Annotated in this window: 55 protein-coding genes (1 of these 55 cut by a window edge); 33 read left to right on the plus strand and 22 right to left on the minus strand. The window is 71.9% G+C overall.

All coding sequences use genetic code 11. From position 1 onward, the window contains the following. Positions 1 to 23 precede the first annotated feature (23 nt). From OOZ19_RS30055 to OOZ19_RS00300, 3 genes are all read left to right on the plus strand, one after another. A complete protein-coding gene (locus OOZ19_RS30055; RefSeq protein ID WP_416309381.1) occupies positions 24 to 104 on the plus strand; it encodes a putative leader peptide in 81 nt (26 codons plus the stop codon). An 81-nt stretch (positions 105 to 185) separates the two neighbouring features. Then, positions 186 to 1,196, plus strand: coding sequence for an ABC transporter substrate-binding protein (locus OOZ19_RS00295; RefSeq protein ID WP_266086899.1), 1,011 nt, complete (start codon positions 186 to 188; stop codon positions 1,194 to 1,196). A gap of 150 nt (positions 1,197 to 1,346) precedes the next feature. Further along, entirely contained in the window at positions 1,347 to 2,501 is a 1,155-nt protein-coding gene (locus OOZ19_RS00300; RefSeq protein WP_266086901.1) for an LLM class flavin-dependent oxidoreductase, read from the plus strand. Positions 2,502 to 2,610: 109 nt separating this feature from the next. On the opposite strand, the gene OOZ19_RS00305 is transcribed toward OOZ19_RS00300, so the two are convergent. Then, entirely contained in the window at positions 2,611 to 3,720 is a 1,110-nt protein-coding gene (locus OOZ19_RS00305) for a glycerophosphodiester phosphodiesterase (RefSeq protein ID WP_266086903.1), read from the minus strand. Between the two features lie 239 nt (positions 3,721 to 3,959). Here OOZ19_RS00305 and purD point away from each other — a divergent pair, with 239 nt between their 5' ends. From purD to OOZ19_RS00330, 5 genes are all read left to right on the plus strand, one after another. Then, entirely contained in the window at positions 3,960 to 5,219 is a 1,260-nt protein-coding gene (purD, locus tag OOZ19_RS00310; protein ID WP_266086905.1) for a phosphoribosylamine--glycine ligase, read from the plus strand. A gap of 201 nt (positions 5,220 to 5,420) precedes the next feature. Then, entirely contained in the window at positions 5,421 to 5,723 is a 303-nt protein-coding gene (locus OOZ19_RS00315) for a hypothetical protein (protein ID WP_266086908.1), read from the plus strand. A 23-nt stretch (positions 5,724 to 5,746) separates the two neighbouring features. After that, positions 5,747 to 6,997 carry a transglycosylase SLT domain-containing protein gene (locus OOZ19_RS00320; protein WP_266086910.1) on the plus strand — a complete coding sequence of 417 codons (1,251 nt, stop codon included), beginning with the start codon at positions 5,747 to 5,749 and terminating at the stop codon, positions 6,995 to 6,997. 82 nt (positions 6,998 to 7,079) lie between these two features. Next, the gene (locus tag OOZ19_RS00325; RefSeq protein ID WP_266086912.1) at positions 7,080 to 8,246 is read left to right on the plus strand and encodes a pyridoxal phosphate-dependent aminotransferase; all 1,167 of its coding nucleotides are present in this window, start codon (positions 7,080 to 7,082) and stop codon (positions 8,244 to 8,246) included. A gap of 302 nt (positions 8,247 to 8,548) precedes the next feature. After that, positions 8,549 to 8,719: a hypothetical protein gene (locus tag OOZ19_RS00330; RefSeq protein ID WP_266086913.1), complete on the plus strand. Its 171-nt coding sequence runs from the start codon at positions 8,549 to 8,551 to the stop codon at positions 8,717 to 8,719. Positions 8,720 to 8,755: 36 nt separating this feature from the next. Here the strand turns inward: OOZ19_RS00330 and OOZ19_RS00335 are convergent, their stop codons facing one another. After that, positions 8,756 to 10,078 carry an MFS transporter gene (locus tag OOZ19_RS00335; protein WP_266086915.1) on the minus strand — a complete coding sequence of 441 codons (1,323 nt, stop codon included), beginning with the start codon at positions 10,076 to 10,078 and terminating at the stop codon, positions 8,756 to 8,758. A gap of 167 nt (positions 10,079 to 10,245) precedes the next feature. Beyond that, a complete protein-coding gene (locus OOZ19_RS00340) occupies positions 10,246 to 10,833 on the minus strand; it encodes a TetR/AcrR family transcriptional regulator (protein ID WP_266087725.1) in 588 nt (195 codons plus the stop codon). A gap of 276 nt (positions 10,834 to 11,109) precedes the next feature. Between OOZ19_RS00340 and OOZ19_RS00345 the strand changes: the two genes are divergently transcribed. Together OOZ19_RS00345 and OOZ19_RS00350 are read left to right on the plus strand one after the other, a co-directional pair. Then, on the plus strand, positions 11,110 to 12,018 hold the full coding sequence (locus tag OOZ19_RS00345) for a shikimate dehydrogenase (protein ID WP_266086917.1): 909 nt from the start codon (positions 11,110 to 11,112) through the stop codon (positions 12,016 to 12,018). Further along, entirely contained in the window at positions 11,999 to 13,840 is a 1,842-nt protein-coding gene (locus OOZ19_RS00350) for a bifunctional sugar phosphate isomerase/epimerase/4-hydroxyphenylpyruvate dioxygenase family protein (RefSeq protein WP_266086919.1), read from the plus strand. The genes OOZ19_RS00345 and OOZ19_RS00350 overlap by 20 nt, the downstream gene beginning before the upstream one ends. Before the next feature lie 8 nt (positions 13,841 to 13,848). On the opposite strand, the gene OOZ19_RS00355 is transcribed toward OOZ19_RS00350, so the two are convergent. Then, positions 13,849 to 14,904: a threonine aldolase family protein gene (locus OOZ19_RS00355; RefSeq protein ID WP_266086921.1), complete on the minus strand. Its 1,056-nt coding sequence runs from the start codon at positions 14,902 to 14,904 to the stop codon at positions 13,849 to 13,851. Between the two features lie 327 nt (positions 14,905 to 15,231). On the opposite strand from OOZ19_RS00355, the gene OOZ19_RS00360 reads away from it, so the two are divergent. Continuing rightward, entirely contained in the window at positions 15,232 to 15,750 is a 519-nt protein-coding gene (locus OOZ19_RS00360) for a SigE family RNA polymerase sigma factor (RefSeq protein WP_184484324.1), read from the plus strand. Positions 15,751 to 15,763: 13 nt separating this feature from the next. Continuing rightward, a complete protein-coding gene (locus OOZ19_RS00365; protein ID WP_266086925.1) occupies positions 15,764 to 16,450 on the plus strand; it encodes a hypothetical protein in 687 nt (228 codons plus the stop codon). A 140-nt stretch (positions 16,451 to 16,590) separates the two neighbouring features. On the opposite strand, the gene OOZ19_RS00370 is transcribed toward OOZ19_RS00365, so the two are convergent. The 3 genes from OOZ19_RS00370 to OOZ19_RS00380 all read right to left on the minus strand — a co-directional run bounded on the left by OOZ19_RS00370 (position 16,591) and on the right by OOZ19_RS00380 (position 20,558). Continuing rightward, complete coding sequence (locus OOZ19_RS00370; RefSeq protein WP_266086927.1) at positions 16,591 to 17,172, minus strand: TetR/AcrR family transcriptional regulator; 582 nt, start codon at positions 17,170 to 17,172, stop codon at positions 16,591 to 16,593. A gap of 63 nt (positions 17,173 to 17,235) precedes the next feature. Continuing rightward, entirely contained in the window at positions 17,236 to 18,978 is a 1,743-nt protein-coding gene (locus OOZ19_RS00375) for an ABC transporter ATP-binding protein (RefSeq protein ID WP_266086929.1), read from the minus strand. Further along, positions 18,975 to 20,558, minus strand: a complete 1,584-nt coding sequence (locus OOZ19_RS00380; protein ID WP_266086931.1) for an ABC transporter transmembrane domain-containing protein — start codon at positions 20,556 to 20,558, stop codon at positions 18,975 to 18,977. The genes OOZ19_RS00375 and OOZ19_RS00380 overlap by 4 nt, the downstream gene beginning before the upstream one ends. A 129-nt stretch (positions 20,559 to 20,687) precedes the next feature. On the opposite strand from OOZ19_RS00380, the gene purB reads away from it, so the two are divergent. From purB to OOZ19_RS00400, 4 genes are all read left to right on the plus strand, one after another. After that, positions 20,688 to 22,118, plus strand: coding sequence for an adenylosuccinate lyase (gene purB / locus OOZ19_RS00385; RefSeq protein ID WP_266086933.1), 1,431 nt, complete (start codon positions 20,688 to 20,690; stop codon positions 22,116 to 22,118). 111 nt (positions 22,119 to 22,229) lie between these two features. Then, on the plus strand, positions 22,230 to 23,117 hold the full coding sequence (locus OOZ19_RS00390) for a phosphoribosylaminoimidazolesuccinocarboxamide synthase (RefSeq protein ID WP_266086935.1): 888 nt from the start codon (positions 22,230 to 22,232) through the stop codon (positions 23,115 to 23,117). 187 nt (positions 23,118 to 23,304) lie between these two features. Next, positions 23,305 to 24,105 carry a DUF2334 domain-containing protein gene (locus tag OOZ19_RS00395; protein WP_266086937.1) on the plus strand — a complete coding sequence of 267 codons (801 nt, stop codon included), beginning with the start codon at positions 23,305 to 23,307 and terminating at the stop codon, positions 24,103 to 24,105. Positions 24,106 to 24,216: 111 nt separating this feature from the next. Then, positions 24,217 to 24,624, plus strand: a complete 408-nt coding sequence (locus OOZ19_RS00400; protein WP_266086939.1) for an ATPase — start codon at positions 24,217 to 24,219, stop codon at positions 24,622 to 24,624. A gap of 51 nt (positions 24,625 to 24,675) precedes the next feature. On the opposite strand, the gene OOZ19_RS00405 is transcribed toward OOZ19_RS00400, so the two are convergent. Next, on the minus strand, positions 24,676 to 25,311 hold the full coding sequence (locus tag OOZ19_RS00405; RefSeq protein ID WP_266086941.1) for an MBL fold metallo-hydrolase: 636 nt from the start codon (positions 25,309 to 25,311) through the stop codon (positions 24,676 to 24,678). Positions 25,312 to 26,192: 881 nt separating this feature from the next. Between OOZ19_RS00405 and purS the strand changes: the two genes are divergently transcribed. The 3 genes from purS (at position 26,193) to purL (ending at position 29,463) form a co-directional block, all read left to right on the plus strand. Next, a complete protein-coding gene (purS, locus tag OOZ19_RS00410; RefSeq protein WP_266086943.1) occupies positions 26,193 to 26,432 on the plus strand; it encodes a phosphoribosylformylglycinamidine synthase subunit PurS in 240 nt (79 codons plus the stop codon). Continuing rightward, complete coding sequence (gene purQ / locus OOZ19_RS00415) at positions 26,429 to 27,106, plus strand: phosphoribosylformylglycinamidine synthase subunit PurQ (RefSeq protein WP_266086945.1); 678 nt, start codon at positions 26,429 to 26,431, stop codon at positions 27,104 to 27,106. The genes purS and purQ overlap by 4 nt, the downstream gene beginning before the upstream one ends. Before the next feature lie 71 nt (positions 27,107 to 27,177). Continuing rightward, complete coding sequence (purL, locus tag OOZ19_RS00420) at positions 27,178 to 29,463, plus strand: phosphoribosylformylglycinamidine synthase subunit PurL (protein ID WP_266087727.1); 2,286 nt, start codon at positions 27,178 to 27,180, stop codon at positions 29,461 to 29,463. Positions 29,464 to 29,521: 58 nt separating this feature from the next. Here the strand turns inward: purL and OOZ19_RS00425 are convergent, their stop codons facing one another. Together OOZ19_RS00425 and OOZ19_RS00430 are read right to left on the minus strand one after the other, a co-directional pair. After that, positions 29,522 to 29,716 carry a DUF397 domain-containing protein gene (locus tag OOZ19_RS00425; RefSeq protein WP_266086947.1) on the minus strand — a complete coding sequence of 65 codons (195 nt, stop codon included), beginning with the start codon at positions 29,714 to 29,716 and terminating at the stop codon, positions 29,522 to 29,524. Then, on the minus strand, positions 29,713 to 30,564 hold the full coding sequence (locus OOZ19_RS00430; RefSeq protein WP_266086949.1) for a helix-turn-helix domain-containing protein: 852 nt from the start codon (positions 30,562 to 30,564) through the stop codon (positions 29,713 to 29,715). Before OOZ19_RS00430 ends, OOZ19_RS00425 begins: the two co-directional genes overlap by 4 nt. A 124-nt stretch (positions 30,565 to 30,688) precedes the next feature. Here OOZ19_RS00430 and OOZ19_RS00435 point away from each other — a divergent pair, with 124 nt between their 5' ends. From OOZ19_RS00435 to OOZ19_RS00445, 3 genes are all read left to right on the plus strand, one after another. After that, complete coding sequence (locus tag OOZ19_RS00435) at positions 30,689 to 30,889, plus strand: hypothetical protein (protein ID WP_266086951.1); 201 nt, start codon at positions 30,689 to 30,691, stop codon at positions 30,887 to 30,889. Next, positions 30,882 to 31,112 (plus strand): hypothetical protein, encoded by a 231-nt coding sequence (locus tag OOZ19_RS00440; RefSeq protein WP_266086953.1) that lies wholly within the window; start codon positions 30,882 to 30,884, stop codon positions 31,110 to 31,112. Before OOZ19_RS00435 ends, OOZ19_RS00440 begins: the two co-directional genes overlap by 8 nt. A gap of 308 nt (positions 31,113 to 31,420) precedes the next feature. Further along, on the plus strand, positions 31,421 to 31,942 hold the full coding sequence (locus OOZ19_RS00445; RefSeq protein ID WP_266086955.1) for a DUF4232 domain-containing protein: 522 nt from the start codon (positions 31,421 to 31,423) through the stop codon (positions 31,940 to 31,942). Positions 31,943 to 32,010: 68 nt separating this feature from the next. Here OOZ19_RS00445 and OOZ19_RS00450 read toward each other — a convergent pair whose 3' ends face one another. The 5 genes from OOZ19_RS00450 to OOZ19_RS00470 form a co-directional block, all read right to left on the minus strand. Continuing rightward, a complete protein-coding gene (locus tag OOZ19_RS00450) occupies positions 32,011 to 32,364 on the minus strand; it encodes a hypothetical protein (protein WP_266086957.1) in 354 nt (117 codons plus the stop codon). Positions 32,365 to 32,666: 302 nt separating this feature from the next. Beyond that, positions 32,667 to 33,236, minus strand: coding sequence for a TetR/AcrR family transcriptional regulator (locus OOZ19_RS00455; RefSeq protein WP_266086959.1), 570 nt, complete (start codon positions 33,234 to 33,236; stop codon positions 32,667 to 32,669). 82 nt (positions 33,237 to 33,318) lie between these two features. After that, on the minus strand, positions 33,319 to 34,278 hold the full coding sequence (locus OOZ19_RS00460) for a pentapeptide repeat-containing protein (protein ID WP_266086961.1): 960 nt from the start codon (positions 34,276 to 34,278) through the stop codon (positions 33,319 to 33,321). Next, a complete protein-coding gene (locus tag OOZ19_RS00465; RefSeq protein WP_266086962.1) occupies positions 34,271 to 35,419 on the minus strand; it encodes a pentapeptide repeat-containing protein in 1,149 nt (382 codons plus the stop codon). Before OOZ19_RS00465 ends, OOZ19_RS00460 begins: the two co-directional genes overlap by 8 nt. Positions 35,420 to 35,543: 124 nt before the next feature. Further along, positions 35,544 to 36,269 (minus strand): lysozyme, encoded by a 726-nt coding sequence (locus OOZ19_RS00470; protein WP_266086964.1) that lies wholly within the window; start codon positions 36,267 to 36,269, stop codon positions 35,544 to 35,546. 588 nt (positions 36,270 to 36,857) lie between these two features. Here OOZ19_RS00470 and OOZ19_RS00475 point away from each other — a divergent pair. Next, complete coding sequence (locus OOZ19_RS00475) at positions 36,858 to 38,972, plus strand: putative bifunctional diguanylate cyclase/phosphodiesterase (RefSeq protein WP_266086966.1); 2,115 nt, start codon at positions 36,858 to 36,860, stop codon at positions 38,970 to 38,972. Between the two features lie 193 nt (positions 38,973 to 39,165). Further along, entirely contained in the window at positions 39,166 to 39,801 is a 636-nt protein-coding gene (locus OOZ19_RS00480; RefSeq protein WP_266086968.1) for a DUF4232 domain-containing protein, read from the plus strand. 61 nt (positions 39,802 to 39,862) lie between these two features. On the opposite strand, the gene OOZ19_RS00485 is transcribed toward OOZ19_RS00480, so the two are convergent. The 3 genes from OOZ19_RS00485 to OOZ19_RS00495 form a co-directional block, all read right to left on the minus strand. Next, positions 39,863 to 40,906, minus strand: a complete 1,044-nt coding sequence (locus tag OOZ19_RS00485; protein WP_266086970.1) for a glucose 1-dehydrogenase — start codon at positions 40,904 to 40,906, stop codon at positions 39,863 to 39,865. Continuing rightward, positions 40,903 to 42,777 (minus strand): glycoside hydrolase family 15 protein, encoded by a 1,875-nt coding sequence (locus OOZ19_RS00490; protein ID WP_266086972.1) that lies wholly within the window; start codon positions 42,775 to 42,777, stop codon positions 40,903 to 40,905. Before OOZ19_RS00490 ends, OOZ19_RS00485 begins: the two co-directional genes overlap by 4 nt. Positions 42,778 to 43,028: 251 nt before the next feature. Then, complete coding sequence (locus tag OOZ19_RS00495; RefSeq protein ID WP_266086974.1) at positions 43,029 to 43,616, minus strand: type VII secretion system-associated protein; 588 nt, start codon at positions 43,614 to 43,616, stop codon at positions 43,029 to 43,031. A 336-nt stretch (positions 43,617 to 43,952) separates the two neighbouring features. Here OOZ19_RS00495 and OOZ19_RS00500 point away from each other — a divergent pair, with 336 nt between their 5' ends. The 8 genes from OOZ19_RS00500 (at position 43,953) to OOZ19_RS00535 (ending at position 52,184) form a co-directional block, all read left to right on the plus strand. Further along, positions 43,953 to 44,411 carry a PRC-barrel domain-containing protein gene (locus OOZ19_RS00500; RefSeq protein WP_266086976.1) on the plus strand — a complete coding sequence of 153 codons (459 nt, stop codon included), beginning with the start codon at positions 43,953 to 43,955 and terminating at the stop codon, positions 44,409 to 44,411. A gap of 490 nt (positions 44,412 to 44,901) precedes the next feature. Beyond that, the gene (locus tag OOZ19_RS00505; protein ID WP_266086978.1) at positions 44,902 to 46,077 is read left to right on the plus strand and encodes a S8 family peptidase; all 1,176 of its coding nucleotides are present in this window, start codon (positions 44,902 to 44,904) and stop codon (positions 46,075 to 46,077) included. A gap of 401 nt (positions 46,078 to 46,478) precedes the next feature. Then, positions 46,479 to 47,189 carry a helix-turn-helix domain-containing protein gene (locus OOZ19_RS00510; protein WP_266086980.1) on the plus strand — a complete coding sequence of 237 codons (711 nt, stop codon included), beginning with the start codon at positions 46,479 to 46,481 and terminating at the stop codon, positions 47,187 to 47,189. 249 nt (positions 47,190 to 47,438) lie between these two features. Continuing rightward, the gene (locus tag OOZ19_RS00515) at positions 47,439 to 47,828 is read left to right on the plus strand and encodes a sterol carrier family protein (protein ID WP_266086982.1); all 390 of its coding nucleotides are present in this window, start codon (positions 47,439 to 47,441) and stop codon (positions 47,826 to 47,828) included. Positions 47,829 to 47,891: 63 nt separating this feature from the next. Beyond that, complete coding sequence (locus OOZ19_RS00520) at positions 47,892 to 48,404, plus strand: hypothetical protein (protein ID WP_184484375.1); 513 nt, start codon at positions 47,892 to 47,894, stop codon at positions 48,402 to 48,404. 286 nt (positions 48,405 to 48,690) lie between these two features. Beyond that, positions 48,691 to 50,214, plus strand: coding sequence for an amidophosphoribosyltransferase (gene purF, locus OOZ19_RS00525; protein WP_266087729.1), 1,524 nt, complete (start codon positions 48,691 to 48,693; stop codon positions 50,212 to 50,214). Positions 50,215 to 50,469: 255 nt separating this feature from the next. Beyond that, positions 50,470 to 51,582: a phosphoribosylformylglycinamidine cyclo-ligase gene (gene purM / locus OOZ19_RS00530; protein ID WP_266086985.1), complete on the plus strand. Its 1,113-nt coding sequence runs from the start codon at positions 50,470 to 50,472 to the stop codon at positions 51,580 to 51,582. A 125-nt stretch (positions 51,583 to 51,707) separates the two neighbouring features. Then, on the plus strand, positions 51,708 to 52,184 hold the full coding sequence (locus tag OOZ19_RS00535; protein ID WP_266086986.1) for a DUF4396 domain-containing protein: 477 nt from the start codon (positions 51,708 to 51,710) through the stop codon (positions 52,182 to 52,184). A 634-nt stretch (positions 52,185 to 52,818) separates the two neighbouring features. Here the strand turns inward: OOZ19_RS00535 and OOZ19_RS00540 are convergent. Continuing rightward, positions 52,819 to 52,998: a DUF3073 domain-containing protein gene (locus OOZ19_RS00540; RefSeq protein ID WP_184484381.1), complete on the minus strand. Its 180-nt coding sequence runs from the start codon at positions 52,996 to 52,998 to the stop codon at positions 52,819 to 52,821. A 253-nt stretch (positions 52,999 to 53,251) separates the two neighbouring features. Between OOZ19_RS00540 and OOZ19_RS00545 the strand changes: the two genes are divergently transcribed. Continuing rightward, positions 53,252 to 54,130, plus strand: a complete 879-nt coding sequence (locus OOZ19_RS00545; RefSeq protein ID WP_266086987.1) for a DUF8083 family protein — start codon at positions 53,252 to 53,254, stop codon at positions 54,128 to 54,130. A 32-nt stretch (positions 54,131 to 54,162) separates the two neighbouring features. Here the strand turns inward: OOZ19_RS00545 and OOZ19_RS00550 are convergent, their stop codons facing one another. The 3 genes from OOZ19_RS00550 to OOZ19_RS00560 form a co-directional block, all read right to left on the minus strand. Beyond that, the gene (locus OOZ19_RS00550; protein ID WP_266086989.1) at positions 54,163 to 54,966 is read right to left on the minus strand and encodes a methyltransferase domain-containing protein; all 804 of its coding nucleotides are present in this window, start codon (positions 54,964 to 54,966) and stop codon (positions 54,163 to 54,165) included. A 101-nt stretch (positions 54,967 to 55,067) separates the two neighbouring features. Continuing rightward, the gene (locus tag OOZ19_RS00555) at positions 55,068 to 56,030 is read right to left on the minus strand and encodes an asparaginase (RefSeq protein ID WP_266086991.1); all 963 of its coding nucleotides are present in this window, start codon (positions 56,028 to 56,030) and stop codon (positions 55,068 to 55,070) included. Further along, positions 56,027 to 56,480, minus strand: partial view of an RsiG family protein gene (locus OOZ19_RS00560; protein WP_266086993.1) — the 3' portion only. The gene runs 107 nt beyond the window's last position; only the last 454 of its 561 coding nucleotides appear in the window; its start codon lies off the right edge, out of view — the gene reads right to left on this strand; it ends in the stop codon at positions 56,027 to 56,029. The genes OOZ19_RS00555 and OOZ19_RS00560 overlap by 4 nt, the downstream gene beginning before the upstream one ends.

A 56,480-nucleotide genomic window follows, 5' to 3' on the forward strand; every position in this document is an offset into this window, starting at 1 on the left:
CGGGCGGGTGCGAATCTCCAGGCATGGCCGTGCGCACCGTGCTGACCGGGCGCCTGCACGTCGATCTCCGGCGGCAGGCCAGCGCGGTCTGTCGCGGTCGCTGACGCACCTCATCGCTCTGCCTCCGATCGTCCCGCGTCGACGGGCCGATCGAGGTCCGCCTGCTTAGCGAAAGCGACACGACCTTGCACCGTCGGGATTTCCTCGCTGCCCTCGCCCTGTCCACCACGACCGCAGGCCTGCTCGGAGCCTGCGGCCGGAGCCCGGACGCGGCCTCCGCGCCCGTTCCGCCGCCGGTCGGGGACGCCGAACTGCGCCGGGTCCGGCTCCGCGTCGGTGACCAGAAGGGCAACTCGCAGTCCCTGCTGCGCTCCGCCGGGCTGGACCGGGCGCCTTACGCGATCGAGTGGTCCACGTTCACCTCCGGGCCGCCGCTGCTGGAGGCCGCCTCGGCCGGGGCCATCGACATCGGCGGCGTCGGCAACACGCCCCCGCTGTTCGCGGCGGCGGCGAAGCGCAACGTGAAGGTCGTGGCCGCGTCGAAGGGCAACGTGACCAGCGACGCGCTGATCGTGCGCAAGGGGTCCCCGCTGCGGCGGGTGGAGGACCTGCGGGGCAAGAAGATCGCCGTGGCGCGCGGCAGCTCCGCGCACGGCCAGGTCTTGCTGAACCTGCGCCAGGCCGGACTCACCCCGGACGACGTGGAGCTGGTGATCCTGCAGCCCGCGGACGCGCTGGGCGCGTTCAACGGCGGCGAGGTGGACGCCTGGGCGATCTGGGACCCGTACTTCGCGCAAGTGCAGCTGGAAGCGGGCGCCGAGGTGCTCGTCGACGGAACGGGCATCTCCAACGGGCTCGACTTCCAGGTCGCCAGCGACGCGGCGCTGGCCGACGCGGCGAAGAACACCGCGCTCGCCGACTACGTGGTGCGGGTGGCGAAGGCGCAGATCTTCTCCGACGCGCACCGGCCCGAGCGGGCGAAGGCGTGGGCCGAGGACACCGGCCTGCCCATCGAGGTGACGCGCCGCGCCACCGACGCCGGGCCGAACCTGCCGATCCCGCTGGACGACGCGGTGATCCGCTCCTCGCAGGAGCTGGCGGACGCGTTCGTGCGGGCCGAGGAGATCCCGCGCGCGTTCGACTTCGCCGAGTACGTCGACACCCGATTCGAGCAGCGGCTCGCCGCCGTCCGCTGACCGCCCTGTCCTCGGACTTGCGGGCGTCCGTCGGCAGCGGCGGAGCCGTCGAGGCTCCGCTGCCCGGCCCCCATCGCAGCGGTGTTGAAAGTCGAGCAGTGAGGTTCCGCCACCCCACGCGGAACGAGTTCGAGCTTCGGAGGGCTTCGCATGAGCATCACGGTGCACTGGTTCCTGCCCACGCACGGCGACGGTCGGTCCATCGTGGACCGTCCGCACGTGACGGCGGTGGGGGCGCAGACCCCGCGCGAACCCGACATCGACTACCTGGCGCAGGTCGCGCAGGCCGTCGAACACCTCGGGTTCACCGGGATGCTCACGCCCACCGGCAGCTGGTGCCAGGACGCGTGGGTGACCACGGCCGCGCTGCTGGGACGCACCAAGCGCATCAAGTTCCTGGTGGCGTTCCGGCCCGGTTCGCTGACGCCGACGCTGTCCGCGCAGATGGCCACCACCTACCAGCAGGTCTCCGGGGGGAGGCTGCTGCTCAACATCGTCACCGGCGGTGAGTCCGCCGAGCAGCGCCGCTACGGCGACTGGCTCGACCACGACAAGCGCTACGAGCGCACCGACGAGTTCCTCGCCGCGATGCGCGCCATCTGGTCCGGTGCACCCGCCGACTTCGACGGCGAGCACTACCGGCTGCGCGGCGCCACCGCCTACGACGTGCCGAACCCGCAGCCGCCGCTGTACTTCGGCGGTTCCTCGCCCGCGGCGCTGCCCGTGGCGGCGCGACGAGCCGACGTGCACCTGACCTGGGGCGAACCGCCCGCTCAGGTCGGGGAGCGGATCGCCCGGCTGCGGGAGCTCGCCGCAGCCGAAGGCCGCACGCTGCGGTTCGGGCTGCGGGCGCACACCATCACCCGCGACACCTCCGCCGAGGCGTGGGCCACGGCGCAGCGCTTCCTGGCCCAGATGGATCCGGCGGAGGTGGCGGCCTCGCAGGCGAAGTTCGCGGTCACCGAGTCCACCGCGCAGCGCCGGATGGCGGAACTGCACGGCGGCGTCCTGCACTCCGACGCGCGCGAGCTCGAAGTGCACCCCGGCCTGTGGTCTGGTGTCGGGCTGCTGCGCGGCGGCGCGGGCACCGCGTTCGTCGGCAGCCACGAAGAGGTCGCCGACCTCATGTCCGAGTACCACGACGTGGGCGTCGAGGAGTTCGTGTTCTCCGGCTACCCGCACCTGGAGGAGGCGTACTGGTTCGGCGAGGGCGTGCGCCCGGTGCTGGCCCGCCGCGGCCTGCTCGCCGAACAGGGCGCTCCCGCCGCCGCGCCCCGCGTCCCGGACCCCAGCCCCGCGTCCTGACCCCCCGAGCCCGGAATCGGGGCGGAACCCGATGGGGCCGGGTGATCCGCGCCCCGGGGCGCGGATCGACGGGACGGACGCGCGGGCGGCGGAGGCGCGCACCCGGGCTTCAGCCCGCGTGGTCGTCGCGGGACCGGACCGCGATGTCCGGGTGGTCGCTGAAGATCCCGTCGATCCCTTGGGCGAACAGCGCGTCGAAGTAGCCGAAGACGTCGCCGAACTCGGACGGGACGTCGGAGGAGCGGAAGTCGGCGGGCAGGAAGTCGTTCTCCGCGCGCACCGTGTACGGCACGACCTCCAGCCCGGCGGCGTGCGCGTCGGCGGTGACCCGCGTCGGACCGGTGAGGTGGCCGGTCTCGTCGACCGGCAGCAGCACCTTCGTGTCCGGTCCGATGACGTCGGCGTAACCCGCGATCTCCCGCAGTCCCTCCGGGGTCACCAGGTCCGCGTAGGTGCGCGGGTCGCCGGCCTCGATGAAGTCCTGCGGCGCGCCGCTGCCGCTGATCAGCTGCACGAGCCGCACCCGCAGCACGCGGTCCAGCTCCCGCAGGTTCGCGACCTCGAAGGACTGCACCACGACCTTCGCGTTCGGGCGGTTGAGCCCGTTGTCGTCGAGCGCCCGCGCGACCTCCGGCTCCAGCGGCAGGCCGATGTGCTGGAAGTGGCTGGGGTGCTTGGTCTCCGGCGCGACGCCGATCTCGCGGTGCAGCTCCTTCGACAGGCGGTGCGCGAGGTCGACGACCTCCTGGAAGGTGGGCACCTCGAACCGGCCGTCGTAGATCGTGTTGTTCGGGCGCAGCTCGGGGATGCGTTCGACCGCCCGCAGCGTCTTGAGCTCGGCGAGGGTGAAGTCCTCGGTGAACCAGCCGGTCAGCTCGACGCCGTCGATGACCTTGGTGGTCTTGCGGTCGGCGAACTCGGGGCGGTCGGCGACGTCGGTGGTGCCGCTGATCTCGTTCTCGTGCCGCGACACGAGCACGCCGTCGCGGGTGGAGACCAGGTCGGGCTCGATGTAGTCGGCGCCCATCCGCGCCGCCAGCTCGTAGGAGGCCAGCGTGTGCTCCGGCCGGTAGCCGGAGGCGCCGCGGTGCCCGAACACCTCGACGCGGTCCGCCTCGGCGGGAGCGGACGGGGCCGCGGCGGCCGGGAGCTGCGCGAGGCTGCTCAGCGCGGCGACCGTGGACACGGCGAGCGCCGCCAGGTGCGTCCGGATCAGCATCTGTCCTCCAGTGGTGGTTCGTGCGCGGGAAGGGCCGCGCGCCCGGCTCGACCCTTGCCGGGGTGAGCGACGTCTTCGGCAAGACCACGCGACCATCGGGTGAACTCGGCGTGGGCGCCAGGCGTACCGCGTCCGGTTCCGGCTGGTCGGGGCCGACCGGCGGTGGCGGCTGTCCGGTTCGCCACACCGTGGCGGGGGGCCACCGCCGGGCGGTGGCGGGACGCTCTACGCTTCCGGGCGTGCGAATCCTCGTGATCGGGGCAGGTGGCAGGGAGCACGCGATCGTGCTCGCGCTGTCGAAGGACCCATCGGTGACCGCCCTGGCCTGCGCTCCCGGCAACGCGGGTACCGCCGCGTTGGCCGAGCCCTACGCGGTGAACGTCGCCGACCCCGCGTCGGTGACCGAACTCGCCACGAGCTGGAAAGCGGACCTGGTCGTGTTCGGCCCGGAGACCCCGCTGGTCGCGGGTGCCGCCGACGCCGTGCGCGCCGCCGGGATCGCCTGCTTCGGCCCGTCGAAGGAAGCCGCCCGCATCGAAGGCTCCAAGGCGTTCGCGAAGGACGTCATGGTCGCCGCGGGGGTGCCCACCGCGCACAGCGAGACGGTGGACAACCCGGCGAAGCTGGACGCGGCGCTGGCCCGCTTCGGCCCCACCTGGGTGGTCAAGGACGACGGGCTCGCCGGCGGCAAGGGCGTGCTGGTCACCGGTGATTTCGACGCGGCTCGCGCGCACGCGCTGACGCTGCTCGACGACGGCCACCCGGTGCTGCTGGAGTCGTTCCTGGACGGCCCGGAGGCCTCGCTGTTCTGCCTGGTCGACGGGAGCACGGTGGTGCCGCTGCTGCCCGCGCAGGACTTCAAGCGCGTCGGCGACGAGGACGCGGGCCCGAACACCGGCGGCATGGGCGCCTACGCGCCGCTGCCGTGGGCACCCGAGGGCTTCACCGACACCGTGGTGCGCACCGTGGTGCAGCCGGTGGTGGACGAACTGGCCGAGCGCGGCACCCCGTTCTCCGGGCTGCTCTACGCGGGCCTGGCGTTGACCTCGGCGGGCCCGCAGGTCATCGAGTTCAACTGCCGGTTCGGCGACCCGGAGACGCAGGCGGTGCTGTCGCTGCTGCACACGCCGCTGGCCGGGCTGCTCAACGCCGTCGCGCACGGCGAGCTCGCCGCCGCTCCCGCGCTGGAGTGGGAACCGGGTGCCGCGGTCACGGTCGTCGTGGCCGCCGAGGGCTACCCGGGCCGCCCGCGGGTGGACGACGTGATCACCGGGGGCGACGCTCCCGGTGTGCTGCACTCCGGAACCCGGCGCCGCGACGACGGCGCGGTGCTGTCGGCGGGTGGCCGGGTGCTGTCGGTCGTCGCCACCGGCGAGGACCTCACCGCCGCGCGGGACGAGGTGTACCGCCGCGTCGCGGGCGTGCGGCTGCCCGGTTCGCACCACCGCGTGGACATCGCGCTGCGCGCCTCCCGCGGCGAGATCGCACCGCCCGCCTGACGAGCTGAACCGGACGAACCGCACGCGTGCCCCCGCACGCGTGCGGTTTTTCGCGTGCGGGGGCACGACGATCGGCTGCATTTCCTCGAAAACCGCCGTGCGCAGCAGTTCCCCTGGTAATCATGGTTCCGGCCGGAACGGCGCGCGGGTGGGGCGCGTCGGACGCGGTGATCCGGGCCGTGAACCCAGCGAGGAGTGCTCGTGGCAGACGCCGGTTACAACATGGGGGCGCTCGAAACCTGCCGCTCCGCGCTGGACGGCAAGGCGGGCCCGGTCGGCGCCATCGGTGACGGGTTCGAGAACCAGCACGTCGACGCCGCGATCTTCGGTGAGCTGGACGCCGCGGCCGGGTTGGCGTCGGCGATCGCGAACCTGGACGGCGTCGCCAAGCAGCAGTTCGACGGCGCCGAGCAGCTGTTGCGCGGCGTGAGCGCGGCGCTGGACGCGGTGCGCACCAGCGTCGAGGAGATCGAGCGCACCAACGCCGATTCGTTGCGGGTCTGACCCCCGCCTGGACTGGGGACGACATGGGGATCTCAGGGGAAGTCGCCGGCAAGCCCGGTGGCGCCGCGCTCGCCGAGCAGCTGCGCAAGGTGGAGAACGGCAAGCCGGAGTCGATCCGCGAGATCGGTCGGCGCTGGCGCACCGCCGGCGGATCGACCGCGGACGCGAACGGCCAGGTGCAGAGCGCCGTCACCGGCCTCGACGGGGCGTGGCAAGGGGCGTCGGCGGACGCCTTCGTCGGCTACATGGCGCAGGTGCGCGGCGGTTTCGACGCGGCGAAGCAGACCTTGGAGAGCTCGGCGGGCGCGCTGGACCAGGCCGCGGACGCGGTGCAGACGGCGAAGGACGCGGTGAACTCCATCGGTGAGCGGGCGTTGGCCGACGCGCGAAACGCCGAGAACGTCTACCAGCAGGCTGTGCTGGCGCACCCGAACGATCCGCCCGCGCACCAGTTGGCGGCGCAGGTGCGCGACGACGCGATCCGGCGCGCGATGGAATCCCACGCGCAGGAGGCCACCACCAAGGTCGCCGAGGCGAACGACGGGCTGAACGCGGCGCTGACCTCGCTCAACGCCGCCGCCGGTGGCATGGCCGAGGTGTTCACGAAGATCCCGAAGGCCGGCGAGCAGGGCTTCACCCCGGCGCAGGGGCGCACCACGGAGTGGAAGTTCCAGGAGCCGGAAGGGCCCGCGAGCACCGCGCCGTCGAACGCGGCACCGGGGGCGACCGCGCCGGGACCGACCGGCCCGGGGGCGTCCGGTGCGCCCGGCGATTCGACCGGGGGATCCACGGGGAGTTCTGGTTCTTCGAGCGGCTCCGGCGGTCCCAGCGGGAGTTCCAGCGGTGCGGAAGGTTCGAGCGGCTCCTCCGGCGGGCTCGGCTCCAGCGGTGGCCCGCCGAGCAGCGGCCCGCCGCCGGGCAACGTGGACCAGTGGATCCGCGAGGCGATCAAGATCCTGCAGGAGAACGGCATCCCCGTCACCGAGGACAACATCGACGAGATCTGGACGATCATCGAGAAGGAGTCCGGTGGCGACCCGCACGCCATCAACGACTGGGACTCCAACGCCGCCAAGGGCACCCCGTCGAAGGGCCTGATGCAGTGCATCGACCCGACCTTCGAGGCGCACAAGCTGCCGGGCCACGACGACATCTACAACCCGGTGGACAACATCATCGCCGGGGTCCGCTACACCTTCGACCGCTACGGCGGCTTCGAAGGCCACCCCGGTCTCAAGGCCATGTCCGACGGCGGCGGCTACCAGGGCTATTGATGCGGGGCCTTCGGTTTCGCGGCCGATGATCGGCGGCGGCAGGGTTCCGTAGCGGGCCCCTTCGTCTGGCACGCTGGCACGCATGGTCAGGTCTGATTCTCTTGCCGCCGCTCAGCGCGCGAACGTTCCGCCGTTCCAGGTCATGGAGGTGCTGACGGCCGCAGCGGCGCGGCAGCGCAGCCGCGGTGACGTGGTGTCGCTCGCGGCGGGGCAGCCGTCCTCGCCCGCGCCCCGGGCGGTGCGGGAAGCGGCGGCCGAGGCGCTGCACCGGCACTCCCTCGGGTACACCGAGCAGCTCGGCCTCCCCGAGCTGCGCGACGCGGTCGCCGCGCACTACCAGCGCGACGGCGGTCCGGCGGTCGAGCGCGACGAGGTCGTCATGACCACCGGCGCTTCCGGCGGGTTCCTGCTGGCGTTCCTGAGCGCGTTCGACGCGGGCGATCGAGTGGCGCTGGCCCGGCCCGGTTATCCGGCCTACCGCAACATCCTCCGCGCGCTCGGCTGCGAGGTCGTGGAGCTGCCCTGCGACGAGTCCACCCGGTTCCAGCCGACGGTGGCGATGCTGGAGGAGCTCGACGAGCCGGTGCAGGGCCTGATCGTGGCCAGCCCGGCGAACCCGACGGGCACGGTGCTCACCGGGGAGGAGCTGGCGGAACTCGCGGGCTGGTGCGACCGGCGGGGCGTGCAGCTGATCAGCGACGAGATCTACCACGGCATCGGCTACGGCGAGCCGCTGCGCTCGGCGCGGGAGTTCTCCACCGAGGCGATCGTGGTGAACTCCTTCTCGAAGTTCTGGTGCATGACGGGGTGGCGGCTCGGCTGGATGCTGGTGCCGCCGCGACTGCGGCGCGCGGTGGATTCGCTGACCGGCAACTTCACCCTGTGCCCGCCGGCGCTGTCGCAGCACGGCGCGATCGCCGCGTTCAGCGCGGACGCGTACGCCGAGGCGGCCGAGCACGTCCGCAGGTACGAGACGAACCGGGAACTGCTGCTCTCCGGTCTCGCGGAGCTCGGCATCAAGCGGGTCGCGCCCGCCGACGGCGCCTTCTACGCCTACGCCGACATCGGGGACTTGACCGGCGATTCCGCGTTGTGGTGCCACCGGCTGCTGGAGGAGACCGGGGTCGCGGTGGTGCCCGGCGCGGACTTCGACCCGGAGCGCGGCGGCCGGTTCGTGCGCATGTCCTTCGCTGGAGCCACCGAGGACATCGCCGAATCCCTCGCCCGCTTGGCCTCCTGGCTCACCTGACCCCGCCGGACCTTCGCCGAGTGAGCGGACCGTTTGCCCAATGTCCTTGGACGAGCGGTCCGTTCACTCGTTCCGCGTCGGTGCGTCGCGCCCTGCGAGGTGGGCTTGGTCGGGGTGAGCGGACCGTTTGCCCGATCTCGTTGGACGAGCGGTCCGTTCGCTCCGTCGGTTCTCGGGGTGCGGTTGGGCGCGATCACCCTGGTGGGGCCCTGAGTTGTCCCTGATGTTCGTGGTGGATCGGGGTTCGGGGGGGCTCGTGGTCTGGCAAGCTGGAGTGAGTTCTCCTGATCGGGGTGATCGTTGTGGTGTGGAAAGTGATCGGCGGCTTGTTGCTGCTGTGGCTCGTGGTCAGCGTCGCGGGGTTCGTCATCAAGGGCTTGTTCTGGCTGGCCGTGATCGGCGGCGTGCTGTTCGTGGCCACCGCCGCCATCGGGTATGCCGGCGACCGGAAGAAGAAGATCGGCTCCGAGTGAGCCCGGCGGGGCCGGCGCACGCCGGTCCCGCCGCGCTCAGCTCCGCGCGACGGCGGGCCGCACCGCGCCCAGTTCGGCGGTGGGCACCCGGTGGGTCTCCCGGCCGGTCGCCACGGCGATGATGTTGCACGCGCAGAGCACGGCGACGAACGCGGACACCGCGATCCAGCCGTCGCGCCCGGGCCCGATGGCTTCGGCGATGCTGGGGGAGAAACCGGCGATGGCGAAGCCGATCTGGGTGCCGACGGCCATGCCGGACAGCCGCACCTTCGGCGGGAACATCTCGGCGTAGAACGACGGCCAGACGCCGTTCGGCGCGCTGTAGGCGACGCCGAACAGCAGGATCCCGGTCAGGAAGATCAGCGAGTACTGCCCGGTGGAGATCGACCACAGGTAGCCGAACATGAGCACCGCGCTGGCCGCGGTGCCGCCGATGAACACCGGCTTGCGCCCGATCCGGTCGGACAGCAGCGCGCACAGCGGGATCGCGGCCAGCGCCACCACGTTCGCGAGCACCCCGACCCACAGCATCGGGCTGCGTTCCAGGCCGATGGTGTTCACGGCGTAGCTCAGCGCGTGCACGGTGAAAATCGTGCTCACGGCGGCGACGGTGGAGGCCACGACGACGCGCAGCACGCTCGCCCAGTGGTCGCGGAACAGCACCGCCATGGGCAGTTCCCCGTCGCCCTTGTCGACCTCCTGCCGGAACACGGGGGTCTCGTCGAGGGTGCGGCGGATGACGAGGGCGACGATGACCACGACGCCGCTGAGCCAGAACGGCACCCGCCAGCCCCAGCTCAGCAGTTGCTCCTGCGGCAGCGCGGCGATCGGCAGGAAGATCGCGGTGGCGAGGATCTGCCCGGCTTGGGTGCCGCTGAGCGTGAAGCTGGTGAAGTACCCGCGCCGGTGCTCGGGTGCGTGTTCGAGCGCCATGGAGCTGGCGCCGGACTGCTCGCCCGCGGCGGAGAACCCTTGCAGCAGGCGCAGCACGACGAGGGTGATGGGCGCGGCGACCCCGATCTGCTCGTAGGTCGGCAGGCAGCCCACGCCGACGGTGGCGACGCCCATCAGCAGCACCGTGAGCACCAGCACCTGCTTGCGCCCGAAGCGGTCGCCGACGTGGCCGAGCACGAAGGCGCCGATGGGCCGCGCCAGGTAGCCGACGCCGAACGTGGCCAGCGCGAGCAGGGTGCCGGTGGCGGGCGAGGACGCCGGGAAGAAGATCTTGTTGAAGACCAGCGCGGCGGCCGTGCCGTAGATGAAGAAGTCGTAGTACTCGAGCGCGCTGCCGATCCAGGCCGCCCACGCGGCTTTGCGGTGTTCGCCCGGTGTCGTTCCGGATGTGCGGGTCTCGGTCACCGAGAGGCTCCTGACGTCCTTGCTCCGTTGCTCAGGAACAGCGAGAAGCAGTTATGTACCACCTGGTTAGTCCGTAACTCTGCGATGACGGTCCACGCCTGTCAAGGTTCCGCTCTCACTCCGAAGCGCAGGGGCGGCGGGGCCGTCCCCGCCCCTGCGAAGCGAGATCAAGGACGAGCGCCCAGGTAGCTCAGGACCAGGTCGCCGATCATGCGGCGGTAGTGCTCACGGCGGTCCGGAGCGAGCATGTCGCGGTCGAAGATCGCCTGGAAGGTGTGCCGGTTCGCCGTCCGGAAGAAGCAGAACGAGCTGATCGCCATGTGCACGTCCAGCGCGTCCACGTCCGCGCGGAACAGGCCCGCGTCCCGGCCGCGCTCCAGGATGCCGGTGAGCACCTCCAAGGCGGGCGTGCCGAGGCCGGGCAGCTCGGCGGACTTGGCCAGGTGCCTGCCGTGGTCGATGTTCTCGATCGACACCAGCCGGATGAACGCCGGATGCGATTCGTGGTGGTCGAAGGTCGATTCCGCCACCCGCCGGATCGCCTGCACCGGATCCAGGTGGGCCACGTCGAGCCGTTGCTCGATGCCGCGGATCGCGGCGTAGGCGCGTTCCAGCGCGGCGATGTAGAGCTGCTCCTTGCCGCCGAAGTAGTAGTAGATCATCCGCTTGGTGGTGCTGGTCCGGGCCGCGATCTCGTCGACGCGGGCCCCGGCGTAGCCCTTGTCGGCGAACTCCGCGAGGGCCACGTCGAGCAGTTCCGCCCGCGTCCGCTCGGCGTCGCGCTGCCGGGGTTCGTCCGCGGGCCGCTCGGCGCCGTTCGGTTCGGGCGCTGCGGCGTCGGACGGCGGTGCCACCACGGGGACTCCTGCTCGGTCTCGGTTCCGGCTCGCGAGCGGAATTCGCTGGTCAGCGCCGGTTCGATCGGGTTAAGTTCCGCCCACCCTAATGCGCGGTCCTTGGCCGGGGTTCTGTGCCGGGCTAATATGTACTAGCTAGTTCGTTCATTCGTCGGCCCGGTTCGGGCGCAGGGGGTGGCCGTCATCGGCGACGTCGGCAACGGGGTTCTCACCGGGTTGATCGGCGCGGGCATCGGTCCCTCGCTGAGCCCGGCCTTGCACGAGCGGGAAGCCGCCGAACTCGGCCTGCGCTGCCTGTACCGCAGGCTCGACCTGGACTACCTGGGCCTGCCCGCCACCGCCGTCGGCGACCTGCTCCGCGCGGCCCGGCTCACCGGGTTCACCGGGCTCAACATCACCCATCCGGCGAAGCAGCTGGTCATCGGGCACCTCGACGAGCTGTCCGCGGACGCGGCGGCGCTGGGCGCGGTGAACACCGTCGTGTTCACCGAGGGCGGGGCCGTCGGGCACAACACCGACTGGTCCGGGTTCGCCCGCAGCCTCAGCCGCGGCCTGCCGAACGTGCCGCTGGACCGAGTGGTGCTGCTCGGAGCGGGTGGCGCCGGAGCCGCCGTCGCCCACGGGCTGCTCACCCTCGGCACCGGCGCGGTGCACGTGCTCGACCTGGACGCGGGCCGGGCCGAGGACCTCGCCGAATCGCTGCGCCGCCGCTTCGGCGCGGACCGCGCGGTGGCGGGCGGCCTCGACTCCGGGCCCGCAGCCGCGCTCGCCGCCGCCGACGGGCTGGTGCACGCCACTCCCGTCGGCATGGCCGCGCACCCCGGACTGCCGGTGCCCGCCGAATCGCTGCGCCCGCAGCTGTGGGTGGCCGACGTCGTGTACCGGCCGCTGGAGACCGAACTCGTGCGCACCGCGCGTGCCCGCGGCTGCCGGGTGCTCGACGGTGGTGGCATGGCGGTGTTCCAAGCGGCGGACGCGTTCCGCCTGTTCACCGGGTGCGAACCGGACGCGGACCGGATGCTGCGCCACTTCGAGACCCTCGTGACCGACCCCGGAGGCCCCCGTGTCCACGCCGCCCGCTGAACGCGCCCGCTCCATCGCCACGGTCTGCTTGTCCGGCTCGCTGGAGGACAAGCTCACCGCCGCCTCCGCCGCCGGGTTCGGCGGGGTGGAGATCTTCGAGAACGACCTGATCGCCTCCGCCAGCTCGCCGGAGCGGATCCGCGAGCGCTGCGCGGAACTCGGCCTGTCCATCGACCTGTACCAGCCGTTCCGGGACTTCGAGGCGGTCCCGGGCGACGTGCTGCGGGCGAACCTGCGCCGCGCCGAGCGCAAGTTCGACCTGATGACGCGGCTCGGCGCGGACACCGTGCTGGTGTGCTCCTCGGTGTCCCCGGACGCCGTGGACGACGACGACCTGGCCGCCGAGCAGCTGCGCGAACTCGCCGAGCTGGCGGCCGACCGCGGCATCCGGGTCTGCTACGAAGCGCTGGCCTGGGGCCGGTTCGTGAACACCTACGAGCACTCGTGGCGCATCGTGCGCTGCGCCGACCACCCGTCGCTGGGCGTGTGCCTGGACAGCTTCCACATCCTGTCCCGCGGCGGCGACCTCACCACGATCCGCACCATCCCGGCGGAGAAGTTGTTCTTCCTGCAGCTGGCCGACGCGCCGCGGCTGAACATGGACCTGCTGCAGTGGAGCAGGCATCACCGCCTGTTCCCCGGGCAGGGCGAGTTCGACCTGGCGGAGTTCGTCGGCACCGTGCTCGCCACCGGATACGCGGGTCCGCTGTCGCTGGAGGTCTTCAACGACGTGTTCCGCCAGTCCGACCCGGGCCCGGCGGCGGTCGACGCGATGCGCTCGCTGCTCGCGCTGGAGGAGTCGGTGGCCGCGCCCGCGCTGCCCGCGCCACCGGAGCTGTCCGGCCCGGCGTTCGTGGAGCTCGGCGCGGACGAGTCCGGGGGCGAGCGGCTGAACTCGACGCTGGCCGCGCTCGGGTTCCGGCCCGCCGGGCGGCACCGCTCCAAACCGGTGCGCCTCTGGCAGCAGGGCGCCGCGCGGATCCTGGTGAACACCGAGCCCGAGCAGCCCGAACACCGCGGCGGCGGCGCGCTGGCGGCGATCGGGGTGCACAGCGCGGACCCGCCCGCCTCGACGCGGCGAGCGGAAGGACTGCTGGCGCCGGTGCTGCCCCGGTCAGCCCGGCCCGACGAGGCCGACCTGTCGTCGGTCGCCGCGCCGGACGGCACCGCGCTGTTGTTCTGCCGCACCGACGCGGACCGCGACGCGGGCTGGCTGGGCGACTTCGGGCCGCCCGAGCAGGAAGGGCGGGCGGCGGGCGTCACCGGCATCGACCACGTGGCGCTGACCCAGCCGTTCGACCACTTCGACGAGGCGATCCTGTTCTACCGCTCGGTGCTGGGGCTGCGCCCTGCCCCGCCGGTGGAGTTCGCCGCCCCGTTCGGCCTGGTGCGCAGCCGGATGGTGCTGGACCGGGACGAGACGGTCCGCATCGCGCTCGACTCGGCGGTGCTGCGCCGCGGCCCGTGGGCGCCGGGCGTGCTGCATCCGCAGTGCGTGGCGCTGAGCAGCGACGACGTCTTCGCCAGCGCGCGTGCGATGCGCGAGCTGGGCGCGGCGGTCGTGGCGATCCCGGACAACTACTACGACGACTTGGACGCCCGGCTGCGGCTCGCGCCGGAGCTGCTGGCCGCGCTGCGCGAGCACTCGGTGCTCTACGACCGGGACCGCGACGGCGAATACCTGCACTTCTCGGTCGCGGTGCCCGGTTCGCGGGTCTTCTTCGAGGTCGTGCAGCGCATCGACGGCTACCGCGGGCGCGGCGAGATCAACGCTCCCGTCCGCATGGCCGCCCACCGGCGTCGCCGCCTGGAAGGGCGGTAGCGCGACCCTCAGCCCGCCTGCGGGATCCCCGCCGGGCGGTCCGCGCGGGTGCTGCGGGAGATGCGGCGCAGCACGTCCTTGATGTCGCGTTCGGTCACGTCGCGGTGCGTCACGAACCGGACGTTGCCGTCCATCGGCACCGCGAGGACCCCGATCTCCTGCAACCAGTCCAGGGTGAGCCGCACGTCCGGCACGGCGGCGAGCACGATGTTCGTCTGCGGCGCCGTGATGTCCCAGCCGAGTTCGGTGAGGCCGTCCGCGAGCAGCTTCGCGTGCCGGTGGTCCGTCGCCAGCGCCGGGATCCGCTCCAGCGCCAGCAGCCCGGCCGCGGCGAGCACCCCGCCTTGGCGGACCCCGCCGCCGAGCATCTTGCGCACCCGCCGGGCCTCGGCGACGAAGTCGCTGGTGCCCGCCACCACGGAACCCACCGGAGCGCCGAGCCCCTTGCTCAGGCACGCCTGCACCGTGTCGACCCCGACGGTCAACGCGGCCGGCGGCAGCTCCAGGGCCGTCGCGGCGTTCCAGATCCGCGCGCCGTCGAGGTGCACCCGCAACCCGCGGTCGCGGGCCGCCGCGGCGAGCTGGGCGTGCTCGTGCGGCGGGATGACGGCGCCGCCCGCGGCGTTGTGGGTGTTCTCCAGGCACAGCAGCGTGGTGTGCAGCGCGTCGTAGCGCCGGTCACCGCTTGCGTGCGCACGTACCGCGTCCGCGGTGGGACGCCCCGGACCGGCGTTCCAGTCGAGCGGTTCCGGCATGCCACCGGCGAGCCACGCGGCGGAGCCGAGCTCGTGGTGCAGCACGTGCGCGCCGCGCGGCGCGAGGAACCGGTCTCCTCTGCGGAGGTGGATCGAGAGGGCGATCAGGTTGCCCATCGTGCCGCTGGGCACCCACAGCGCGGCGGCCGTGCCCAGCAGCTGGGCTGCTTTCTCCTCCAGCGCGCGCATCGTGGGGTCGTGGTCCAGCACGTCGTCGCCGACCTCGGCGTCGGCCATCGCCGCCGCCATCCGCTTGTCGGGACGCGTGACCGTGTCGGAACGCAGATCTATGGATGCCGTTTTGGTCACGAACCGATCACACCACATCGGCGGGGGGTGGAGGCAACTGGTTGGGGGACACCGGTTGACCCGGACGCGTTTCTTGCCCGTTCGTTCCGGGCACCGCGCGTTCGCCGATCCCCTGAACGGCCGATCGCCGACGACACCGCTGCGGTGGACGCTGAGCGCGGTGCTCCGACCGTGCGCACCGAGGCCGGGCGGATCCGGCGCAGGCTCTAAGGTTCCTCACGCGTGCGGCCGGTCCGAGGCGTCCGAGATCGAGGCCCGGCGGCATGCAACCGTAGGGGCCGGAAGCACCGTCCCAGGAGTGCAAGCACGGACGAGCGGAGAGTCCGCGTGGACCAGCGCGAGGAGCAGGAGTTCGCGGAGTATTTCGCGGCTCGGCGGGAGGCGGTTCGTCGGATGGCGTACATGATGTGCGGTGACTGGCATCGCGCTGACGATCTCGCCCAGACCGCGTTCATCGCCTTGCACCGCCACTGGCGCAAGGTGCGGGACAAGGGGGCGCTCGACGCGTACGTGCGGCGAACGCTCAGCCGAGCGGTGATCGACGAGTCCCGGCGCCCCTGGCGGCGGGAGCGGTTCACCGACGTGCTGCCGGACCGGCCGGCGGAGTCCGGTGCGGTCGACGACGGCATCGCGACCCGCCAGACGCTGGTCGCCGGTCTGCGCGAGGTTCCACCGAAGCAGCGGGCCGTCTTGGTGCTGCGATTCCTGGAGGGGCTCGACGTCGCCGGGGTCGCCGAGGTCATGAAGTGCAGCGAGGGCACCGTGAAGAGCCAATCGGCCCGTGGGCTGGAGGCGCTGCGGGAAGCCCTCGGCGGCCAACTCGACGATCTTCGATCGACGTCGTGAGGAGGTGCGGCAAGTGAACGAGGCAGAGCTGGAGCAGCTGTTCCAGAACGCGGCGCGCGGCGCTCCCGAGGCGTCGTTCGACGAGCAGGACGTGCTGCGCGGATCACGCCGGGTCACGGCGCGCCGCCGCACGGCGCTCGCCGGCGGCTCGCTGGTCGCCGCGGCCGTGCTGGTCGGCGGGGTCGGTGTGGGCACCGGCCTGTTCGGCCAGTCCGGCGCCCCGGTGGCGCAGGCCCCCGCGACGCCGACGCAGTCCCCGATGGCGTTGCCGCAGGCACCGGCCGATCCGAAGTCGGCGCCCGCCACGCCCCGCTCCGGGCCGATCTCCCTGGGCGACCCGGTCGCGGGCGGCGAGTGCGGCCCGGCGGACTCGGAGCTGGCGAGCGCCCTGTCGGAGCGGCTCCCGGAGGCCAGGGGCACGCAGCCGACCGGCGCCGACGGGTCCTGTCCGATCGGTGCGAAGACCGCCGCCGTCGTGATCCGGGAAGGTCAGGCGTCGGGCAAGGTCGCGGTGCTGGTCAGCCCGACGGGCGCGAAGCCCGCCGCCGCGACCGGGCGGGCGCCGAACACCGCCGTGGTGGAGGTGCCGACGCGCAGCGGCCGGACGTTGACGGTGCTCAGCGAACCGAAGGGCGCGGAGCACGCCCCGTACGCCGACCGGCTCCAGGAGATCGCCGACACCTTGGCCCCTCGGTTCTAGGAGCGCTTCGGTACCCGTGACGGTGTGGGTCGTTCCCGCACTGTCGCGAGAAGTCGAGCCGCCCGAACGGGGCGAACCCCTCGGTTCTGGCCGCGGCACCCTGGCTGAGCGGCCAGGGGGACCCTCAGATGGGCGACCGGTCAGGCGAGTTTGCGGCGGAGCATGCGGCGGGCCGCGGAGCGGGGGTCCGGGTCGCTCTCGATGAGGGCGTTCACCACGGCGCCGTCGACGAGCGCGATCAGCTCCAGCAGGCGTTCCCGGTCGACCGGCATGCCGCTGCGGGCGAGGATCTCGGAGAGCAGTTCGTGCAGCTCGCCGCTGAGCTCCCGCATCAGCGGCGCCAGGTACGGCCGCCGCGGCGAGCCCACGAGCCGTTCGTAGCGCAGCAGCACCGGCTTCGTCCCGCCTTCCCGCGACTCGTGGCCGAGCAGCAGGTCCAGCAGCAGGTCGGTCACCACGTCCACCGTGCGCAGCTCGTCGGCGAGCTCGTCCAGCCGGGCGCGGCCGGTGGCGAGTTCGGCCCGGCCCTCGTGCTCCACCGCCGCCGCGACGAGGTCGTCGAGCGAGGTGAAGTAGTAGGTGGTGGACGCGAGGGGCAGCCCGGCCCGCTCCGCCACGGCGCGGTGGCGCACCGCTTCGAGCCCGCCTTCGGAGAGCAACTCCGCCGCCGCCTCGACCAGAGCCTGGCGGCGGCGCTCGCCCTTCGGGGTGGCCGCTGTCATGACCGCTGATCCTAGGAGCGCCGTCGGGCCCGGTGCCGGTCAGGTGACGACGGCGACCTGGCGCTACTCGCCGAAGGCGGTGCGGTGCAGCGCAGCGTAGGAGCCGTCGGCGGCCAGCAGGTCCCGGTGCGCGCCGAGCTCCACGACGCGCCCGCCGTCGAGCACCGCGACCCGGTCGGCGGTGCGCGCGGTGTGCAGCCGGTGCGCGATGGCGATCACCGTGCGGCCCGCCAGCAGCGTCGACAGCGACCGTTCCAGCTCCCGCGAGCTGTCCCCGTCGAGCAGCGAGGTCGCCTCGTCGAGCACGAGCGTGTGCGGGTCGGCCAGCACCACCCGCGCCAGCGCGAGCTGCTGCGCCACGGCCGCGGGCACCGGGTGGCCGCCGGAGCCGACGACGGTGTCCAGCCCGTCCGGCAGCCGCCGCGCCCAGTCCGCGGCGCCGACCGTGTCCAGCGCGTCGAGCAGTTCCGCGTCCCGCCACTCCCGCGCTTCCGGCAGCGAGAGGTTGTCCCGCAGGCTCGCGGTGAACACGTGGTGCTCCTGGGTGAGCAGCACGACCTCCCGCCGGGTGCGGGCGGTGGGCATCGTCGTGATCTCCACGTCGCCGAACGCCACCGAACCGGAGTCGGGGGCGCTGACCCCGGCGATGAGCCGCCCGAGCGTGGACTTGCCCGCCCCGGACGGACCGACGATCACCAGCCGCTCCCCGGCGGGCACGCGCAGGTCGATGCCGTGCAGGATCTCGCGGCCCGCGCGGTAGGAGAACCGCACGTCGCGCAGCACCAGGTCGTGCCCGGCTCCGCGCGGCGCCGGGTCCTGCGGGGCGCGTTCGGGCGGCGATTCCGGCACGCCGAGGATGCGGCTCAGCGCGGCGTGGCCGAGCTGCATCTCCTCCAGCCACGCGAAGAGCTCAGCCAGCGGAGCCGACAGCGTCGCCGCGTACAGCACGACGGTGGTCACCGTGCCGAGCTCGGCCCAGCCCGCCTGGTAGCTCCAGCCGCCGAGCAGCAGGATCGCCGCGATCGGCAGCACGTAGGCCAGTTCCAGCGTCGGAAGGAACACCGACAGCAGCGTGCGGTGCCGCTTCTCGCCGTCGATGGCCCGTTCCACGACCTGGTCGTTGTGCGCGCGGCGCCGTTCGGCGAGCCGCAGCGAGTCGATGGTGCGGGCGCCGCGCACGGTCTCGTGGATGTTGGACTGCACCCCGGCCCAGTCCTGCAGCAGCCTGCTGATCGTCGTCGCGGCGCGCGGGAAGTACCACCGGCTCACGGCCACCAGCAGCGGCACCGCGACGAGCATCCCGCAGGCGAGCAGCGGCGAGGTGATGAGCATCGCGACGGTGGTGAGCGCGATGGTGAGCACGGCCGCCGTCAGCTCCGGCGCGGCTTCGCGGACGGTGAAGTCGAGCCGGTCCACGTCGGCCGTGGAGCGGCTGAGCAGGTCGCCGGTGCCCGCGTCCTCCACGGTGCCCAGCGGCAGCCGCAGCGCGCGGGCCACCACGTCCTCCCGGACTTCGGCGAGCACGGACTCGCCGAACACGGCGGCGCGCAGCCGGGCGGCGCGGGCCAGCAGCGCGTGCACCACCAGCACCGCGAGGAACCCGCCCGCGAGCGCGTCCACCCGCCACGCGTCGGTGCCCGCGGACACGGAGTCGACCAGCCGCCCGAGCAGTTGCGGGCCGATCAGCCCGACCACCGTGGTCAGCCCGAACAGCAGCATCACCAGGGTGAACTCGCGGCGGTGCGCGGCCCCGGTGCGCCGCAGCCAGCGCAGCACCTCGGTCCGGTCGGCCAGCGGCAGGCTCACTGCGCTCCTCCCGTCACGCGCAGCGCCCGGTCGGCCGTCGCGTGCCACAGCGGGCTCTGGGTGAGCACGATCGTCGTGCGGCCTTTGCGCAGGTCCCGGACTCGGCGCACGATGCGCGCCTCGGTGTGCGCGTCGACGGCGGAGGTCGGCTCGTCGAGCACCAGCACGTCGGCGTCGCTGCACAACGCCCGCGCCAGCAGCAGGCGCTGGCGTTGCCCGCCGGACAGCGAGCGGGCTTGTTCGGTGAGCACGCCGTCGGCGGGCAGCGCGTCGAGCACGTCGTCGGCGTCGGCGGCGTGCAGCGCGGTTTCGACCAGCACCGCGGACCCCAGGTCGAGCCCGGCGTGGACCGGCCCGGCGAACAGCAGGTCCTGGTTGTGCGCCAGCACGATCCGCTCCCGCAGCGCGGCGATCGCGACCTCGTCGAGCGGGACGTCCCCGGCGTGCACCCGGCCGTCGGAGGTGTGCCGGGCGAGCCGTTCCGCCAGCGCCTCCCCGTCCCCGCCGGCGTCGATGGCGGTGAGTTCGCCCGCTCCGGCGCGGGCGCCGGTGCGCTCGTCGACCAGCGCGAGCGGTCCGAGGGGCAGCGCGCGCGGTTCCGGCGGGTCGGCGGGTTCCGGGCGCAGCCGGAGCAGCCCGCACGCCCGGTTCGCCGCGACCACGGCGGCGGCGAAGGTGCTCGCCGCCTCGGTGGCCGTGCGCACCGGGATCACCAGGAAGCTGGACACGCCGTAGAACGCGACGAGCTCGCCGACGCTGATCGCGCCGCTCAGCGCCATCCGCGCGCCCAGCCAGGTGACGAGCACCGTCACCAGTCCGGGCAGCAGGATCTCGGCGCCCGCCAGCCACGCGGTGATCCGCCCGGCGGCGACTCCCGCGGCGCGCACCTCGCGGCTCGCGGCGACGAACCGGGCGTGGAACCGGGCTTCGCCGCCGATGCCGCGCAGGATGCGCAGGCCGGACACGATGTCCGCGGCCAGCGTGTTGAGGCCGGTCAGGTTCTCGCGCTGGGCTTCCTCGCGCTGGCGCAGCGGGCGCAGCAGTGGGCCGATGCCCAGCGTCGCCAGCGGCACTCCGATCAGCGCGACCGCGCCCATCAGCGGGGAGATCGTGATCAGCGCGGCGGCGGCGACGAGGAACGCGACGATGGCGCCGGTGAGCCTGGCCAGCACCTCGAACGCCTTGCCCACCTGGTAGATGTCGGAGGAGCCGACGGCCACGACCTCACCTGTGCGGACCCGCCGGGTGAGTGTGCCGCCGAGCCCCGCCACGTGGTGCAGCACCGCGCGTTCCGCGGTGCCGGTGCCGTGCAGCCACAGCGTGTGCGCCGTCCAGCCGAGCGCCGCCGCGCCCAGGGCCTGGACGAGCCCGAGCCCCAGCACCACCAGCACCCACCAGAGCAGCGCCGAACCGTCCCGGTTCGCGATGCCCGCGTCCAGCGCCCGGCCGATGACCAGCGGCAGCACCGCGGTCGGCAGCAGCCACGCCGATCCGGTGAGGGGCGCGAGCACGAGCAGTCCGGGCCGGTCGCGCAGCAGCGACCACAGGAAGCGGACCGGGCCGCGCGCGTCGGGAGTCATGGCGTCCCGAAACTAGCCCGCCCCCGACGCCGGAGGCGACCGCTTTTCCGCGCACCTCACATCCGCGAACCGGGATCGCGGGAGGCGCGAGCGCCGGAGCTCCGGGGCCGGGAAGTATCCTGGCCAGCCGTGACGGTCAAGCCCCACCTCCCGAACGTGCTCGCCCACCGCTACGCCTCGCCGGAGCTGGTCGAGCTGTGGTCCCCGCAGCACAAGGTCGTGCTGGAACGCCAGCTGTGGCTGGCGGTGCTGCGCGCCCAGGCCGATCTCGGCGTCGACGTGCCGGACGGCGCGGTCGCCGACTACGAGCGCGTCATCGACCAGGTCGACCTGGATTCGATCGCCGAACGCGAGCGACAGACCCGGCACGACGTGAAGGCCCGGATCGAGGAGTTCAACGCCCTCGCCGGCCACGAGCACGTGCACAAGGGCATGACCTCCCGGGACCTCACCGAGAACGTCGAGCAGCTGCAGGTCCGCCGCAGCCTGGAGCACGTGCGCGACCGCGTCGTCGCGGTGCTGGCCCGGCTCGCGCGGTTGGCGGCCGAGCACGGCGAGCTCGTCGTGGCGGGCCGTTCGCACAACGTCGCGGCGCAGGCCACGACGCTGGGCAAGCGCTTCGCGACGGCCGCCGACGAGCTGCTCGTCGCGTTCGGGCGGGTCGAGGACCTGCTGGCGCGCTACCCGCTGCGCGGCGTCAAGGGCCCGGTCGGCACGTCGCAGGACATGCTGGACCTGCTCGGTGACGCCGGGAAGCTCGCAGAGCTGGAGGGCCGCGTCGCCGAGCACCTCGGGTTCGGGAAGGTCCTCACCAGCGTCGGCCAGGTGTACCCGCGGTCGCTGGACTTCGAGGTGCTGACCGCGTTGTCGCAGCTGGCGGCGGCGCCGTCCTCGGTGGCGAAGACGATCCGGCTGATGGCGGGCCACGAGCTGGTCACCGAGGGCTTCCAGCCCGGCCAGGTCGGTTCGAGCGCCATGCCGCACAAGATGAACACCCGTTCCTGCGAGCGCGTCAACGGCCTGTCCGTGGTGCTGCGCGGGTACGTGTCGATGGGCGGCGAGCTGGCCGGGGACCAGTGGAACGAGGGCGACGTGTCGTGCTCGGTGGTGCGTCGCATCGCGCTGCCGGACGCGTTCTTCGCGTTCGACGGGCTGCTGGAGACGTTCCTGACGGTGCTCGACGAGTTCGGCGCCTACCCGGCCGTGGTCGCCCGCGAGCTGGACCGCTACCTGCCGTTCCTGGCGACGACGAAGGTCCTGATGGCCGCCGTGCGCGCCGGCGTGGGCCGCGAGACGGCGCACGAGGCGATCAAGGAGAACGCGGTCGCGGTCGCGCTGGCCATGCGGGAGCAGGGCATCGAGCGCAACGACCTGCTGGCCCGGCTCGCCGCCGACGACCGGCTGCCGCTGGACGAGGCGGACCTGGAGGGGCTGCTCGCCGACCGCCTGTCGTTCACCGGCGCCGCCTCCGACCAGGTGAACGCCGTCGTCGCCGCGGTGGACGAGGTCGTGGCCCGCTACCCGGAGGCCGCGAAGTACACCCCGTCGCCGATCCTCTGACCATCAGATGAGGACTCGCGCGGCCCGGTCACCCGGTCTCGGGTGACCGGGCCGCGTCACGTCCGCACGCCCGGTCGTCGCCGGTCAGGGGCGGTGGGAGAGAATCGGCGCGTGGTCGCACTCTCCGATTACCCGCAGATCGCCGCGGGCAAGGTTCGCCAGCTGCACGCCGTGGACGACGAGCACCTGCTGATGGTGGCGTCGGACCGCATCTCGGCCTACGACCACGTGCTGGACACCCCCATCCCGGACAAGGGCCGGGTGCTCACGGCGATGAGCGTGTTCTGGTTCGACCTGCTCGCCGACGTGGTGCCGAACCACGTCGTGGCCGCCGACGACCCGCGGATCCCCGCCGAGGTGCGCGGTCGCGCGCTGCTGGTGCGCAGGCTGGAGATGCTGCCGGTGGAGTGCGTCGCGCGCGGCTACCTCACCGGTTCCGGCTTGGTCGACCACCGCGCCACGGGCGCGGTGTGCGGCGTCGAGTTGCCGGGCGGTCTCACCGAGGCCTCGAAGCTGCCGGAGCCGATCTTCACCCCGGCGACGAAGGCGGAGCTGGGCGCGCACGACGAGAACGTCAGCTTCGACGCCGTCGCCGCCGAGGTCGGCCGGGAGCGCGCCGAGCAGCTGCGGGAACTCACCCTGCGGGTGTACGCGCGCGCCGCGGAGCACGCGGAGAGCCGCGGCGTGATCCTCGCCGACACCAAGTTCGAGTTCGGCCTGGGCGCGGACGGCTTGGTGCTGGGCGACGAGGTCCTCACCCCGGATTCGTCCCGGTTCTGGCCCGCCGACGGCCACGAGCCGGGCCGGGTGCAGCCGTCGTTCGACAAGCAGTACGTGCGGAACTGGCTGACGTCACCGGAGTCCGGGTGGGACCGGGCCGCCGACACGCCCCCGCCGCCGTTGCCGGAGGACGTCGTCGCCGCCACCCGCGCCCGCTACGTCGAGGCCTACGAGCGCATCACCGGCCGCGACCTCGCGGACTGGCCGTCGCCCGCCTGACAGGTTCGCGCGCATCGGCCTTGGTTCCGCGTCCTGTCAGCGGCGGAGCCGCTGAGGTTCCGCCACCCGACCCGCTGCGCGGGCCGTTCGCAGAACGCGGCGCGGAGAACGAGGTTCTTGCGAACTGCGCTCGTCGGTCACCCGGTGGTCAAGGCGCCGACATCTGAGGCGGGCCCAATGATGTGCCGTGGGCATCCCGATGGTCGTCTCGCTGTCCGGGATCGGAGATCGGTCCTTGGAGCACTGCGCCGAGTTCGCCGCCGAGCTGGACCTGCGGCGCACGCCGTTGACGCTGCTGGTCGCGCCGCGCCCGAGCGGCTCCGCGCCGCCCGGACCCGACCGTCCCGCCGTGAGCTGGGTGCGGGCCAGGCAGCGCCGCTGCGATGCGCTGGCGCTGCACGGCTTCGACCACGCCCCGTCGGGGCAGCGGCTGCTGCCGCGGGTGGCGTCGTCGGGCCCGGCGGCGGCGGTGCGCGGCGCCGAGTTCGCGGCGCTCCCGGCGCACGAGGCGGGGCTGCGGCTGCACGCCGCGACCGCCGCGCTGGACCGGCTGGGCCTGCGCACCGATCTGTTCGTGCCGCCGCGCTGGTTGTCCTCGCCGGGCACCGTGACGGCGCTGCGCGGGCGTGGTTTCGCGGTGTGCGCGGACGCCTTGGCGGTGCACGAGCTGGCCACCGGCCGGGTGCACCGGGCCCGGGTGCACGCGTTGGGGCCGGGTGAGCGCGTCGAGCACTGGTGGTGCCGGGCGCTGGTGCTGGGTGTGGGGCGCGCGGCGCGGCGCGGGCGGATGGTGCGGCTCGCGGTGGACGCCGCCGACCTGTCCCGCCCCGGACCGCGGCGGGCGGTGCTGGATTCGATCGACCTGGCGCTGCACCACGGCGCGGAGCCCGCGACGTACGCGGCCTTCGCCGATGCGGTCGTGCCCCGGCAGCGCCGGGCGCCGCGGTCGAGCGGGCGGCTGCCGAACCTGGATCCGCTGTCGAGCTAGCCCTCGATCCGCCGCGGTGAAAGGGCTTTCACCTTGTGCTCAGGGAACCCTCATGCTGGCCCGCGAAGCTTCTTCTCGTCAGGGAGAACGGGACGAGAAGAGGTTGGGACGATGAGGATCAAGAAGCCGAGCAGGGCAGTGCTGACCACCGCGGCGATCATCGGCGTGCTGGGCATCGGCGGCGCGGGCGTCGCGCTGGGCGGCGCGGACCAGGGGCCGCGGCAGCCCGCTCCGGCGGCGACGGTCGGTTGGGACGACGACGGGCCGTGGGACGACGACCGCTGGGAACGCGACGACCGGGACGACGTCCCCGCTGGGATCCCCGGAGCACCGCTGCCGGACGACGACCGGTTCGACGACGACCGCGACGACCGCGATGACCACCTGGACGACCGGTTCGACGACGACCGCGACGACCACCTGGACGACCGCGACGACCACCTCGACGACCACTTCGACGACGACCGGTTCGACGACGATCGCGACGACCGCTTCGACGACGGCCCCCACGACGACTGACGCGGCACGCCGGAACGGACCGTCCGGCCGGACGGTCCGTTCACCTGGCGCCTACAGCGAGGTCGCGGCGGCGCGGTCCAGCACGGCGACGTCGGTGCCCTGCGGCCCGAGCTTCTCGAACATCCCGTAGTGCATGGCGGGCGAGGCCAGCACCGCCTCGTGGATCGGCACCGCGACCCGGGGGCTCACGGCGCGCAGGAAGTCCACGGCCTCCGAGAGCTTCAGCCACGGCGCCCCGGTCGGCAGGCCCAGCACGTCGATCCGCTGCTCGGGCACGTGGAACGAGTCGCCGGGGTGGTAGAAGCCGCCGTGGTCGACGACCAGGCCGATGTTGTCGATGATCGGGATGTCCGGGTGGATCACGGCGTGCTGCCCGCCGACGACGTTCATCGCGGAGCCGCCCAGCTCGAACGCGTCGCCGGGGCGCGCGGTCTCGGGCTGGAAGCCCTTCTCGGCGAGGATCCCCACGGTGGAGGGATCGGTGATGAGCCGCGCGTCCGGGTTGCCGTCGAGCAGCCCGGGGAGGCGGTCGGCGTCGTAGTGGTCGAAGTGCTGGTGCGTGATGAGCACGGCGTCGAGGTCCCGCACGTCCTCGAACCCCTGGGAGAAGGCGCCGGGGTCGATCAGCAGGCGGGCTCGGCCGGTGTCCACCAGCACGCACGCGTGTCCGAAGTGAGTGATCTTCATCGGCTCGCCTCTCTTGGCTGCGTCGGGTCCGGCCACCAGCGTCTCAGAACCCGTCGCCGGGGCCGCTCTCCGCGCCCCGTCAGCGCCGCTTCGGCCGCCGCGCTGAGCCCGGCTTCGCGCGGCCGGTCGAGCCCCGGCGCCACCGCGCGGGACAGGAATGGCGTTCCGCCCGCGATCAGCTTTTTCATGATTCGAGGCTGCCATTCGGGTGAGACCGGGGATACACGTATCGCTGTAGGCGGAAAAGGTGGTTCGGGGCTTCTCGTTGCGCCGCTGATGGGGGGAGTGCGGCGCAACGAGAAGCGTTCCGGGGGTTCCGCTGGGGGGTGTGCGGAATCCCCGCCGCCCCGCGTCGCGCGGAAGGGGGAGGTCGCGCGCCTGCGGTGGCGGATCTGCCCGGCTGCACGGCCGGGAGCTGGTGGTTCGGTGCTCGGTTGGCCGATCGGACGGCGGCGTGCGATCGGCTTCCGGGGGTCGGGGCGCAGTGGGGCGGAGCTCGGAGTCGGTTTTTCCGACTGCTACGGATAAGACGTGCGGAACGCCGTGAATGTTCCATGAAATCGGCGATGAGTGTTCGAGGGCACAGCCTGTGAAAGCGTTCTGGATAAACGTGCTGAATTCAGCTGAGTAGTGCTGCTCAATATGGCCGTGAGTCCTTTTGTTCGCACGTCGCCCGATCGGATGAGGTGCGGGCGCGGCACTTGCGCACCCGTGGGCCCGCGCGTGCCCCCGCACGGCCCGGAGTGTGGCGCACGGCGCTTCCGGCGCACCTGTCTGCGTGGGTGAACTCGCAGCTCAGTTACCCTTTGCAGGTACTGCTGGACATCCATCACTGCTCTGCACGGAGCAGCTGGATCTGCACGAATCCGGGAGCATCGCCCGTGGCCCGAGTCGTCGTCGACGTCATGCCCAAGCAGGAGATCCTCGATCCGCAGGGTCAGGCGGTGGCCACCGCGCTGCCCCGGCTCGGCTACGCGGGCATCTCCGAAGTGCGCCAAGGAAAGCGTTTCGAGCTGGAGGTCGCCGACGACGTCGACGACGCCACGCTCGCCCAGATCGCGGAAACGCTGCTGGCCAACCCCGTCATCGAGGAGTGGACCGTGCGGCGGGTGGAAGCATGAGCCCGAAGATCGGTGTCATCACCTTCCCCGGCACGCTCGACGACGTGGACGCCCAGCGCGCCGCGCGCCGAGCCGGTGCCGAAGCGGTCCCGCTGTGGCACGCCGACGCGGATCTGCGCGGCGTGGACGCGGTGATCGTGCCCGGCGGGTTCTCCTACGGGGACTACCTGCGCTGCGGCGCCATCGCGAAGTTCGCCCCGGTGATGGGCGAGGTGGTGCGCGCCGCCGGGCAGGGGATGCCGGTGCTGGGCATCTGCAACGGCTTCCAGATCCTCTGCGAGGCCGGCCTGCTGCCGGGTGCGCTGACCCGCAACTCGGCACTGCACTTCGTGTGCCGCGACCAGTGGCTGAAGGTGGAGAACAACACCTCCGCCTGGACGTCCCGCTACGACCAGGGCGCCGAGCTGCTGGTGCCGCTGAAGTCCGGCGAGGGCGCCTACATGGCCGATGAGGCCGTGCTCGACGAGCTCGAAGGCGAAGGCCGCGTGCTGTTCCGCTACGCCGGGGACGACCCGAACGGGTCGCTGCGCGGGATCGCGGGCATCACCGACGCCCGCGGCCGGGTCGCGGGCCTCATGCCGCACCCCGAGCACGCCATCGACCCGTTGACCGGGCCCACCGACGACGGCCTCGGCATGTTCCTGTCCGTTCTCGACGTACTGGTGGCAGCGTGAGCAACAACCCCGAAGACGCGACCGCGGCGGCGGTGAGCGCCGTCGCCGACGGGCCGGAGAGCGATCCGGTCGTGGAGCGCGCGGAGCTGGACACCGTGGGCATCGCGAAGTCCTCCCCGGAGCTCGACCAGCCGTACCGCGAACTGGGCCTCAAGGACGACGAGTACCAGCGGATCCGCGAGATCCTGGGCCGCCGCCCCACCGACGCCGAACTGGCGATGTACTCGGTGATGTGGAGCGAGCACTGCTCGTACAAGTCCTCGAAGGTGCACCTGAAGTACTTCGGCGAGACCACGACGCCGGAGATGCGGGAGAAGATGCTGGCGGGCATCGGCGAGAACGCCGGTGTGGTCGACATCGGTGACGGCTGGGCCGTCACGTTCAAGCTCGAATCGCACAACCACCCGTCGTACGTGGAGCCCTACCAGGGCGCGGCCACGGGTGTCGGCGGCATCGTCCGCGACATCATGGCGATGGGCGCCCGCCCGGTCGCGGTGGCGGACCCGTTGCGCTTCGGCCCGGCGGACGCGCCGGACACCCGCCGGGTGCTGCCCGGCGTGGTCGCGGGCGTCGGCGGCTACGGCAACTGCCTGGGCTTGCCGAACATCGGCGGCGAGGTCGTGTTCGACGAGTCCTACGCGGGCAACCCGCTGGTCAACGCCATGTGCGTGGGCGTGATGAAGACCGAGGACCTGCACTTGGCGCACGCCAGCGGCGCGGGCAACAAGATCATCCTGTTCGGTGCGCGCACCGGCCTCGACGGCATCGGCGGCGTGTCCGTGCTGGCCTCGGAGACCTTCGACGACGCCGAAGGCGGGACGGGCCGCAAGAAGCTGCCGAGCGTGCAGGTGGGCGACCCGTTCACCGAGAAGGTGCTCATCGAGTGCTGCCTGGAGCTGTACCACTCGGGCCTGGTCGTGGGCATCCAGGACTTGGGCGGCGCGGGCCTGTCCTGCGCGACCTCGGAGCTGGCCTCGGCCGGTGACGGCGGCATGCGCGTCGACCTGGACCGGGTGCCGCTGCGCGCGGAGGGCATGAACCCGGCGGAGGTCCTGTCCAGCGAGTCGCAGGAGCGCATGTGCGCGGTCGTGCGTCCGGAGGACGTGGACGCCTTCATGAAGGTCTGCGAGAAGTGGGACGCCCTGGCCACGGTGATCGGCGAGGTCACCGACGGGGACAACCTGGAGATCTACTGGCACGACGAGCTCGTCGTGGACGTGCCGCCGCGCACCGTGGCGCACGAGGGCCCGGTCTACGAGCGTCCCGTGCAGCGTCCCGGTGAGCAGGACCTGATCGCCGCGGACAACGCGAACACCCTCACCCGCCCGTCCACCGCGGACGAGCTGCGGGACACGGTGCTGAAGATGGCGGCCTCGCCGAACCTGTGCTCCCGCGAGTGGGTCACCGACCAGTACGACCGGTACGTGCGGGGCAACACGGTGCTCGCCCAGCCGTCGGACGGCGGTGTGCTGCGGATCGACGAGGAGACGGGCCGCGGTGTCGCCATCGCCACGGACTGCAACGCCCGCTACACGCGGCTGGACCCGTACGCGGGCGCGCAGCTGGCGCTGGCGGAGGCGTACCGCAACGTCGCCACGACCGGTGCCACGCCGATGGCGGTGACGAACTGCCTGAACTTCGGTTCCCCCGAGGACCCGGGCGTGATGTGGCAGTTCCAGCAGGCGGTGCGCGGTCTCGCCGACGCGTGCGTGGAGCTGGGCATCCCGGTGACGGGCGGCAACGTCAGCTTCTACAACCAGACCGGTTCCCAGCCGATCCTGCCGACTCCGGTGGTGGGCGTGCTGGGCACGATCGATGACGTGACCCGCCGCATCCCCACCGGCATCGGTGGTGAGGAGGGCGAGACGCTGCTGCTGCTCGGGGACACCCGCGAGGAGTTCGGCGGCTCGGAGTGGGCGCGCGTGGCGCACGGCCACCTCGGCGGCACCCCGCCGAAGGTCGACCTGGCGCGGGAGAAGCTGCTCGCGGAGGTGCTGCTGGCCGGTTCCCGCGACGGCATGATCTCCGCCGCGCACGACCTGTCCGAGGGCGGGCTGGCGCAGGCGCTGGTCGAGACCGCGCTGATCGGCGAGTGCGGCGCCCGGGTGATCCTGCCCGAGGACGCGGACCCGTTCGTGGCGCTGTTCTCGGAGTCCGCCGGCCGAGTGCTGGTGGCGGTGCCGCGCAGTGAGGAGCTGCGGTTCACCGACATGTGCGCGGCGCGCGAACTGCCCTGCGCGAAGGTCGGTGTGGCTGACGCGGGCTCGTCGAGCCTGGACGTCCAGGGCATCACCGAGATCCCGCTCGCGGAACTCCGCGCGGCCTGGGAAGGCACCCTCCCGGCGCTGTTCGGCTGACGTAGCAACGGAAACGGCCCGTTCTCACCGCGCTCGCGGGAGAACGGGCCGTTTCGCGTCAGCGCTCGTAGCGGCCGGTTTTGATCGCTAAGAGGAATGCTGTCCACTGGTCGTCGTCGGTTGTGATGTATCCGGCTGCCCGGTTCTTGGTGTCGCGCACGGCCGCACCGGAGTCGACCTTGCCGACCTCGACGCAGTTGGACACCTGGTGCGAACGACTGGACTTGCGCCAGTTGGCGGGGGTCGAGTTCATGGTGCTGCACCTTCCAACTCACTGACGATTTCGGCGATGGTTCTTGCCGAGTGGTTTCGGCTCATCGCTACTTCTCGCAGGGTAGTCAGGGCGTCCTGGTAAGGGCCAACATCGCTGTCGTCGTACAGGAAGACACCGGATGCGTAGTGCTCCAGGTGGACGATCGGGGATGTCTTGGCGAAGGTGTAAAAGCTGAACGAGCCCGCGTGCGCCGGGTGCCACCGTTCGGACACCGCGGGCAGCACGAAGACGGCGATGTTGTCGAGTTTCGCCATCTTTTCCAGGTGATGGAGCTGGTCGAGCGCGATTTCCGGGCCACCGATTCGTTCTCGCAGCGCGGTCTCGGCTATGAAAGCCGTGAAGGAGACCGGATTTCGCTTCGTCAGCACTTCGCGACGCCCGACGCGCATCGCCACGTAGGGCTCGACTTCGTCTGTCGGCGTCGCTGCCATGACAGACCGGGCGTAGTCGGCTGTTTGCAGAAGCCCTGGGATGACGCTGGTGGCGACGTCGGTGATCTCGGTGGCGGTGCGCTCGAATTCGATCAGCCTGGTGAGTTCTTTCCGGATTCCTTGCCCGGTGTCGAGCCAGTTCGGTTGATCGGCGCCCTTGGACATCTCCACGAGCGAGGCGTAGCGGTCACCCGTGACGCCGAGCGTCGCGAGGATCTGGGCCACGTCCTCGGGCTTCGGCGTCCTCGTGCCGGTTTCGTAGCGGGAGATCGAGACGTAGCTGACGCCGATTTGCTCCGCGAGCTGCTGCTGCGTCAGACCGGCTTCGGCCCGGCACTCTCGTAATTCGGCTCCCAGCGCACGAGCTTTCGGGGTGTTCTCCGATTTTCCGGGCATGAAAACGATCCTATGAACTTCGGCAGAGACAGATCATCCCTCGATCGGGGAATTGAACCGAACTTACCGCAGTCCGATCATGTGTTGGTAAGTACCGGTAAGTCCGGCAAGCGGGGGTGATCCGATGGACGTCTTGACCTGGGCCGCGTCGTGCGGGCCGGTGGATTCGCGGTGGCACGTGGTGCGGCGGACCGATGGCGGCGCGCTGCCCGCCGCGTGCGGGGCGTTCGTCTACGGGCCGCTGCACCTGCGGCGCGGCGCTTCGCCGGAGGGCACCTTCGACCGGGACGCCTGCGCGGGCTGCACGGCGGTGTCCGGTGGCTGACTCCGACCGGCACTTCTGGCGCCCTGGCGGCGATTTCGTGCGGCACGCCTTCCGGGGTCGGCGGTGGTGCGGGCAGGCGGCGGCCACCTCGGTGTGCGGCGCCGGGGTCGAGCTCGCGGCGGAACCGTCCGAATCGGACTGGGTGTTCGCGCCGACCTGCGACGCCTGCAACTCGGTGCTGCGCGGTGAACTTCCCAAGCCGGAGCCGGGCTTGTTCGGCTAGAAGATCTCCGGGTTCGAGCGGCCTCCCCTTCCCCGCCTCGACCCCGGAACGGCCTCCCGTCGCCGCGACGTCGGTACCCCGACCCGGCGGACCGCGCGCGGGAGGTCGAGCGGGGGCGCGCCGCCCACACCCGGTGCGCCCCCGCTCCCACACCGGCGACTCCTCCCGCCCCCCGTGCCGGTGTGCGGGGGTACGACGTCGCTGAGCGGCCGGCGTTGCGCTCCTGTGGCTCATCGCATACCGGAGCACCCTGCGCGGCTCCCGGACGTCTTGTGGACCAAGAAGCCGATCGAGCCAGGAGGCAGACCATGAAGCTCACCCGCACCATCGCCGCCACCGCCGTCGCGGGCGTCACCCTCGGCCTGTCCGCGCTGACCGCCGGTTCCGCGCTGGCCAATCCCAGCGACGCGCTGTGCACCAGCGACGACCTGAACATCGAGGTGACCAGGGACCTCGCCGAACCGGGCGAGTACGAGGCGTTCTTGGTCAAGTACACCGCCGCGACCCCGCACACCAACTGCAAGCTGGAAGGCGGCTCCGCCGACTTCGCCTTCTTCGACGGTGCGAACAAGATCCCGGGCGTCGAGGTCCAGGTCGACCACGCCCCGGCGGATCCGGTGAGCGTCGACGGGAGCCTGTTCGGGATCTCCCGGATCGCGCAGAAGGTCGACGCCCCGGCCAACCCGGCCGTGCCCACCACCGTCGAGTTCAACCTGCCCGGCATCCCGGACGGTCCGGCCGCCCACGAGGTCGCCGCCTGGCCCGCGAACGAGCCCATCAAGGGCGACGTGCTGATCGCCACCCCCATCAGTCAGAGCGCCGCCGAGTGACTCGGCCCCGCGCGAGGTGAAAGCCCCGTTCGCCCGAGGAGATCGGGCGAGCGGGGCTTCCGGGCGGATCAGCAGCCTTTGATCATCTTCTGGATGGAGCCGCTGAGGCCGTGGTTGAACTCCTTGCTGCTCTTCTTGCCCGCCGGCATGGACAGGCACTCCAGCCAGGTGTTCTCCGCGTCGGCCAGCTGCACCGAGACCTTCGCGGTCGTCGAGCAGTGGTTGTTGTAGTAGACGCGGGTGTTGAGGGAGCCGGTGGACCAGGACAGGTTCGCCTTTCCGCCCTTGCACGTCACCGAGTAGCTGTGGTCGGCCTTGGCGCTCACGTCCGGCGCGGCCGTGGCGGGCGCGACGAGCAGCGCCATGCAGGCGGCGGTGCCCGCGGTGGTTCCGGCGATGAGGCGGAAAGCCTTCGAGCGCATGAGATGTCCTCCCAGTTCGGGCCGATCTCGACATCGTCGATCGGCCGTTCGTTTCCGGCGCTCACCCCCGGAGCGCCGCACGTCGATCACGCTAGGTGCGGCCGGAGCGGTGTTTCCAGCCAACATTGGGCACGATCACCTCGTGGCCGGCGGGACAATGCCCGCCCGAGCCGAGGACAATGTGCACATTGCGCTGACCTGGGGATATGGCCCACCGGGCGCTGAACCCGCGACCGGGGCGAACTTCGGCGAACCCGGTTCGCGCGGTGCGCCCCGGCCGAGCAGCCCGCCCGGCGCCGTGCTCAGATCCGGCGCAGCCCGTCGACGAGCAGGCCGACCACGTGGCGCGCGTCGTAGCGCGGATCGGTGCCCGCGCCGATGCAGAGGTTCCCGACGCCGCGCATGAGCTCCAGCGCCCGCAGGTCGGACCGGACCTCCCCGGCGGCCTCGGCGGCGTCGATCAGCTCGGCGCACACCGGCACCAGCCGGTCCAGGAAGTACGCGTGCAGCGCGTCGAACCCCGCGTTGTCGGAACGCATCGCGTGCGCCAGCCCGTGCTTGGTGACCAGGAAGTCCACGAACTCCTCGATCCACCGCCGCAGCGCCTCGTACGGGGACGCGCTGTCCGCCAGCAGCCGCGGGCCCGCTTCCGCGCAGGCGTCGACCTGGTGCCGGTACACGGCGATGATCAGGTCCGCCCGCGTCGGGAAGTGGCGGTAGATCGTGCCCACGCCGACGCCCGCCTCCGCCGCGACATCGCGCACGGGCGCGTCCACACCGGAGGCGACGAAGACCTTGGCGGCGGCGTCGAGCAGCGTCCGCTCGTTGCGCCGCGCGTCCGCCCGCTTCGGCCGCGTCGTGCCCTCGTCCACCGCGCCGCTCCCTCCCCGCGCCGCCGGAGCGCTGTTCCGCTTCTCATGGTGGCAGAGCCGGGAACCGCCCAGGTCGGCGCGGCTACCCGTGGGTGGGCGGGACGGCGGCCTCCTCCAGCAGCGCGGCCAGGTCGGTGTCGGCGCAGGTGACGTCGGCGAACTTCGCCACGTCCTCGAAGCGGCAGTCCGCGAAGCTCACCTCGGAGTGCAGCGCCGCGCCGTGGAAGTCGGCGACGCCGTGGAAGACCGAGCGATCGAACCAGACCGGCCCGCCGAACTCGACCCCGGCGAACTGGGCGCGGCTGCGGAACACCGCGTCCCGGCAGCGGAACCGGCCGCCCGCGTGGGTGGACGCCCCGGTCATCCACACCGGACCGATCACGTCGCACCGGCTCAGGTTGTTGTCGTGGAACAGCCGCGCGTAGCGCGCCACCAGCGTCCCGACCCGGCGCCCGGAGAGGTCGAAGTACTCCAGCGTCGCGTTGGTGAAGTCCAGGTCGTAGGCGGGTGCGTCCGCCCCCACCTCCGGGAGCAGATCGGTGACGAGCCGCTGCGCCGTCAGCCGCACCTGGAGCTCGCGGTCCGCCGCGTTGCGCTCGTCCCGCTCCCACTCGCCCTCGTCGGCGTAGCGCGGATGCGCGAACGGTCGCCGCAGGTAGGAGCACAGCACGTCGAGCACCGTCTGGGTGTGGCCGGGAGAGCTGCGGGCCAGCGCCGCCAAGGCGTGCAGCGCGCCCACCCGCACCTGATCGGCCTCGTGGCCGAGCAGCTCCACGGCGCGGGCGAAGCGCTCGTCGGCGATGCGCTCCCGGTCGAGGTCGGTTCGCGCGCCCTCCAGCTGCTGCCTGCTCTCGTCGACCCGGCGGCGCCGGTCGTTGAGCCACAGCGCGTACAGCGCGACCACCGAACCCGCCGCCAGGCCGCCGGTGCGCAGCGCGTCCGCCCCGTTCACCCGGCCGTCGAACACCAGCAGCGCCGCGCTCACGCCGAACAGAACCAGCGTCGCGAGTGCCACGGTCGCGGGCAGCCCGTACCTACGCATCCGCCTGCTCCTGGTGCGCCGCAACGGATTTCCACTCGTCGGGGAGGGCGGACCCTTCGGCGGCCAGCAGATCGTCCAGCAGCACCTCGCGCACCGGAGCGCTCGGCCGCAGTTCGATGCCGCCGTCGAGGCGCGCGGAACGCAGATCGACGGCGCCGCCGAACTCGACGTCCCGCACGAACCACCGGCGCGCGCAGCTCATCCGCTTGAGGTCCACGTTCCGCGCGAACCGCGCCCGGTCGAAATCGCACGGCTCCAGCGTCCGGATCCCGCGCAGCTCCAAGGTGTCGCGGAACTCCGAGCTCGTCGCCCGGATCCGCCCCAGGAACACCGAATCCCGGAAGTGCACGTCCCCGTGGAACACCGCTCTGCTGAAGTTCGTGGTGTGCCGGAACCGGCAGCGGTACGCCGCGACCCGGCCCACCACGCGATCCGCCAGGTTGAAGCGCTCCAGCCAGGCGCGGGTCAGGTCGAGGTCGTAGATCGGCGGATCCGGCTCGTCCCGCGTCGGCAGCAGCTCGATGATCAGGCGCTGCGCGGTCTGCCGCGCGTGCCGCTCCCGCTCCAGCTCGGGAGCGATCGACGGCGGCTCCCCCGCGGGCAGCAGCTCCGGCAACGTCCACTTCGGATGGTCGAACGGGCGGCGCAGGTACGAGCACAGCACGTCCAGCACCGTCTGCGTGTAGTACGACCGGCTGCGCGCCAAGCCCGCGAGCGCGTGCATCGCGCCCACCCGCACCTGATCCGCCTCGTGCCCGAGCAGTTCCACCGCCCTGGCGAAGCGCTCGTCGTCGGCGCGGTCCCGGTCGTGATCGGTGCGCCGGTCCTCCAACTCCTGGCGCCTGCGCTCCAGGTCGTAGCGCTCCTGGTCGAGTTCTTGGCGCCGCTGGTCCAATTCCTGGCGCCGTTCCTCGACGCGGCGCCTGCGGTCGTTGAGCCACAGGGCGTAGAGCGCGACGACGGACCCGGCGGCGAGCCCGCCGGTGCGCAGCGCGTCCGCCCCGGTGCTGCGCTGGTCGAACAGCAGCAGCCCGGCGCTCGTCGCCGCCAGCACCACCACGGCGAGCGCGATGGTCAGCACCAACCCCGCGCGGCGCTCCCGCCGCACCGGTGCCCCGGAACGGGCATCGACCTCACTCATGCGGGTGATCATCGCAGTTCGGCACCCGTCGGCGGTGCGGATCCGGCGACCCGGAACCCGCACGACGAACGCCCCACCCGCCCCGGCACGAGCGGGGCGGATGGGGCGCGTCGGGGAGAAGCGGTCAGCCGCGGGCGATGGCCTGCAGCTGCTCGTAGCCGCCGTTGAAGGAGTTCTGGTCGATCGGCGTCGAGCTGTACTGCCAGAACGTGTGGAAACCCCAGTTGTAGGGCAGCGATCCCACGCTGCCCGCGTACCGCGCGATCCACAGCGGACTCGTGGAGCTGAAGTCGCCGTTCGCGCACTGGTTCCACCAGTTGGTGCTCGTGTAGATCACCGGGTAGCGGCCCGTGCGGTGGAAGTACGTGTCGCTGAAGTCCTTGATCCACCCGGTCATCGAGCCCGGCGAATGCCCGTAGCAGGTGTCGCCGTAGGGGTTGTACTCCATGTCCAGCGCGCCCGGCAGCGTCTTGCCGTCCGGTGACCAGCCACCGCCGTGGTCCACGAAGAAGTTCGCCTGCGCCGCTCCGCTGGACACGTCCGGCAGCGCGAAGTGGTAGGCGCCGCGGATCATGCCGACGTCGTAGGAACCGTTGTACTGCTGCGCGAAGTACGGGTTCCGGTAGGTGGTGCCCTCGGTCGCCTTGACGAAGGCGAACCGCTTGCCCTGGTTCCAGTGGCCGGGCCAGTCGACGTTGCCCTGATGCCCGCTGACGTCGATTCCCTCGACGGTGGCCAGCGGGGACTTCTCAGGTGCGGTGCGGGGTTCGCCGTCACCCTCGTGCTTGCGGATCTGCGAACCCATCGCGTGGTCGGTGTCCGGATTCGGGTCGTTCACCTCGGAGCTCATCGCTTGCTCCATTCGGAGAGGGGATGTGCCTGCGTGCGCGGGGAACGTCAACAGCGTGCACGCCCAGGTGATCGAGAGTAGGCAGATGAGCCCGCGCGTGCGAGCGCGTCCACTCGAATGCGTCATCGAAGGTGGCCTCTCGGGGGAGTCGGAGCCGGAGCGGTCCCCGGCTCGAAAATTCTGGCGAGCTCGGCACGTTCCCGGCAGCGCAGAAGTGGTCAATTAACCGGAATGGCGCAATCCGGACGGCACGATCACGTCGAGCGACATCCCAGCCGCAGTGAGGGGAATCCGCACGTTTTGGCCTCCCCGCACTCGACGGTCGGGTGAATCGGGTGCGACGGCCGCCCCAACGCAGGGGCTACTGGCCTGCCGGTTCGACACGAATGGCTACCCTGGGTGGGCGGAAGTACGGGTTCGACCTCTCAGCGGCACCGGTCGTATGCTCCGAACGACCCGATCCACCAGGGCAGACCGGACCAGGGCAGGGGCCAGAGGGCGAGCCGAGGACGAATCGAGTGGAGGGGCGCCACGGGCATGACGGGGTGGACCGCACCGGTTCCCAGCGCTCAGGAGACGGAGCCGGCGGTGAGCAGAACCGACCGCAGGCGATTCGCGGCGGTCTGGGCCCAGACCTTGATGGGCACCAGCTACGTCCCCATGACCAGCGCGGAAGTCGAAGGCAGGCTGCTCGGCTACACCGACCGGCTGGTGGAAGCGCTGCTGTCCGACCCGTTCGACCCGGCACCCGGCCACGACGTCGGCGAAGACCTCGTCGCCGTGCACTTCACCAGCGCCGACTCGCTGGCCCGCACCATCGACCTCATCGGCGACGAATTCCTCGACGTCCTGCACCTCGACGAAGGCCCCGGCTGGCGGCGGCGCATCGCCGCGCTGCAAGGCTCCGTGTGCACCGGGTTCGTGCAGGCCGCCCGCAAGCGCACCCTCGACGAGCAGGAAGCCATCCGGCAGGCCGTGCTCGACGCTCGCGACGCCGTCGAACAAGCCCTGCGCACCAGCGAAGCGCGGTTCCGGGCGATCTTCGCCGAAGCCGCCATCGGCATCTGCATCGCGGACATGGCCGGGCACGTGCTCGAAGTGAACTCCTCGCTGCGGCGCATCCTCGGGCGCCCCACCGACGAGCTGCGGCGGATGACCATGCACGACTGGCTGCACCCCGCCGACTCCGAGGGCTTCTGGCGGCTCTACGAGGAACTGGTGCGCGGCGAACGCGACCAGTACCGCGTCGAGAAGCGGTTCACCCGCCCCGACGGCGGACGCGCCTGGACCGAGGTCATCGTCTCCCTGGTGCGCGGCGAGGACGGCATGCCGCTCTACCAGGTCGCCATGGTCGAAGACGTCACCGAGCGCAAGCTGCTGCAGGACCGGCTGCGCCACCAGGCCATGCACGACCCGCTGACCGGGCTGCCGAACCGGGCGCTGTTCATGGAGCGCCTCACCTCCGCGATGCGCTCCCGGGAGCACGGCGACCGGGTCGCGCTGTGCTACATGGACCTCGACGGGTTCAAGGTCATCAACGACAGCCTCGGCCACCACGTCGGCGACGACCTGCTCGTCGCCGTGTCCGAGCGGCTCGCGCTGTCCGTGCACGGCGAGGACCGGCTGGTGGCGCGGATGGGCGGCGACGAGTTCGTCATCCTCATCGAGGACTCGCCCGGCACCGAGCAGGCCATCGAGATCGCCGACGAAATCCTCGACACGCTCATCGAGCCCATCCGCATCGGAGGCCACGAGCTGTCCGTCTCCGCCAGCATCGGCATCGTCGAACGCCAAGTGCACGGCCAGAGCGCCGCGGAACTCATGCGCGACGCCGACGTGACGCTGTACTGGGCCAAAGCCGAGGGCAAAGGCCGCTGGGCGCTGTTCGACCCGGACCGCAACGCCACCGAAGTCGCGCAGTACCGGCTGTCGGCCACCATGCCCGCCGCGCTGGAGCGCGAGGAGTTCTTCGTCGAATACCAGCCGCTGGTGGGCCTGCGCGAGTTCGGCGTCGTCGGCGTCGAGGCCCTCGCCCGCTGGTGGCACCCGGACCTCGGCAGGCTCGGGCCGGACCGGTTCATCTCGCTCGCCGAGGAGACCGGGCTGATCGTTCCCCTCGGCCGCTGGGTGCTGCGCCAAGCGTGCAGGCAGGCCAAGCAGTGGCAGGACGAGTTCGGCGACGCCGCCCCGTTCGTCAGCGTCAACCTCGCGGTGCGCCAGTCCCGCGACCCCAACCTCGTCGCCGACGTCGAGACGATCCTGCGCGAAACGAACCTCGACCCGTCCCGGTTGCAGCTCGAACTCACCGAGAGCGCCGTGATGGGCACCGCCGACGAACCCATCGAAACCTTGTGGGCGCTCACGAAGATGGGCGTGCGCATCGCCATCGACGACTTCGGGACCGGCTACTCCAACCTCGCCTACCTGCGGCACCTGCCGGTGCACGAGCTGAAGATCGCCGGGTCCTTCATGTACGGGCTGCGCGACCCGGAGAAGGCCGACCCGGTCGACGCCCGCATCGTCGGCACCCTCGTCGACCTGGCGCACACGCTCGGGCTGACCGTCACCGCCGAAGGCGTCGAGACCCACGCCCAGGCCCGCCGGATGGCGGAGATCGGGTGCGAGACCGGGCAGGGCTACTTCTTCGCCCGCCCCTGCTCGCCGGAGCGCATCCGCGCCTTCATCGCCGACCACGTCGGCTGAAGTCCTCTCAGGACGGTCCGCGTCGCGGTAGCGCAGCGGAAACCGGGCGCTCGTCAGGAAAACAACCGCACCGCTGCTTTTCCGGCGCGTGCGCAAATTTCGCTCAGCTTCGCAACCTCCCCCTCGGGCGGGCGTCTTACGGACAGAAGCGCAGGAGACACCGGCGCGGCGTACCGAGGGAAGGCTGGATCTGATGGGGAAGCGGACTCGCACGGCAAGCACGGCTGCGGCACTGGTCGGCGGCGCGCTGCTGCTCGCCGGCTGCGGCGGCCAGGCCGCGACGAACTCCGCCGCCGCGCCGGAGGGCCTGGGAGGCGACACCGCTAGCAGCGACACCGCACCCGCGACCCGCGCGGACGACCACGCCGGCGGCACCCACGACGACATCTCCGCCTCGAACTGCTCGGCCGAGGACTTCGAGATCACCATGCAGGCGCAGCCCGACGGCGGTGTGTTCCTGCTGCAGATGAAGAACACCTCGGACGAGTCCTGCGAGCTCGGCGGCTGGGTGGACGTCACCCCGACCAACATGGCCGGTCAGCCGATCGACACTCCCACCGAGAACGTGAACCTGCCCGGCCCGGACGCGAACCTGACCCTGGAGCCCGGCAAGAGCGCCTTCTCCGGCGTGAAGATCGAGCTTGCCGAGCAGTCCGACCCGGACGCCCAGGTCGCCTCCGGCTTCACCGCGACCCCGTCGGACATGCAGGGCGAGGCCGCCGTCGAGGTCTCCGGCCTCAACGGCGGCGGCAGCCCGATGGAGATCGCGATCAAGAGCATGCAGATCGGCACCCTGCAGCCGTCCCCGCAGGGCGTCGTCGCGTTCTGATCCCCGCCGCGAACACAGCGAGCCCGCGCCGGACATCGGCGCGGGCTCGCTGTGCTCCCGCTCAGGCCTGCAGGTCCACCACGGGTTTCACGTCGTCGTCGGCCCGGGTGAGGACGTCGGTCCAGGAGTCCAGCGGGACGCGACGGCTGATCAAGTCGCCCAGCCAGGCCGGGTCCGCGTCCGCGAGGGAGCGGACCGCCTGCTGGTAGTGGCGCAGGTTCGCGTTGACGCTGCCCACCACCACGTCGTTGTCCAGCACCAGCTCGTCGTTGATCGCCCCGGCGGGCACCGGCAGCGTCCGGTCGTGCCCGGCGATGCCGGTGAGCACCGTGATCGCGTTGCGGGCGGTGCGGCGCAGCACGTCGAAGACCACTTCGCCCGCGCCCGTCGCCTCGATCACCACGTCCGGTTCGCACCCCAGGTCGTCCAACGAGGTGTGGTACGTCGCGCCCAGGCGCCGCACCAGGTCCGGCTTCGGCCCGTCGGTCACCTGGTCCAGCACGTGCACGTCCAGCCCCTGCTGCACCCCGAGCAGCGCGCCCAGCAGCCCGATCGCGCCCGCGCCCGTGACCAGCGCGTGCCGCGGCGCGTAGTAGGCGCGGCGGCCGATCAGCTCGGCCTGCTCCCACGCCTTCGTCACCACCGACGCCGGTTCGGTGAGCACGCCGAGGTCGCCCAGCCGGGCCGGGACCTTGATCGCGAAGCGGGGCTCGATCGTCCAGCGCTGCGCGCCGAAACCGTCCAGCTCCTTGATGCCGCACTCGGTGAACTCGCCGTTGAGGCAGAAGTCCCACTGCCCCGCCGCGCACGCCGGGCACGGCCACGGATCGGGGCGGCGCACCACGCCCACGACGAGATCGCCTTCGTCGAAGCCGCTGATCGCCGGCGCGTACCGCACCCGGCCGAGGGACTCGTGGAACAGCACCATCCGCTCCTGCCCCGGCGGCAGCACCCCGTGCGAAGCGTGCGTCACGTCGTGATCTGTCGCGCACGCGCCCACCAGGAGGCCGTCCACCAGCAGGTCACCGGATCCTGGCGTCGGCTCCGGCAACTCGGAGACCGCCGCCAGCTCCGGCTTGCCGGGCACCACCGTCGCCGCCTTCACCGCGAATCCCTCCCGTTGCGCCTGCTGGACTCGTCCCGAGTGTGCCCGCCGTAGAGCACGGCGGACGAATTGACCAGCGCCAGGTGGCTGAAGGCCTGCGGGAAGTTGCCCGTGAACCGTCCGGAGTGGACGTCGTACTCCTCGGCGAACAGGCCGACGTCGTTGGCGAGGGCGACGAGCTCGTCGAACATCGCCACCGCCTCGTCCCGCCGCCCGCTCAGCGCCAGCGCGTCGACCAGCCAGAACGAGCACGCCAGGAACGAACCCTCGCGCCCGGTGAGCCCGTCGACGTCGTTGGTGTCCTCACCCGTCGTGTAGCGGTCCACCAGCACCCCGTGGCGCAGTTCCCGCTCCACCGCCCGGATCGTGCCGCGCACCCGCTCGTCGTCACCGGGCAGGAAACCCACCGACGGGATCAGCAGCGTCGCCGCGTCCACGGTGCTGCCGCCGTAGTACTGGGTGAACGCGCCCAGCTCCTGGTTCCAACCCTTCTCCAGCACTTCGGCGTGCACCGCGTCCCGCAGCTCCCGCCACCGCTGCACCGGGCCCGGCAGCCCGTCCTCCTCGGCGGCCCGCACGGCGCGGTCGAACGCGACCCACACCATCACCCGCGAGTGGGTGAAGTGCCGGTCCGGTCCGCGCACCTCCCACAGGCCCTTGTCCGGCTGCTGCCAGATCGTCTCCAGGTGCTTGAGCATGCCGCGCTGCAACGCCCAGGTGTCCGCGTCCTCCGCGAGCCCGCGCTCCCGGGCCAGGTGCAGCGCGTCCATCACCTCGCCGTACACGTCGAGCTGCTGCTGGCGGTAGGCGCCGTTGCCGACGCGCACCGGCTGCGCGCCCTGGTAGCCGCCGAGCCAGTCGAGCTCCCACTCCAGCAGGTGCCGCTCGCCGTCCACGCCGTACATGATCTGCACGTCCGCCGGGTCGCCCGCGACGGCGCGCACCAGCCAGCGCCGCCACGCCGCCGCCTCCGCGGAGCACCCGAAGTTGTCCAGCGCCAGCAGCACCAGCGTCGCGTCCCGCAGCCAGCAGTAGCGGTAGTCCCAGTTGCGGTTGCCGCCGAACGCCTCCGGCAGCGACGTCGTGGGCGCGGCGACGATGCCGCCGGTCGGGGCGTAGGTGAGCGCCTTGAGCGTGGCCAGCGACCGGTACACCGCCTTCGCGTGCGGACCGGCGTAGTTGATTTTGTCGGTCCAGTCGCGCCAGAAGTCCTCGCTGTCCTGGGTCTCCTGCACCGGATCCATCCGCGGCGGAACTTCCTCGTGATCGCTGGACCACTGCATCACCCAGGACCGGCGCTGCCCCTCGCGCAACGTGAACACCAGCTCATGCGCGCGCTGCTCCGGAACCCGCTGCGGCAGCAGATCTCCGCGCAGCACCACGGTGTGCGGGCCCGCGATCGCGAGGATGTACTCGTCGAGCTCCGGTTCGCTCTGGCGCACGTGGCGCATCCACGGCACCGCGTCGCCGTAGGCGAACCGCACGACCCAGCGCATCCGGACGTCGACCTCGCCGGAGAGGCCCTCCACCATGCGCACCAGGCTCGGCGGGTCGTGCTGGTTCTTCTCGTGCGGCGGCATGCTGTCGACCAGCCGGAACACACCGCCGTCGGTCTCGAAGTCCGTCTCCACCACCAGCGAGTTGTCCCGGTAGCGGCGGCGCACCTCGCGCACCGGTTCGGCTGGGGCGATCTGCCAGTGGCCGTTCTGGTCGTCGCCGAGCAGGCGGCTGAAGCAGGACGGCGAGTCGAACCGCGGCAGGCACAACCAGTCCACCGAGCCGTCGAGGCCGACGAGCGCGGCGGTCCGCAGGTCCGAGAGCAGCGCGTAGTTCTCGATGTCGCCGGGCGGGCCGGCGGATTGATCGCTCACCCCGCCGAGGCTAGGCACCGCGACCCGTCCCCTGCCACCTCCGACCCGCGTTCGGCGCCCGATCGGCTCGGACCGAGCTCAGGCCCGCCCGTCGCGGACGACCTCGGCGATGTCGGTGCCCGTGGTCAGCAGCGCCGGCGTGCGCCGCGCGATGGCCGCACGAGAAGGCGGCTCCCCCGCGAGCGGTTCCCGCGCAGCGCTGAGCTGCGCGGAGGAACCGGCCCGCAGGAGAGCCGCCGAGGTTCCGCCGGTCAGTTCGGCGACGCCGCGTCGGTGAGCACGTGGTGCGGGATGACCGCGCGGACCGCGTCGTCCAGGTTGAGGCCCAGGTCCAATCCGCCCAGCAGCTCCGGGAGTTCGCCGCCCGGCACCCGGCGCGAACCGGGCCAGCTCTCCGGCACCCGCTCGACCGAGGTGCACGCGGGCACCAGCTGGCTGCCGTCGTCGAGTTCCGCGACGTAGACGGCGGGTTCGCCCGCGCCGTTCTCCGGGTCGTAGACCAGCACGTCCGCGGCCAGCACCGCCGGGGCGAGCTCGGTGTCGGGGACCTCGCCGGTGGCGATGCGGTGCAGCACCCGCTCCAGCTCGTTCACCGGCTCCGGCAGCGCGAAGGTGAGGTCCGAGGGCTCGTACTCGTCGTTGTACTGGAACTCCGGATCGATCTCGCCGTCGGCGTCGATGTGGTACGCGCCGACGACGCCTTCCGGCGGCACGTCGTCCCCGGACTCCTGGTAGCCGGGGTCGACGATGTAGAGCCAGCTGTTCGGAGTCTGCCTGGCCTGCTCCCGCATCTCGTCGGTGATCGGCGGCGGCCCGGGGCGGTCGGGTTGCTCTGACATGGTGCTGGCGTCCTTCTTCGGAGGGGAGTGCGGAGCTCGACCGGGTGCCGGCGGCGCGATCTTCGAACGACCCGCCCGCCTCGTCCGTGCGAGGTGTACCCGTTGAGCGTGCCAGTTCTACCGGCCGGTGCCGGGTGGAGCGGGCAGCGGGTCCGTCCATCCCGGTCGGACACTCGCGCGGATCGCGCGGCACGCGGCCGGATTCACCGCCGCGGCAACGGGTTCCGGGAGTGGTGCGAGACCGGTGCACCCGGTCGCGGATACGCCTTTCCGAGGTGCCGGTCCGGCCGCGGCCGGGGCAGACTGGGCGAGCGGCGAGTTCGGGAGGCGGTCGGCATGATCGGTCAGCGGGAAGCACTGCACCTGTTCGGGTGCGAGGTCTTCGATCCGGCGGGACACCGGATCGGGATCGTCGGCCAGCTGTTCCTCGACGAGGCCACCGAGCAACCCGCGTGGATCACCGTGCAGACCGGCCTGTTCGGCACCAACGAGAGCTTCGTGCCGCTGGACGGCGCCGCCTTCGACGGGGACACCCTGACCGTTTCCGTGCTGAAGGAGACGGTGCGCCAGGCGCCGCACGTCCGGCTCGACGACGGCGATCTGATGCTGGAGCAGGAGCACGCGCTGTACCTGTACTACGGCATCGAGTACGGCGTGACTCCCGCCGAACCCGAGCCGGTGCGGCAGGGGGACGGGGCGACCGCGTCGGCCGATCCCGCCGAGCAGGGCGAACTGCCGCCGGAGTACGTCGAAGCGGTGCGGCTCAAGTTGCGGCGCTGGGTCGCGGCCACCTGATCACGACGACCGGCGCGTCCACGGACTGGGAACCTGCGAGGTTCCCGAGACCGTTCGGTGACCTTTTCCCGCGTCCTTCACGAATGGCCGAAGGAGACCGGGTCCGAGATTGCGGCGGCGTTTCCAGTCATCCGCTCGTGCCGCCATCGGAGTGACGAAAACGGCTTTTCGTAAACAATTCCGAGAGCTGAGCGTGCGCGTCCCCATCCGCTCGACGAGGCGTGTCCGGGCATCCGGGCGAACTCCGGCGAGAAATGCGAACGCGCTGCGTGGCCGACGCTGATGGCTTCGTAATCGCAGGTAGATCCACTTTGTTCCCTCATTTTCGGCAAATCCGTGGAATGCCGTTACATCTACGACACAAGGGCTTGGCGACAAATCGCCAAGCGGGTCTTTTCGCTTGTTTTCATGGTTTACGTTCGGATTGCACCATCAGATCGCCGTCCGGCCCCACCCGGATGGCGCTGAAGGAAGAGGGACCATGAAAAAAATGCTCTCCCGAAGCAGGTTCGCGGGCGCCGGAATCACCGCCGCCGCGCTCGTGTTCGCCGGTGCCCCCGCTTTCGCGGCGCCGACGCTCGCGCCGTTGACCCTGCACCCGGAAGCCGGCGTGCTCTCCGCCGACGGCTCCGCCGACTCCTACATCGTCAACCTGAAGGACGGTGAGAACGCCGCCGCGGTCGCCGCGGGCCTGGGCGTGCGAGCCGACCACCTCTACGCGCACAGCCTGAACGGGTTCTCGGCGACGCTGAGCCCGCAGCAGCTCCAGGCGGTGCGCGCGAACCACGACGTGGAAGGCGTCTCGCAGAACTTCCACGTCCAGGTCGAGCAGCCGCAGCGGCCCGCCGCCGTGGAGTCCTGGGGCCTGGACCGGATCGACCAGCCCGCCTTACCGCTGGACGACACCTACGCGCCCACCGGCACGGGCGCGGGCGTGACGGCCTACATCGTCGACACCGGGATCGCGCCCGACCACCCGGACTTCGGCGGCCGGGCCTCCATCGGCTTCGACGCGACCGGCGGCGACGGCAGCGACGGGCACGGCCACGGCACGCACGTGGCGGGCACCATCGGTTCCGCGACCTACGGCGTGGCGAAGGAGGCGGCGCTGGTCGGGGTGAAGGTCCTCGACGACAACGGCAGCGGCACGACGGCCGACATCATCGCCGGGCTGGACTGGGTCGCCCAGGACGCCGACGGCCCGGCGGTGGCGAACATGTCCCTGGGCGGCAGCAAGGACCCGGCGCTGGACGAGGCCGCCACCGGCCTGGTCGACAGCGGCGTGTTCCTCGCGGTCGCGGCGGGCAACGAGTCGCAGGACGCGGAGAACGTGTCCCCGGCCAGCGCGGAGGGCGTGTTCACCACGGCGGCCTCCGACGACGCCGACGGCTCGGCGTACTTCACGAACTTCGGTGCGACGGTGGAGGGCTACGCGCCCGGTGTGGACATCGTCTCGCTCGCACCCGGCGGCGGGACGGCCACGATGAGCGGTACCTCGATGGCCAGTCCGCACGTGGCGGGCGTCGGCGCGCTGTTCCTGGAGGCGACTCCGGACGCCGCGCCGGCGGACGTGATCAGCGGGCTGCAGGGCGGTGCCGCGACGGGCGTGATCGCGGACGCGCCCGCCGGCACGATCAGCGATCTGCTCCAGACGGGCGATCTGTGATCCGAAGCGCGTGACCGCGCCGGACTCCGCCTCGTTGATCCTCGGCGGGGTTCGGCGCGGATTCGGAGTTCGCTGGGGCATTCGGCGGAAGACGGGGCGCCGCCGAATGGTGTTCTACAAAGGTTGAACGGGGGCCTACTGCAAAAGTGGGTTCCCGCGACGGTCTCAAGATGGTTACGTTCCCGATCGAGGGGGCCGATCGCTGCCTGTCGCGGAACTGGTCCAGACCAAGATCGACTAAGGTCCGACTGAGCCTGTGAAGGCACGTCACGAAAGGGTGTGCCGTGTTATCCGGATACACCGAGGCGCCTGAGCGCGCACAGCCGACCTCGTCTGAGCGGGCCGTGCCCGGCCAGGGCCGGGCCGGAGCGACGGACACCGAACGTGCCGTCCGATCCCAGGTGGAAGCGCGGGAGGCGGTCGTCTCCGTGGCGCGCGCCGCCAAGGCCCAAGCGGGCAGCGCGGGCGGAGTGCTGCAGGTCGTGCACGGCGCCCGCCGCGTCGGCTGGGCAGCCTACGAACTCCAGCGCAGCGCCACGGAACTCGTGCAGGGCGTCGCGAAACCGCCGTACGCGGCCACCGGATCCCTGGATTCGCTCGAATCCCGCAAGCTCGCCGAAGGCGTCAACTACCAGGTGCTCTACGACCGCTCGGCGCTCGCGCGGCCACCGCAACTGGAGTTGACCTCCCGGCTGGTGGCGCTCGGCGAGCAGGCGCGGGTGATCCACGTGGCGCCGACGAAGATGATCCTGGTCGACAACGAGGTGGCGCTGCTGCCGCTGACCGCCACCGACCAGACGGTGGAGAGCGCGGTCGTGATCCGCAGCTCGGCCATGCTCGTCGCGGTGATGCGCATCTTCGAGGACCTGTGGCGCTTCGCCGCGCCGTTCACCTGCGAGCAGGAACGGCTCAGCGGCGAAGACCAGCCCTCCGAGGAGGAGCGCTGGATCCTGTCGCTGCTGGCCTCCGGCGCGACCGACGACACCATCGGCAGGCTGATGGGCTTCAGCGCCCGCACCGCGCACCGCCGGGTCCGGGAACTCATCGCCCGCCTCGGCGTCGAAACCCGCTTCCAAGCAGGAATGCAAGCGGTCAAACTCGGCTGGCTCTGAGGCTGCTTCGCTGCTCGTTCTGCTTTCGTGGTCGGGTGGCGGAACTTCGGCGTCCTCCTCGCTGCGGGATCGATTTCGCGAGTGGATCCGCCACGCGCGCAATTGCCGTCCTCGCGGGACGAATGCTGAGAATCCGCTGCGGTGCCGGTGGTCGCCGCTGACAAGATCGACTGGTTTCCGGTGCGCCGGCCGTCGGCGGGTTGTTTCCGCTGTGGAAGAGCGCCGTGCGGTGCCTCCTAAGGTGGGGGCATGTCTTCGCGTCGGCGGGTGGATCCGCAGGAGTTGCGCGGTGCGATCGAGGTGGTCGGGCCGTGGCTGGGAGATGAGCGGCAGGAGCGTCCGCGCCGCGCCGAGCTCGCGGCGGCGGTCCGGTTGAGCCTGCGCACGCTGGAAGACCTCGCGCCGGGGCGGACCGTCGAAGTGCGGGTGCCGCCGTTCGCCGCCGTGCAGTGCGTCGCGGGACCGGAGCACACCCGGGGCACCCCGCCGAACGTGATCGAGACCGATCCGCGCACCTGGCTGCTGCTGGCCACCGGCCGAGCGGACTTCGCCGAAGCCGTCGACGAGGGCAAGGTCAGCGCCTCCGGCTCCCGCGCCGACCTCACCCGCTGGCTCCCGCTGGTGCGCACGACCGCGTGACGAGCGAAGCGCGGCCACGCCCCGCGTCCGCGCCGGGCCGCCGCTGCGGCTAGAAACGTCCGCATGATCTCCCGCTCCGACCCCGCGTCGCGCAGGCCCGAGCACATCGCCTCCGTGCTGCGCGAACGCGTCTACGGCAGCATCGCCTGCCTGAGCACGCTGCTCGTGCTCGTCCGGCACCCGGGCGAGCACCTGGAGCCGTGGGCCGCCGTGCTCGACGTCGTGGTGGCCACCGGCGGCCTGTGGGCGGCGAGCCTGCTCTCCGAGTACGTCGCGCACCTGGCGGTCCGCGAGATCGTGCCGGAGCGGGCGCACCCCGTCGAGATGCTGCGCTCCTCCGGGCAGATCCTGCAGGCCGCCGTGCTGCCGGTGGTGCTGCTCGTCGCCGCCGCGCTGGGCCTGATCCCGGTCGGCGTCGCCGGGTGGATCAGCATCTGGTTCCTGGTCGCCACGATGGGCCTGTTCGCCGTGCTCGCGGTCCGCCGCACCCGCCTGCCCTGGTGGAAGCGCGCCGCGTTGGTGCTGGTGCTGATGGGGATCGGCCTGCTGGTGATCCTGCTCAAGACCGCCCACTGAGCGCCGCGCCCGCTCGCCCGCGTGTTCGCCCGAGCACGCAGCGCGACCGGAATCCCGATGACCGGGTTCACACCGCCGCCGCGGCGGCGGCGAAACTCCTGGTGAGCCGGGGGCGTCCGGCGGGCTTGCGGAGACGGCCGGTCATCGGGGCTTCGGGTCCCGTTTACACTGAGGCGTAAGCCCGACTCCGTCCTCCAGGGAGTTCTCGGTGGTCTCCGACCGGCCAGACGGCAGTTTCCCCAGTGCGTCCGACTCGACGCTTCCCACCGATCCGTTCGAGCAGGACGTGCCGCACGAGGAGTGCGGTGTTTTCGGCGTGTGGGCGCCTGGCGAGGAAGTCGCCAAGCTCTCCTTCTACGGCCTGTTCGCACTCCAGCACCGCGGCCAGGAAGCCGCGGGCATCGCCGTCGGCGACGGCTCGCAGGTCTTGGTCTACAAGGACCTCGGCCTGGTCAGCCAGGTGTTCGACGAGCAGGTGCTCGCTTCGCTGCGCGGCCACGTCGCCGTCGGCCACAACCGCTACTCCACGACCGGCGGCGCGAGCTGGGAGAACGCCCAGCCCACGTTCCGCACCACGGTCTCCGGCCGCGGCCTCGCGCTGGGCCACAACGGCAACCTGGTGAACACCGCCGAGCTCATGGAGCGGATCGTCGCCGAAGGCGTGGACACGGTGTCCGCGAACAGCTCCTCGCCCGCCTCCGCGTGCGAACGCGCCACCACCGACTCCGACCTGGTGTGCGCACTGCTGGCCGCGCACGCCGCGGACAAGGGCATCGAACAGGCCGCGATGGAGCTGTTCCCCACCGTCCAAGGCGCCTTCTCGATGGTGTTCTCCGACGAGACGACGCTGTACGCGGCCCGCGACCCGCAAGGCGTCCGCCCGCTCGTGCTGGGCCGCCTGGAACGCGGGTGGGTCGTGGCCAGTGAGACGGCCGCGCTGGACATCGTCGGCGCCTCCTTCGTGCGCGAGGTCGAACCGGGCGAGCTGCTCGCGATCGACGAGGACGGCCTGCGGTCGCAGCACTTCGCGCACCCGAAGCCGAAGGGCTGCATCTTCGAGTACGTCTACCTGGCCCGTCCGGACACCACGATCTCCGGTCGGTCCGTCAACAGCACACGCGTGGAGATCGGGCGCAAGCTGGCTCGCGAGCACCCGGTGGACGCCGACCTGGTCATCCCGGTGCCGGAATCCGGCACGCCCGCCGCGATCGGCTACGCGCAGGGCTCCGGCATCGACTACGGCAACGGCCTGGTGAAGAACTCCTACGTGGGGCGCACCTTCATCCAGCCTTCGCAGACCATCCGCCAGCTCGGCATCCGGCTCAAGCTCAACCCGCTGCGCGAGGTCATCCGCGGCAAGCGGCTCGTCGTCGTCGACGACTCGATCGTGCGCGGCAACACGCAGCGCGCCCTGGTGCGGATGCTCCGCGAGGCAGGCGCCATCGAGGTGCACGTGCGGATCGCGTCACCGCCGGTGAAGTGGCCCTGCTTCTACGGCATCGACTTCGCCTCCCGCGCGGAGCTGATCGCCAACGGCACCGACACCGACGGCATCCGCCGCTCCATCGGGGCCGACTCGCTCGGCTACGTATCGCTGGACGGGCTGATCTCGGCCACGGAGCAGCCGCGCACCCGGTTGTGCGCCGCCTGCTTCGACGGGCATTACCCGATCCCGCTGCCCGAGGAGGCCCAGCTCGGCAAGTACCTGCTCGAAGGCGTGTCCGACACCGCGGAGAAGGGCGTCGCCGGTCCCGCGGAACCGGTGCTGCCCAGCGGTTACGGCGGCGCCGACGCGCTGCGCAGGCCCTGACCGCACGCGGCGGCGGTCCGGATCCGGGCCGCTCGGGCGCCGCGTAGCGTGATGCCGCCGTCCGCCCGCTCGCACCGGCAGGGACGGGGAATCCGCACCGGCCGGAGCGGGATTCGGCGGGTGCGCCTGTGGTAGGCAAGGGGCGGTGGTCGTTGTGGGATGCCCCACATCGCCCGCGTGGGCCGGGAGGCCCGCCACGACCGGGGCTCCCGCGAGCCCGCCAACAGCAAACGCACATCAGATGTGGAGTCAGTCGTGTCCGAAGACCTGCTCGCAGGGGCGAAAGCCGCCGAAGCGGAGAAGGCCACCTACGCGAACGCGGGGGTGAGCATCGAAGCCGGCGATGAGGCCGTGCAGCAGATGCTGCCCTGGGCGAAGCGGGCGAGCAGGCCGGAAGTGCTGGGTTCGCTCGGCGGCTTCGCCGGCCTGTTCCAGTTGAAGCTGGACCGGTGGACCGAGCCGGTGCTGGCCTCCTCCACCGACGGCGTCGGCACCAAGCTCGCGGTGGCCCAGGCGCTCGACAAGCACGACACCGTCGGCATCGACCTGGTCGCGATGGTCGTCGACGACCTCGTGGTCTCCGGGGCGGAGCCGCTGTTCCTGCAGGACTACATCGCCGTCGGCAAGGTCGTCCCGGAGCGGATCGCGGACCTGGTCAAGGGCGTGGCCGAAGGCTGCGTGCAGGCCGGTTGCGCGCTGCTGGGCGGGGAGACCGCCGAGCACCCCGGCATGATGGCGCCCGGCGAGTACGACATCTCCGCGACCGGTGTCGGCGTCGTCGAGGCTGGCGCGATGCTCGGCCCGGACAAGGTCCGGCCCGGCGACGTGGTGATCGGAATGGGCTCGTCCGGCCTGCACTCGAACGGCTATTCGCTGGCCCGGCACGTGCTGCTGGAACTGGCCCGGATGCCGCTCACGGGGCACGTGGAGGAGTTCGGCCGCACGCTCGGCGAGCAGCTGCTGGAGCCGACGCGGATCTACGCCAAGGACTGCCTGGCGCTCGCCGCTGAGACCGCGGTGCGGACGTTCGCGCACGTCACCGGCGGTGGCCTGGCCGCGAACCTGGCGCGGGTCGTCCCGGCGGGCCTGACCGCGGTGCTGGACCGCGGCACCTGGACCCCGGACCCGGTGTTCCGCCTCATCGCGCAGCGCGGCCGGGTCGAGACCGAGGAGATGGAGCGCACCTTCAACATGGGCGTCGGCATGGTCGCCGTCGTCACCGCCGAGGACGTGGACCGGGCGCTGGCGGTGCTCACCGCGCGGCACGTGCCCGCGTGGGTGCTGGGCGAGGTCGCGAAGCAGCCGACGGTGGAGGACGCCGCCGAGGACCAGCGCGTGGTCGTGCGGGGCAACCACCCGAGGTTCTGAGCTCCTGATCGACGAGAGGGCCGCGACCGGCTGACCGGTCGCGGCCCTCTCGCGTCGGCGGAATGCGGTGCTGCCCGGCAGGTGTTGTGGTCGGCGAAGACCGACCGCGAGCAAGGGGAGCCGCCATGACCGACCACCACGAACACGGGTCGCGCTCGGGGCCGGGCGGCGCGTCGTGGGCCGTGGCGATCTCGGCGACGCTGCACTGCCTGACGGGCTGCGCGATCGGCGAGGTCCTCGGCATGATCATCGGAACCTCGCTGGGCCTGCACAACGCGGGCACCGTGGTCCTCGCGGTGGTCCTCGCGTTCGCCTTCGGCTACGCGCTGACGATGCGCGGCGTGCTGCGCACCGGAGTGGGCCTGGCCGCCGCGTTCCGCGTGGCGCTCGCCGCCGACACGGTGTCCATCCTCGTGATGGAGGTCGTGGACAACGTGGTGATGGTCGTGGTCCCCGGCGCGATGGACGCGGGCGCGGGCAGCGCGCTGTTCTGGGGCTCGCTGGCGTTCTCGCTGGCCGTCGCGTTCGTGCTGACGGTGCCGGTGAACAAGTGGCTCATCGCCCGCGGCAAGGGCCACGCCGTGGTGCACGGGCAGCACTGACCGCCTGTCGTCGAACGCGTTCTGCTTCGCGGGTCGGGTGGCGGAACCTCGCGGGAGCGCCGCTGGTCACCGCTCAGCGGCTCCGCCCGGCAAGACGACGATCAAGGATGCGGCTCACCTGGAACGGCAAGACCGGCGGCAGGCTCCGAGCGGGCGCGGCGAAGAAATCCGAGCCGCGGGGAATTCCGGGCAGGGCCCGTCCGTTGTACGGATTGGTCGGTGTGCGCGTGCCCCCGGGCTCCATCACGAGCCTGCAGGGAATACCGTTCGGCTGGAGCCCTGCAGCGCCACCCGCCGAGAGGCGGCCCGCACACCGGCCCTTTACTTGTTCCCACCCTGGTCCAGGCGCGAAAAAAGTGCGCCGGGATGACCGGCGCACTGATTTTCGCTTCACCGGGCGCGCATGGCGATCACGCGCCCGTTCCGGCCGCCGGCATCACTCGCTGATGCCCGACACACGGCCTGTTCCGCCCGGTCGGCGCACATCAACGATGCGCACCGGCCGGGCGATCTCGACAGGACCACCAGCTCGTGCTTCTCGCCCACGGAACGACACCGGGAACGCTACGACGGCTACCGGCGACACAGAGCACCGAGTGGACGAACAAGCCGTCCACCCGGTGTGTACGTGCCGTCAACGCCGGTAGTCGTCGTACCCGTCGTCGTATGTGTCGTCGCGGTCCTCCTCGGACCATTCGCCAGGCGGTTCCGTGGACAGCTCCCGCTGCAATGCATCGACGTCCATGGTGGGCGAGCTGTACTTCAGCTCGCGGGCCACCTTCGTCTGCTTGGCCTTAGCCCGGCCGCGCCCCATGGCTCGACCCCCTCGCGCAGGGTGTGCGGGGCGGCCAGGGGAACGGCGGCCCCGCATGATCTCGACAACTTTTCCTGTAACTACCGTACCGTGCCGATGCGGTTCTACGCGACGTGGTCTCGTGGAGAGCTTCCGTGTCGCGCGTGACCTTCCCCCTAGATCGCGAATCGGCGGTCCGCGATCATCGTGTCGTGGCTCGCCGTGGAACGCGGGCAGCCGAAGACACCATCGGGGCGCATGGCACGATACTCGCGTGCCAGAACCGTTCGTCGCCTACCTGAGGGTTTACGAACCCCTGTCGTCGATCGATTCCCCGCTGCGCGAGCGGCTCGCCGCCACCCTGGAGCAGGGCGCGCTGGAACCGACCGTCGCGGCGACCAGGGAACAGGACCAGTGGCTGCGCACCCAGGTGACGGCCCCGCCGAAGCTGCTGCCGGGCGAAGCCGCCGACGGCACCGCCGAGCACTCCGGCGACGTCCTCACCCTCGACCCCGAGTCAGTGCCGAGCGGTCCCGCCGCCACGGTCGGCCCCGGCCCGCTGGTGTGCCCGCTCGATCTGCGCGGCCGGTCCGCGGCGGCGCTCGTCGGGTTCCTCGGCGCGGCGGAGGTGCCGCTGCGCTCGGCGGTGGTGTCGCTGCCGGTGGAGAAGGCGAAGAACCAGGCCAGCGCCGTGGTCAGCGAGCTCGCGGAGAACGCGGTGCACGTGCTGTCGTCGACCTGGACGGTGCCGCTGCCGTGGTTCGTGCTCGTCGACCCTGCGGAGCGGGTGACCGAGGACGAGGACGGCAAGCGGCGGGTCTGCTGGCGGGTCGCGATGGCCGATGCGCGGCGCCGCGTGGCGCGGGCGCACACGGTCGCGCGGGACTCCATCGGCGACGGCGGGCCGACCAAGATCCTCCGGGAGACCGGGCGCTGGCTGGAGCGGTTCCACCCGCACTCCGCGGTCGAGCTCGACTACGGCGGCCTGGTGCAGATGATGAGCCGCAGCGACCTCGACGCCGACACCTCGGCCGAGGACGTGCACGCGATCATCGACGCGATGGAGTCCGGCGACAACGTCGAAGTCGGCGAGCGCTACGAGGCGCTGCGCGACTTCTGGTCCGAGTTCGCCGCCCACGAGCGGTACAACTGAGCCAGCCCGAGCACGAGATCGCCGCGCGACGTTCACCGGCGGCAGCGGACCTCGCCGTTGAGGACCGCGAACCAGGCCGAGTCCGAGTGCGTCCACTCGCGCCAGGCACCGCTCAAGCGCTCCAGTTCCGCACGGGTGGCCAGGCCCCGGTTCAGCGCCTGCTCGGCGAAGGCGGAGTCCAGGACGCGGTCCGCCCACAGGCCGCCCCACCACTCGCGTTCGGCGGGCGTGGCGAAGCACCAGGCCGTGGCGGTGGCGTCCACGTCGCCGAAGCCGTCGAACCCGGCGTCCCGCGCCCAGCCGAGCAGTCGCCGCCCGGCGTCCGGTTCGGCGTCGTTGCCGCGCGCCACCCGGTGGTAGAGGTCGAGCCAGTCGGTGAGCGCGGGCAGCTCCGGGTACCAGGTCATCGCGGCGTAGTCGGCGTCCCTGGCGGCGACGATCCCGCCGGGCCGGCACACCCGCCGCATCTCGCGCAGCGCGGCGACGGGGTCGGTGAGGTGCTGCAGCACCTGGTGGGCGTGCACCACGTCGAACGAGCCGTCCGCGAACGGCAGCGCGTACACGTCGGCGACCTGGAACGTCGCGTTCGCGGGCGAGTCCGCCGCGGCCTGCTCGACGATCCCGGCGGCGTTGTCGACGCCGGTGACGTGGCCGGGGGCGACGCGGTCGGCGAAGTCGTGGGTGATCGTGCCCGGCCCGCATCCCACGTCGAGCACGGTCGTGCCCGGCAGCAGGTCGTCGAGCAGGTAGGCGGCGGAGTTCTCCGTGGTCCGCCACCGGTGCGAGCGCAGCACGCTCTCCTGGTGGCCGTGCGTGTACACGTCTCCGTGCGCCATCCGGGCTCCCGGCTAGTGGGACGGAAATTCCGGAATCTGAGCCTACGGCGGCGTGCGACCAGCAACAAGCCCTCGTAGCGCGGCGGGTTCGCCCGCCGAGCTCAGGCGCTCAGCACGCCGGGGATCACGCGCAGGACGCCGACCTGCCGCTCCCCGCCGAGCAGCGGCTGCTCGGCGATGTCCTTCACGCGCCCGCCGGTGACGTCCACGCCGAAGGCGCGCAGCACCTCGACCGCCACCGGCCCCCTGGCGCGGGAGGCGCCGTCGCTGATCTTGACCGCCGCCGCCCGGCCGTCGGGCAGCGCGAGTGCGAGCACGCCCTCCGCGCCGATCTTCGAGAGCAGCCCGGGCACCGCGGTCATCAGCTCGGTGTCGTCCCGGTCGGTACCGGCGACCAGCCACGGATGGGCCCGCATGGCGTCCGCGACCCGCCCGGCCGCGCCGCCCGCGGTGACCATGCCGCGGAACAGCCGTGCCAGCCCGGTCAGCGAGATCGCGAACAGCGGCGCCCCACAACCGTCCACAGTGGCTGTTTCGATCGATTCCCCGGCGAGCTCGGCGATCGTCTCCCTGGCGCCCAGCTGCAGCGGATGCTCCGGATCCAGGTAGTCCGCGACGGGCCAGCCGAGCTGCACGCACGTGGCCAGCATCGCCGCGTGCTTGCCCGAGCAGTTCATCGCGAGCCTGCGCCCGCCGGTGCCGTCCGCCAGCCACCGCTGCCGCGTCGGCTCGTGCATCGGCTGGTCCGGCGGGCAGCGCAGCGCGTCCTCGCCCAAGCCGTGCCGCGCCAAGACCGCCGCGGCCCGCTCGAGGTGGCCGGGTTCCCCGTTGTGCGAGGCCGCGCCCAGCGCCAGGTCGGCGTCGTCGGGGAGTTCCAGGCCGGCGCGCAGCATCGCGAGCGCCTGCGCGGGTTTCACCGTGGAGCGCGGGAACATCGGAGCGGTCACGTCCCCGACGGAGCGCAGCACCGAGCCGTCGGAATCCAGCAGCACCGCCGAACCGAAGTGCACGCCTTCGCGCAGCCCGCCTCGCACCAGCTCGACGAGTGGAGCGGGAGCGTTCACGGACGGTCCCGCTCGGCGGCCAGCAGGTCGTCCACGGACGCCGCGCCTTCCCGGTAGCGGCGGGCGATCTCGGCGTTGAACAGGTCCACCACCGCCTGCACCTCGCGGCGGCGCTGCGAGACCGAGTCCTCCTCCGAGGTGTAGGCCGCGAGCGCGGTGCTCAACTTGGCGTCGACCAACGACATCACGTTCGACAGGTCCACGTCCGACACCAGCGCCTCCACGTGCCTGCGGTGCGCCTCGGCCCGCGACGGCTCGGTGGTCTGGTAGCGGCCGGAACCCGTGGCCGGGCCGACGGCGTTGTCGGACAGGATGTTCACCAGCTGCTCCACGACCGACGCGGAGCCGTTCTCGGAGCGCCTGCGCTGCTCGGCGCGCACGATGTCGATCCGCGCGTGCAGCATCCGGCGCAGGTAGGACAGGTCCGTTTCCTCCTGAGCGGCTTCATCG

This window comes from Saccharopolyspora sp. NFXS83 (assembly GCF_026241095.1).
Taxonomy (GTDB): Bacteria; Actinomycetota; Actinomycetes; order Mycobacteriales; family Pseudonocardiaceae; genus Saccharopolyspora_C.

Bases quoted from the DNA above. Each gene is read 5' to 3' on its own strand.
- OOZ19_RS00520 (WP_184484375.1), top strand. From the start codon at position 47,892: ATGATCTCCCGCTCCGACCCCGCGTCGCGCAGGCCCGAGCACATCGCC.
- OOZ19_RS00505 (WP_266086978.1), top strand. From the start codon at position 44,902: ATGCTCTCCCGAAGCAGGTTCGCGGGCGCCGGAATCACCGCCGCCGCG.
- purQ (WP_266086945.1), top strand. From the start codon at position 26,429: ATGAGCCCGAAGATCGGTGTCATCACCTTCCCCGGCACGCTCGACGAC.
- OOZ19_RS00435 (WP_266086951.1), top strand. From the start codon at position 30,689: ATGGACGTCTTGACCTGGGCCGCGTCGTGCGGGCCGGTGGATTCGCGG.
- OOZ19_RS00405 (WP_266086941.1), bottom strand. From the start codon at position 25,311: ATGAAGATCACTCACTTCGGACACGCGTGCGTGCTGGTGGACACCGGC.
- OOZ19_RS00370 (WP_266086927.1), bottom strand. From the start codon at position 17,172: ATGACAGCGGCCACCCCGAAGGGCGAGCGCCGCCGCCAGGCTCTGGTC.
- OOZ19_RS00320 (WP_266086910.1), top strand. From the start codon at position 5,747: ATGGGGATCTCAGGGGAAGTCGCCGGCAAGCCCGGTGGCGCCGCGCTC.
- OOZ19_RS00480 (WP_266086968.1), top strand. From the start codon at position 39,166: ATGGGGAAGCGGACTCGCACGGCAAGCACGGCTGCGGCACTGGTCGGC.
- OOZ19_RS00400 (WP_266086939.1), top strand. From the start codon at position 24,217: ATGAGGATCAAGAAGCCGAGCAGGGCAGTGCTGACCACCGCGGCGATC.
- OOZ19_RS00515 (WP_266086982.1), top strand. From the start codon at position 47,439: ATGTCTTCGCGTCGGCGGGTGGATCCGCAGGAGTTGCGCGGTGCGATC.
- OOZ19_RS00300 (WP_266086901.1), top strand. From the start codon at position 1,347: ATGAGCATCACGGTGCACTGGTTCCTGCCCACGCACGGCGACGGTCGG.
- OOZ19_RS00430 (WP_266086949.1), bottom strand. From the start codon at position 30,564: ATGCCCGGAAAATCGGAGAACACCCCGAAAGCTCGTGCGCTGGGAGCC.
- OOZ19_RS00470 (WP_266086964.1), bottom strand. From the start codon at position 36,269: ATGAGCTCCGAGGTGAACGACCCGAATCCGGACACCGACCACGCGATG.
- OOZ19_RS00380 (WP_266086931.1), bottom strand. From the start codon at position 20,558: ATGACTCCCGACGCGCGCGGCCCGGTCCGCTTCCTGTGGTCGCTGCTG.
- OOZ19_RS00540 (WP_184484381.1), bottom strand. From the start codon at position 52,998: ATGGGGCGCGGCCGGGCTAAGGCCAAGCAGACGAAGGTGGCCCGCGAG.
- OOZ19_RS00325 (WP_266086912.1), top strand. From the start codon at position 7,080: ATGGTCAGGTCTGATTCTCTTGCCGCCGCTCAGCGCGCGAACGTTCCG.
- OOZ19_RS00465 (WP_266086962.1), bottom strand. From the start codon at position 35,419: ATGAGTGAGGTCGATGCCCGTTCCGGGGCACCGGTGCGGCGGGAGCGC.
- OOZ19_RS00495 (WP_266086974.1), bottom strand. From the start codon at position 43,616: ATGTCAGAGCAACCCGACCGCCCCGGGCCGCCGCCGATCACCGACGAG.
- OOZ19_RS00460 (WP_266086961.1), bottom strand. From the start codon at position 34,278: ATGCGTAGGTACGGGCTGCCCGCGACCGTGGCACTCGCGACGCTGGTT.
- OOZ19_RS00535 (WP_266086986.1), top strand. From the start codon at position 51,708: ATGACCGACCACCACGAACACGGGTCGCGCTCGGGGCCGGGCGGCGCG.
- OOZ19_RS00500 (WP_266086976.1), top strand. From the start codon at position 43,953: ATGATCGGTCAGCGGGAAGCACTGCACCTGTTCGGGTGCGAGGTCTTC.
- OOZ19_RS30055 (WP_416309381.1), top strand. From the start codon at position 24: ATGGCCGTGCGCACCGTGCTGACCGGGCGCCTGCACGTCGATCTCCGG.
- OOZ19_RS00445 (WP_266086955.1), top strand. From the start codon at position 31,421: ATGAAGCTCACCCGCACCATCGCCGCCACCGCCGTCGCGGGCGTCACC.
- OOZ19_RS00550 (WP_266086989.1), bottom strand. From the start codon at position 54,966: ATGGCGCACGGAGACGTGTACACGCACGGCCACCAGGAGAGCGTGCTG.
- OOZ19_RS00450 (WP_266086957.1), bottom strand. From the start codon at position 32,364: ATGCGCTCGAAGGCTTTCCGCCTCATCGCCGGAACCACCGCGGGCACC.
- OOZ19_RS00425 (WP_266086947.1), bottom strand. From the start codon at position 29,716: ATGAACTCGACCCCCGCCAACTGGCGCAAGTCCAGTCGTTCGCACCAG.
- OOZ19_RS00305 (WP_266086903.1), bottom strand. From the start codon at position 3,720: ATGCTGATCCGGACGCACCTGGCGGCGCTCGCCGTGTCCACGGTCGCC.